A 50,753-nucleotide genomic window follows, 5' to 3' on the forward strand; every position below is an offset into this window, starting at 1 on the left:
TGCTTGGTATAACGGGCGTTATTATGCCGTAATTTTCAATTTTTTATGCATTTTTCGTGATAAAAATTGAAAATTTTTGTTATACATTAATAATCTTATCAGTCAATATGTTACATCTAATCATTGTATTTATCGCTAATACACTAACATACCAGACAATTTATCTTTCTATACTGAGTATATTAACAATTATTATCAGCAGTGATAGACGAAAAAACCTATTAATTTGATAGGTTTTTTTGTCTATTATAATAAATGTTAATAACTGCCGCTTTACAGCTAAGTTTGATTAAAACCGTTCAAGTGTAAAAGAGATGATAAGATCAATGCAATCGTTTACTTCAATAAAGACTGATGAAAAAACATCGCAGATCCTATTTTTATTCATATCTAGACTGACTTTTATGGCTAAAGCTCTGGCTCAATACTTGATAACGCACACAATGGCGGTTATTATGCCCGCAATTTCAGCCACCTTAACTTTGGTGGCTTTTTAGTTATTAAGCGTACTCATTCACGAATGATACGCGAATATTTCATAGCAAACAGGTTATCCCATGTCTAAATTTTTCTATAAAGGTCGCATCGAAAAAAAACCAAAGCACACAAGCTTTGGCTACAACACGAAGCGCGAAACTAAACTTGGCACGGAAACCAATCCGCTCACATTGATAGTGAATACTGAAGAGCGCCAACAGGAATTAGAAGTACAACTTGCAGAGCAGCAGCTCTTTGCAACATTTACAATTAATGCTGACGTTGAAGAAGATATTGCGGAATTTACAGCAACATTAAACAAACCTACGACAACAGTATTTGATAAAACACCTAACCGTAATGATCCTTGCTCATGTGGCAGTGGTAAGAAATATAAAAAATGTTGCGGTAAATAAAACGTCACTTAAAAGCAGGAACCCTAAGTTCCTGTTTTGTTATCTTCTTAATAATGATACCTACTGCAAAAAAATCGTCTTTAGGTATACAATCCCGCCACAATTTCTAAAGTAGATGTACATATGAGCAAAAAAAGTCAGGGTTACTCTTGCGTAGGCCTTTTTAACCCCAAAACACCTGAAAACGTCGGTTCGGTTATGCGAGCAGCGGGTTGTTATGGTGTCAACTCTGTCTTTTATACTGGCACTCGTTATGATCACGCTGCACAGTTTTGTACTGATACCAAAAATGTTGCGCTTGATATTCCATTAATTGGTGTTGAAGATCTAAAAGTAATTATTCCTGTCGGCTGTGTACCTGTTGCCGTTGATTTAATTGATGATGCAAAGCCCCTACCTGAATATAAACATCCAAAACGTGCATTTTATATTTTTGGCCCTGAAGACGGTACATTAAAAAAAGAAATTACTGACTTTTGTCGTGAAACTATTTATGTTCCAACTAAAGGCTGTATGAATCTGGCAGCAGCAGTTAATGTGATTTTATATGATCGCATGGCAAAGGGTGATAACTTCTCAAATCATAAATAAGTATTTTACTTATAAAAACCACTGTAATAATCCATATTATCGCAGTGGTTATGTTTATTATCGTCCAATTCCTGTTTGTTCATAAAAATGACGTTTATCTTTATACATTGCTTTATCTGCAACTAAACAAATCTGCTCTGCTGAGTATTGATCAGTACTGGCATACCCAACAGCAAAATGTATTTCAACCTGTTTTCCATTTGGTAAACTGGCATAGTTAATTTGATCGCGTACTGTTTCTAATCGACGCCATAAAATGTCACAGCTGTCACAATCAGCGTCCTCTAAAATAATGGCAAACTCATCACCACCAAGACGATAAACCTTATCTGTCAATCGACAGGTTTCAACTAATAGCTTACTGGTTTCAATTAATAACGCATCACCCATACTATGACCATAGTGATCATTTGCTCGTTTCAGTCCATTAACGTCTAACATGAATAAACCAAAATGGCGATCGGGGTAGCGGTTAAATAATTGTATGTGCTCTTCTAAATCTTTATCAAACGCTTTTCTGTTAGCAAGCCCAGTCAATGAATCAGTAATCGCAATACGCGCTAATTCTTCATTTAATAGTCGACCCTCTAATTCAGTGGCTAATTGACGAATAAATAAAGAAATAACTTCAAAATCATCGTGCTCTAAGCATATATACTGCATCACAATAATACCAACAATATCATTGTGACTATTTTTAACCTTAAAACAATGTAAATATTTACCATTATTCGGCACACAGTAATAATCACTATAATGACTTTCAGGCTGTATATCTGGCTCTTCTAAACGAGATTGATCTATATTTTCGCAGACCCATGTCTCTTTATTATCAGTATAACTTTTCATTGCCCAGCCAGCCATTGGATATAAAGCAACCACTTGCGTCATTACCGTTTCAATAATATCGCCGGATTGAAGCTCATGACTAAATGATAATAATGATTGCAACATCGAACGTCGATTCTCTTCACGCAATAACGATGAACTTAGTGCTAATGTTTTCTCTTCAACTTTTCGTTCTAATTCATCATTGAAGTTAACTAATTGTAAATTAGCTTGTTCTTTTTCTAGATAGGCAGCATTTAGCTCTTTATTCGTTGTGGCTAAATCTGCCATTTGAGCTCGAATAGTTGTAGCCATATTACGAATTAGCCGCTCAACCATGATAAATTCAGCAAAGCGTAATTGTTTATTCGAATACTTGTATTCACCGCGAGAATAAGAACGAACAACATCCATTAATCCACCTAATGGCCTAGCAATCCAACGGTACGTCAAGGCTGCACTAAAAAGTGACAGTAGAATAATAACCACCCCAAATAATGAAATATATTTCAAAGAGTTTATATAAGGATTTTCACCTAAGTATTTATCCATATAAACTTTCATTGTGTATTGGATTGGCTCTGATATATATTTATTTTCTAATTTTATATTGATTGTTTTCTGTATTGTTGGTGTATTTTGATCTATTTTCCCTTGACTAATAATAATATCACTCATATTACCTTCATGGTGCATTAGATCTAAACGATGATTTTGAAACACAACCCGCTCGCCATCTTTTAAATAAGGCCGTAATACTTTAATAATATTCTCAATTGGGACAACCACAATTAAATACCCTAAAGGAATACGTTTTAAGCCATTAGTCATTGATTGAAAAATAGGTACCCCAATCACAATCCCTCGACGTGTTGGATTAAATTTTAACTGCATCAAATCTTCATCATTATAATAAAACACCCATTGGCGACGGCCTTCACTATTACTAGTTGATAAACCATACGTAAGGAGATCTTTTAATTTTAAAAAAGAAGATAAACCAGGAATTCCATTAAAACTTTCAACTTCAGACCATTGATCATCAACTAAGTAAGCAGCCTGAATTAATGGTGTATTTTTAACTAGCGTGCCTAACGAAGAGTTTACATGACCCGCTAGGAAAAAATTATCAATCGCCTGCACAAATAGTCTATCTCGTGATAACACATCTAAGCTTGTCGATAATAAAGAAAAACGATAATCAAATTCTTGTTTTATTGTATTCGATAGTCGATCTAACATACCAATACGGTAATTCGCTTCCACATCGGATTGTTGTTTTAAAAGGAGCCCACCAACAATTGCAGCAGGTACTACAGCAATAATTAACATTAATAATGCTAATGATGATTTTAAGCGTAACTTCATCAATTATTATCCAATTGTTGATTCTGCTTCATTGCCATTTTTTGCATATATACAGCTGCATATTTTGCTTTCGCACCGGCTTGATAATGCTGAAAACCTATCGCGATAGCCTGCCATGAAATAGCCATATTCAACGTTGATGGCATGAGTTTTGTTAATGCCATTTGATGAAACATAACCAAGCTATCTCCTGTCGCCTTCAGTCTAAGTTTCCTATAATAATTCATTGATATAGGTAATAGTTTTGTTTTTTCATATACTGCTTGTTGGTTAGTTGGCTGTTGAACAAACTTAGAAAAATCTTTAATTAATTCCTGTTTATCTTTTGAATACTGTGACTGACTAGGAACAGCCAAGACAAATGTGCTCGACATAGGATGCATTGTTTTACCATCAACTTTAGGCAATACAGCCACGCCTAGATTATCTCCAAGCATCGCTTTTAAATCATGGTATGCCCAATCGCCATTAATAGAATATGCACTTTTACCTTTAATAAAATCCAACTGAGAACAACGGTAATCACAGCTACGATCAACTATGCCTTGCTCAGCTAACGAATGATAATATTTTAGCGCTTCAACCATTGCTGGTGTATTCAGTTCAATTTGCCTATCAACGGTAGGCCAACCATTAAATGCAGACAAAAAGGGAATAAAATAATACATGTCATTATAATTCCATCCTATAGGTCTGATTTTTTTATCTAGAAATTGTTTTTTGTCTAAAATAATATCTTTAAAATCTGTTATCGGCTTTGTCACATATTTTTTATTGTAATATAAAAGTAAAAAATTACCCTGAATAAGAGGAACTCCCCAATATTTACCATTTGATTTCACTGTAGCCTTCACTCTTGGGCTCAGTTTTTCTATATACCAATCACGGGGAATCATTGATAAATTCATCATTTTATGTAAGCCTAAAAAATCTGAAGGGATAACGATAAGATCAGGTAACCCTCCATCTCGGGCACTTAATAAAATTTCTGCTTTTATCTCTGATGGATCAAGTTGTATGATTGAAATATTAACATCATGATTTTTTTTATATTTATCAGTTATTACTGTTAAAAAATCACGATTTTGATGTGAAGACCAAATGGTTAAGGTCGGTGTTGCTAATACTGTTTTTGAAAATAATAGTATTAATAACAAAAAAGAGAAATGAACAGTGTTTAATAAATTATTAAATATTATTTTAATCATACCTAAATACATCTTGTAATATTTTAATGTGGCATATAAAAATACATAGTAAACAGCTCTCATTCAACTAATAGCTATACTAAATAATTATAAATCAATACACGTCAATAATGAATATAGATTATACCTAACTCTAAAATCTAATTTGATATTAATCAATAATAATAATGTTTATAATCTATTGTAAGCTACAAGCAAATTGTTATTATAGAACTGTTCACACATCAATTTTAAAGGATAGAAATAATAATCACCATGAATAAATATTTAAAAATCATATTACCTTTATCATTATTACTTATTATCGCTTGTGAGTCCAATGCGAGCGCAGAACCTAAAATAACAAAAGAAATCAATACATTACCCAACAAAAACACTAGCAAATCAAAATCTATTGTAACAATAGAACAAAAAAAAATGATTAATTTCGCAAGAAAATATCTTGGGACACGTTATGTTTGGGGTGGAGCCACACCAAGAGGATTTGACTGCTCTGGATTTATTCAATATGTGTATAAACACTCTCACATTTCTATCCCAAGAACTACGGCCGCATACCCACAACTCTTCAATAAATCAATACCATTGAAGAAAGCGCAGGTTGGCGATCTTATTGTTTTTACTGGTACAAATGCAAAAATAAGAAAACCGGGTCATGCTGGAATTATTACGGAAGTAAAACCAGGCTCGATTAAATTTATTCATAGCTCATCATCTAAAAAGCACTTTGGTGTAAGTGAAACGAGTTATTACCAGAGCGGCTATCCAAAACGTTTCTTAACTGTGGTAAAAATGCCTAAACCATAAAAAAAGGGAGTATTCATACTCCCTAGATAACCTTCATGGTGAGACGCATTCTGTTAATAACCGTAAACAACCATAATCAGTTAACCAGTCATATTGCTGCTGATCTTTAACTAAAAAATAGCCTGAGTAGTTAAGGGCATTAGCAAAGATATCACCAATATGATTAGTTAATCGAGGGATCACCAACATCCAATGCTGAGTTAATAGAATATTATAAGGTAAGCATTCAATCGACTCATTAATATTCATAGTCGCGTTATTGGGCGTTAGTCCTAAATCATGCATTGCAGCTAGATAGCAAAAATACGCTTTTTCACTGTTAATGCGATCAAAAGTAAATAATTTATGCCTAAACGGTAACTTACCAGACAGAATCATATCTTCTAATGGCACTACGGTTTTCATTAACTGCATGTGCCGATGGCGCTGACTAGCACCGGCTTCTGATGCTGAGTTAAAAAAACCCAGTACATTGGGATATGTTACTCCTTGAATCCAAGCAGAAAAATCATAAAGATCGAGTAAAGATGATTGGCTAATAAATGCCTTACTGCAAATGAGTAAATGTGGTTCTCCTATTGGATATTTATTTAATAAGCACACATGCTCATTCCCGACATTACAGACAAACATTTGCTCTTCATACGGCAGAAATGGATTATTTTTCGTCTGTCCTTGTTGTATTTTTTTAGTAAGATTGTCATTCATGATCTTAATAAAAAGATCGACTCCCTGCTCAGAAAAAACTAAGCTTGTGGTCGCAATAGGCAGCAATACTTGTGCTTCTTTCGCATCGTTAGCAACTGTTAAAGCTTTATCCCATAACATCTACAACTACCTGCAACCATTCTAATTTATTAGAAAATAAAACAACCCTAATCACTCACCTAATAAAAAAACAGTAAGATTAGATCCCAAACATAGATTGTGTAATTTAATCTTTACACTTTTAGCAAAAAATCCACGTTGCTAAAAACGTCTTGATGATAGCCCTCATTACTGAAACTTTGTATGATTGCAGCAGCTAATTCTATCATCGTTTACGATATTACATCGTACTCCAAGCGGTTCATATAAATTAGTGATTTAACTTTATACTGGTCATATAAAGTGCTTTAAAGGGTATTTCAGATCGGTCAATCTATTACCCTACTCTCCTCATATCTCCAATTTTTATTTTAAAGATAAAAAACGCCCATTTATAACATCATGAGCGTTTCATGTCTGTTGCTCACTCACTAAATCAGTTGAGCGCCAATTAAAAAACAACCAAAGAGTAAACTCATCAACATTGCCAGTGAACCACCAGCAACTTGGTAGTCAGAGCTTTGCTCTACTGGTGTCGCTTGGCGAATATTGTGAATCATCAACATCGGTATGAAGACAGCGATAAAAACAAGAATCAGCCCTGCATAATTTAAGACAGCTAAAAATTGATTCGCGGCAAAGATCGCGCCAAGTAACGGCAAAATAAACGTCAAAACATAGGTTACAGCACGATTCTGTCTGAATAGATCCACATTCTGATCAAACAATGACATTGCCACACCTAAAAATGAAGTTAGTAAGGCTAAGCCAGTAAATACCGATAAAATGATATGTATACCAGAGAATCGCGTGCTTAATGCATCAATTAATACCGAAACATTATCAAATTTAACCAGTTGTTCTGCTGATAAACTACCAACAACCGCATATAACCACAGTAAATAGCAACTTAAAGGAATCAATGATCCTAGTAACACCATATTTCTTAATTGCTTATGGCTTGCTTTATCATTGTATGACACTAATGACGGTATAACGGGAAAGAAACCAAAACTGGTGAACAATACTGCACTGGTCTTAATTAAATCAATATTACTATTATTACTCGCTTCAAAAAAATGATTAAAACTCATACCGGGAATCAAAGCGCATAAGGTAATGATTAATACTGCAACCATGATTAAAAATAAAACACGATTCAGCTTATCAACGACGCCAGTTCCTGCGGCAACAATAAAACCAGCAAGTACAGTAAAAGTGATCTGGCTTTGTAGCATTGACAGATCAAAACCAAAACCAGTCGCTAACTTTTGAACTAAATCACCAGCGCCAATAATGTAAGCCATTAATAAACAAACTAATAATGCATACAACAATCCATTAGTGACTAATTGACCACCTTTACCCAATGTTTTTCGAGCAATAGTGTTCATCCCTAAGCCACCACCCACTTTAATACTGGCTTCTAATAATAATAAAGCAGCGTAAGTCGTGCCACTCCATATAAGTAACATTAATAAGGAACCAGATAACAAACCAAACTGTGCTAATACCATCGGTATAGCAAGCATACCAGCACCTAGCGCTGTGCCCGCAATAATCAGCGAACTTCCTAATAATTTAGTATTCATATTTTTCTCTTTTCTTATTGTTAGATATAGCAATCCATATATCTATAATCAGATACATGAGTCATAACCTGTGATTTTTAATCAATAACAAGTGCGGTTACAGAGAACCGTTACTAAATCGGAAACTAAAATAAGAGGCAGAAAAAAAGGCCATTACAGTACATACCGCATTAAAAGAAGACATATGCGATATCGATGATAAGGGGGGTTCATATTGGTGGTATTGCGTCATTATCGTACTCCTAAACGATGAAACTCAGTTTATTAGCCATATTCGGTCAGAATATAATCGCTGTTTCGGTCAAAACAGTGTGGTCAGCTAATAGCATCATACTAAAGCACATTGTTCAGGAATGGAATGAATGATTCTATTTCTGTTTCTATTCAACAAAAAAACCCAATCCGAAGACTGGGTCATGTTCATTTAATTAAGATATCAACGAATTTAGACGCTTAGTGTTGAATTATCATTCTGTTTTGGATTACTACCAAAACGGTTACTGCCTTCGGCACTGTTTTGCACCATAAAATAAAGCAGAACCAAAATACCAACAATTGGGATTAACATAATTAACGCCCACCAGCCGGTACGATCTTGATCATGCAAACGACGAACAGTAACAGCTACTGTCGGAATAAAGGCAAAAACTGCATATAACGCGGCTAACACCCCATAGCCTTCCATCAAGGTTGGTAGCTGTAATGTTGTATCAACGAGACTGCATGCCATACTTATCAATGCGTTAATTAAGGTAAAAAACCAAAATTCTTTTCTGCGGGAACGCCCTTGAAATTGAGCATATTTACTAAGAACTAAAAAATACCAATTCATTCTTTTTCCTTGTTAATATTAATAACGCTTAATGCGAACAACTTTCATTATTTCAAATTCTAAGCCAGCAACAACAATGATGTCAGCGTAATAAGTCATATTGACTTTTGCACCAGTCAGCGTTTTATATTTTGACTTACGCTTAAATTTAAAAGGCACATTATAACCGTCTATCATCAACGAATGCTGTATCCATTCACCATCATCCCGTTGAGTATGAGAAGACACGGTTAAACCATCACTATGAATTAATTGTTCATGCTTAGCAATGAGCTTATCGCTTTCCGATTTCATTGATCTTCTCCCATTATTGGTGCTTTTATTAGATGCAAAAACAGAGAGCTAGGCTCTCTGTTTATTTTAATTGCTTAGCGTGAATATATTACTCTTAAAGAGGAAGAAATAAACCTGCTAACGTTGCACTCATTAAATTTGCTAAGGTTGCGGCAAAAATAGCCTTCATACCTAAACGAGCGATTTCAGGGCGACGTTTCGGTACGATGCCGCCTAACCCACCCATTAACATCGCAATAGAGGTTAAGTTAGCAAACCCACATAATGCAAAAGTAACTATCGCTTGAGAATGCTCACTCAGTTTAGCAATCGTTTCTGGTTTCATTAGCTCAGCAAAGGCAATAAACTCATTAACAGCAATTTTAGTACCAATAAGGCTAGCTGCCGTTGTCGCTTCTGACCAAGGTACCCCAATTAACCAAGCAACAGGTGCAAACAGGTAACCAAAAATCAGATTTAAACTTAGATCATCAATACCAACCCAGTGACCAATATGACCAAGACCACCATTCACCATGGCAATTAAGCTGATAACAGCCAATAAACTTGCACCCACAGCCATTGCAATCTGTAAACCACTCAAAGCACCACGAGAAGCTGCATCGACTAAGTTAACGGGTTCATCTTCTTCACCGTCATCTTCTTCTTCCATGCTGTGTACACCTTCAGTTTGTGGCACGATCAGTTTCGCCATCATTAATCCAGCAGGAGCAGACATAAAACTTGCCGCAATAAGGTACTTTAGCTGTACGCCAAGCCCAGCATAACCAACCATAGTACCACCAGCAACAGAGGCTAATCCGCCCACCATTACGGCAAATAATTCAGATCGTGTCATTCGAGCAAGGAATGGACGAACAACCAATGGTGCTTCTACAGAGCCAACAAAGATATTTGCTGTTGCAGACATTGATTCAGTACGCGTCGTGCCCAATAAACGTTGTAATAAGCCACCAATACCGCGAATCACCCATTTCATGATGCCCACGTAATATAATACGGAAATTAATGCTGAAAAGAAGACAATAGAAGGTAAGACATTAACCGCAAAAATAAAGCCTAATTTAAATTGGGCTAGTTGACCAAATAAGAAAGATGTCCCTTCATGGCCATAATCAATCACGCCAGAAACTGCGCCAGACACACTGTTTAGTACCACTCGACCAATGGGTACATAAAGAATAAAAGCTGCAAAGACAACTTGGATGCAAAAAGCACCGAGTACACTGCGCCAGTTCACTGCTGAGCGGTTTTCAGAAAATAAAAAACCAACTGTAAAAATAGTAATTATACCGAGTAGGCCGACGAGATAATGCAAAGTCATTCCCCAATGTTTGGTGTAGTAAACGATTGCGGAAAGAGTGTATTCATAAAAAAAAGTGTGACAAGGATCAAATTGTTATTACAAGCAACAGTAAATTAACAAAACACAGCTGAATTGCATTGTTTTTAAGCTAAGCAAACGAAATTCATTAGATTAGTTCCTGTGAGGGATACTATTACCCTCAATGTTTACAATTTGAAACATTCAAAGGTGAGTTTTAGCCAACCGTTTGCGCGTAATCGCTGTTTTTTACATCATTACCATTTACACAAAATATTACCCACATCGATATGGCGTCGAATAAATTCAATGAATAGATTTACTTTATTCGGTAAAAATTTATGCCTTGGATAAACAGCATATAAAGGCATATGCTGGGTTAATTGCCAATCTGGCATCAACCGAATCAACTTACCTTGGCGAATTTCATCAGTTAACAAATAGGTTGCTAAGTACCCAACCCCATTACCTGCAATTGTCGCATCTCGAATAGCATCAGCAGAGTCAACACGGTAATTCCCCGTCACTTTAATATCCTGATTATCGCTTTGTTGACTAAAGCTCCAGACATTATCTTTACGCTCACGACTAAAATAAATAATGCAATTATGCTCAATTAAGTCACTTGGATGATAAGGCACACCGTGAGTCGCTAAATATTCAGGACTTGCCACCAATACAAAGTCACAATTACTCAAATGCCGCGCCACAAACCCTTCTGGTGGAGAATCCATAAACCCAATCCAAAGATCGAGCTGCTCTGCAATTAAATCAACACGATGATCAAATAAACTCAACTCTAAGTTTAATAATGGATGTTGTTCATGGAACTCATTAATATAGGGTGCTACGTGGTTAGATGCGAAAGACTGCGCAATACCTACGCGTAATAAACCTTGGGAATTGTCTTCATTTCCTAATAATTCACTTTCAGCTTCATTGATTTCTTCTACTACTTTTTCACAATGCTTAGCAAACAAACGTCCCGCCTCTGTTAATGCAAAAGAGCGCGTTGTTCGTTGTACTAATTGTACTCCAAGTCGTTGTTCTAGTTGCTGGATAAGTTTACTCACTTGAGTGCGAGATATATCAAGTAACTGTGCTGCTTTAGTAAAGCTTTGTTGTTTAGTAAGTGCATTAAAAACAATCATTTGCTGTGCTTTTTTTAACATCTACAACCTTTATCTTTAAATAAAAAATCTAATAACACCTATACGGGAAGATTCATTTAATCCGTAATTCTGTTGTCATGGATAGTATATGTCAGCCCTTTATTAACTGAATATTAATTCCTACTTGTTATACATAGAAAATAACACGTAATAGCAGCGTACATCGCTACATACCTCATCGTATTTTATTACAACATTCATCGAGTGTTCAAACTTCTGAAACATTACTGTCACATAACTTTCCTACTCTTTGTCATGTTCATTCAAACCTATTGGCATTTTGCCCAACAAGAAAGGATTAGGAAAATGAAAACAAAGATTATCGGCGCAGTTGTTGTTGCAAGTTCACTTATAACGAGTTCTGCAGTGTTTGCTGGCGAGACTATCTCTGTTGTAGGTTCTAGCTCTGTTTCTCCCCTCATGGAAGTTTTGGGTGAGACTTATGCAAAATCTAACGATGTTACGGTAGAAGTTCAAGGACCAGGATCATCAGCGGGTATTCGTGTTGCTCACGATGGCTCGGCAGATCTTGGCATGTCATCACGTAGCTTGAAAAAATCAGAAGAATCACCACAACTTAAAGAAGTTGTTATTGCACGAGACGGTATTGCCGTGGTGGTGAATAACAGTAACTCGGTCACCGATCTAACCAAAGAACAAATCACTGAGATCTACAAAGGCAATGTCACTAACTGGAAACAAGTGGGTGGTGAAGATAAACCTATCGTTGTCGCAACTCGCGATACAGCATCAGGTACCCGTGGTGCATTTGAAGACATTATGTCACTAAAGAAAAAAATTAACGGAATCAAAGTCTCTGCCATTTCACAAAAAGCACAAGTGGCAAGTGGCAATGGTCAGCTAAAAACAACGGTTGCGAATAATCCTTTTGCTATCGGTTACATTTCACTAGGTTCAGTTGATAACACAGTAAAAGCACTTACCATTGATGGCCATAAACCATCGGTTGCTTCAATTAAAGCCGGTGATTATAGCGTTCAACGCCCATTCATTGTGGTTTATAAAGAAGGTCGTCCATCAGCTGAAGCATTACAATTCCTTACATGGACACAATCGCCAGCAGCACAAAAGATTGTTGCAGATAAAGGCTTTATCTCAGTTAACTAATTTTTTTTAACGCTCAACATTTGAGTTGAGCGTTTTTGACTTCTCAGAAATAGACAATTATTGGTCTTGTTTCTGGAGTGTAGATTATGACCATCGCAAATATTGAAAAATCGATCAAGGATACACCGTTGCTAAAGTCGAAGAAACGTATTGACTGGCGAGAATTGTTCTTTAAATACCTATTTATGCTCAGCGCAGCTATCGGTATTTTATCCCTCGTAACCATTGGCTATTTTATTTTCCGTGAAGGCTATGCGGCTTTTGCCTATTCAGGCGTTACTGGCATTATCTTTGGTACGGATTGGTTACCTCCAGCTCTCTATGGTATCGCACCGATGATTGTTGCTTCATTAGTCTCAACGGCTGGAGCAGTGATGATTGGCGTGCCTATTGGCGTATTAACCGCAATTTTTATTGCTGAAGTCGCCCCAAGATCACTCGCTAACTTTATTCGCCCAATGATTGAGCTTTTAGCGGGTATCCCCTCTGTTGTGTATGGCTTTTTTGGACTGGTTATTATTGTACCGCTGATTCAAGAAATATTTAACGTGCCAGCGGGTAACACCATCTTAGCGGGAATTATTGTACTTGCAGTGATGATCCTTCCAACTGTGATTACGATTTCTGAAACCTCAATTCGTGCAGTACCTCGTGCTTATAAAGAAGGCTCTTTAGCACTAGGGGCTTCATCAATGTTTACTATTTTTAAACTGATCGTCCCAGCAGCACGTTCTGGCATTATGACAGGTGTTATTTTAGGCGTAGCGCGTGCACTTGGTGAAACCATGGCCATTATTATGGTAATGGGTAATTCCCCTGCTATGCCTGAGGGGTTACTTGAATCTGCACGAACGTTAACAGCAAATATTGCCATTGAGATGTCTTACGCAACAGGAATTCACGCTAGCGCATTATACGCAACAGGTATTGTATTACTGGTATTTATTATGACGCTAAACGGTGCCCTCCTTTATCTTAACCGTGAGCGAGCAAGGTAATTTCTAATGACTAATAATCACTCATTATCATCTCAACACTGCCGATTAGAAAATGCTAATCCTGCAGCCCAAAAACTAAAAGATCGTCTGTCGCTCGCCATCATCTGGTTATCGGCAAGCATTACTGTTGGCTTTTTATTATGGGTAATGTGGTACATTCTTAGCAATGGCCTCGCTCATGTTGATTGGTCTTTCATTAGCTCTAACTACACCACTATAGGTAAAGAATCCGGTATTTGGCCGATGATCATTTCAACACTATATATGGTCATTGCCTCTATTTCGGTAGCGGCTCCATTAGGAATCATGACAGCCATTTATCTTACTGAATATGCCAAAGTGGGGAGCCGTTTAGTTAAAGTCATTCGTTTTTGTACTGAATCTTTAGCCGGTATTCCCTCTATTATTTATGGCCTTTTTGGTATGACCTTTTTTGTGGTTATTCTTAGATTTGGTTATTCCATTTTATCAGGAGCATTAACATTAAGTATCTTAATTCTCCCAGTGATTATTCGTACCACTGAAGAAGCATTAATGGCTGTACCACAAACTTACCGTGAAGGCTCATACGGTTTGGGTGCCTCTAAAATTTATACTATTTGGCGACTTATTCTTCCTAGTGCAATGCCAGGAATTGTAACCGCTATTATCCTCAGCGTCGGTCGTGTTATTGGTGAATCAGCACCGGTATTTATGACAGCAGGCATGGTAGCGCGTATCCCTGAAAGTGTGTTTGACTCAGGACGTACGCTTACTGTTCACCTGTACAAGCTAACGCAAGAGCTCTACACCGTACATGAATGGAACCAAGCTTATGGTACCGCTACCGTACTCATTATTGTTGTTCTTGTTATCAACCTGATTACCAAGCTTATCGCTAGCCGTTTTAACACTGCGACTTACTAAATTCTGAGGATATGAACATGAACAAATTTAATATTGAAAATCTTGATCTTTTCTATGGTCAAAACCAAGCACTGAAAAAAATCAATTTACCTATTCCTAATCGCCAAGTTACCGCACTTATTGGGCCTTCTGGCTGTGGAAAATCAACCTTATTACGTTGTCTCAACCGTATGAACGACTTAATTGAAGGTGTGTCGATTAAAGGCTTACTGACTATTGATAATGAAAATGTCTATGGCAATATCGACGTTGCTCAGTTACGTATTAAGGTCGGCATGGTATTTCAAAAACCCAATCCATTTCCGATGAGTATTTATGAAAATGTTGCTTATGGTTTACGCGCACAAGGCATCAAAGATAAAAAAACTTTAGACACCATCGTTGAACAATCATTGCGTGGTGCTGCCTTATGGGATGAAGTAAAAGATCGCTTAAAATCACATGCATTTGGCCTCTCTGGCGGTCAGCAACAGCGATTATGTATTGCGCGTACTATTGCAATGAAGCCTGAAGTAATATTAATGGACGAACCGACATCAGCGCTTGATCCTATCGCAACCAAAAAAATTGAAGATTTAATGGAAACCCTAAAGAAAGAATTCACAATTGTGATTGTTACCCACTCAATGCAGCAAGCACGTCGTATATCAGATCGTACCGCATTTTTCTTAATGGGTGAATTAGTTGAACATGATGAAACACAAAATCTCTTTAATAATCCAGCAGACGACCGTACTCGTGGTTATGTAAATGGTGATTTTGGTTAACGCACTATGTAATGGATAATAATAGCGATGGTACAACTTGCCTCTTCTTTTTATGAAGGGGCTTTTTTAATTTAAAACTGAACCCATTGTATAAAAATGATCACCACAACAATAATAATAAAGCCATTGCAACCTTAATATTAAAGATGTATTTTATAGTCATGTTTTATGGCATCACTATCGTTAATCAAAGGAGATTCTCATGCCTATTATTCCAAGTGATTATGTTAATTATAAATCTACACCTATTTTTACCCCTGAAAATATCCCCAAAATGTTTCTGCACCTTCATAATACCCGTGCTGGTGTCTATGGAAAAATCTGTGTTTTACAAGGCCAATTAAAATTTTATGGTTTTAAAGATCAACGTGGCGATATTGAGCAAGAAATTGTTGTCAATGCCGGAGATATGGCGATTAGTCCACCACAATATTGGCATAAAGTGGAATTTTTAACTGAAGATACCCAGTTCCAAGTGCGCTTTTATGCGCAACAGAACAGTCAAATTGTACGTGATAATCTTAATGAACGTGCAACTCAAGCATAATGATGCAATAGCACAGACTTACAATTATTATCACTTCAATGTGAAATTAACCCTATAATGACAGTACTTTAAAAATTATAAGCTAATCTTATCTATGCAGACCAATCACTCAAGAGTGATGTATATTATAAGGTGTAAGAATGTGCTATAAGCTACCCATAAAACAAGTAACATCGTGGATAAACGTACTAACATCGACCAATATCCCGATCAAATCAGTCGCGTTATTGATCAATAATTCGCCTGTGCAAAACTTATTTATTGAACAGTTTTGTCATTTGAACATTAAGACATATCAATTAATAAAAGAAGCAAATCCTGACCAATTGCTCAAGCAGATCCTTAATAGTGACTGTAATATTCTTATAGTCGATAGATCTAGCTACCCGCTATTACGACAAGTCATGGCCTCTTATACACAACACAATATTATTATTGCCCTAACACAAGAATCTTGGATCCCTGATTGGACGTGGACTTTCACTCAATGCCATTTTTTAAGTCAGCAAGACCTTCCATGAAAACCCCTTAAATCTTCATAATCGTAACGCACCCATATTTCTTAAGATTATTTTTCTATATAACATTGATTATCTATAGCCGTAAGCGTTGATTTAGCTATAATCTGCTCATATTTGTCGAACGACAATAAATAGCTGTTATCAATTACTGATAACGTCATATTTTTAATATCACCAGCAGGAGTTTATCGCGACATGCGCTTACTGGTACTAATGCTTCTCTTTGTTTCTACGTTAAGTTTTGCAAATACACAACCACAGCCGATAAATTTGGAATATCAACAACTTCAAAAACTCAATATTGAATTAATGACGTTAGCAAAAGAAGCGGCATCAACAACAGGTTCATCACTTGATGTAGTACGCTTACAATTGTTAAATAAAAACAAAGAGTTAAGAAAAACACTAACCAATTTAATTGATGATAAACAAGCAGATAAAAAACTTTTAGTTCAACAAGTAGAGCAACAAATAAAGTTTGCAGCCGATGCTGAAAAGTTTCTACAAACTAAAGTTGAACGTGATCAAAAAGATCTCGATACCGCAAAAGACACTGATAAATTAGTGGCGTTAAAAGCCCTCACTGAAAGCCGTGATTTTATTATTCTTGTTCTTAATGATGAATGGGAAAATTACCAATGGATGGCGCGCTTAGGTAAACCACAACCTAATTCGGTTAAGGCACTTAAAAATAATATTGAACATCGTCTCGATTTCATGTCTACATCATTAATTTTTGGAAGCCAAACACTAGAGTTAAACGAGAAACAAATAAAATCAGCCACTGGTGATGAGTTAAAAACATTACAAGTTACCCAAATTCTATCCCAACGCCAAGTCGATAGTGATACTAAAAACTTAACCGATTTAGTCAAACTTGCTGACAACATGGGACTGGATACGGCTGAATATAAACGGTTACTATTTGAACAAACGGGTAATGTTACTGATGACTTACTAAATAGTAAAGTTATGTGGTCAATCGTTACATCATGGACTACTGATTTTAGTTCGTGGTTGTTTGAAAATTTACCACAGATGATATTTAAAGTTATTATCTTTATTTTTATTATCTTTTTATTCAAAACATTAAAGAATATTGTTCGTAAAATGGTAACGCGTGCAGTATCGACAAAGAACTTGAAAATGTCGATGCTTATGAAAGAATTCTTTATCTCAATGTCAGGCAAAATTGTGTTTGCGATTGGCATTTTAATCGCACTATCACAAGTAGGTTTAAACCTTGCACCGATCCTTACTGGTTTTGGTGTTGCAGGTATTATCGTTGGTTTCGCATTACAAGATACATTATCTAATTTTGCATCGGGAATGATGCTATTAATTTACCGTCCGTTTGATGTGGGTGATTTAGTAGAAGCAGGTAGTATCACCGGTAAAGTAAGCCATATGAGTTTAGTAAATACCACGATCAAAACATTCAGTAACGAAATTATTATCGTACCAAACAGCAAAATTTGGGGCGATATTATTAAGAACGTGACTCATGAAAAAGTACGCCGTATCGATATGATTTTCGGCATCGGTTATAGCGATGATATTGAAAAAACAGAACGTGTTTTGCAAGAAATTGTTGAATCTCATCCTTCTGTTTTGCGTAGCCCAGAACCAACTATCAAGCTACATACATTAAATTCATCATCAGTAGATTTCATTGTTCGCCCTTGGGTTAAAACAGACGATTATTGGGATGTATATTGGGACATCACTCGCGAAGTAAAAATTCGCTTTGATCGTGAAGGTATTTCGATTCCATTCCCACAGCAAGATGTACATTTGCACATGGTTAAAAAAGCCATTGAATCAAAAACGGCATAATAACTAGCAATACATCATTTATAAAAAGGGCTCGTACTCACTAGCCCTTTTCTTTTACTGATCATTCGTAAAAATATTTTTATTTACTTATCTGTTTTTTAGATAAGTCACAAATATACCTTTAGTAACAAATAAATCGACATCATTAAGTAAGAAAATGGGTATAATAATGGCGAGCAAGTATTGAACTAACATAAATTTTTATTCAATATTCCCACAATTAGCATGAGCATTAATGAACATGCTTTAAAAATAAGTGTCCATTATTTAGTTAAGCAAACTTTCTTTTATGTTTACACTTTTGCTCACTCATACACATTACTGTTCAGGAATAACTATAATGAAAAAGCGTCTATTAGCTGCACTGGTACTCCCTATGATGTTAGCCGCATGCTCTACAACAACTATAACCAAAGCGCCACAACCAATAACAAGCAATGATCTTGCTAATGGTAACTGGTCTTTAGTGCAGATTGATAATCAAGATCTTACTCAACCAGAAACGGCTCAAGCACCCACTCTAACACTAGCTGCAGATCTTGCTGCTAATGGTCACTCAGGTTGTAACCGCTACTTTGGTCAAGCTGAAGTAAAAGACGGTCAATTCCGCATTGAAAAAATGGGAATGACAATGATGCTATGCCCAGATAGTGAAATGGGGGTTGAACAAACATTTACTCAATCACTTTCTGATTGGAACAAAGTTAGCATTTCAGGTGATACCATGACGATGACTAACGCAAAGCATACATTAACATTTACTCGTGATGTTGCTGCAACAACAGCGAAATAATCGCCTCTAAATAAAAATAGAGCCGTTTACACACTTTCGATAACAAAGAAAGCTGTGTAAACGGCTTTTTTATTATTCATAGATTATGAACTACTAACAAGGCATTAAAACTGTTTAACACCTTGTATAATGCTATCGCTATTTACTTAAACTGATTATTCAACGGATCGTAGTGATAACCTTGTTGAGCCAGTTTTTCAGAAAGCTTGGTCTCACTTAATTCATAACGAGATGCTAATTCTGCCATTGAATGACACTCTAATCGTAAACGCTCATTAACGATACCAATCACAATATGGGTATCCATACCAAGTAAATTATTGATTTCCATTATTCCCCCTTACTGCTTAATGATCACAGCCAACCTTTGTTTTATTAAGCATAGACGACTTATTACTGTTTCTCCTTTCCATCAATAACAGATAAAAAAAAGCCCTTATCTCAACCAAGATAAAGGCTCATAACACTGATAAATATTTAGTATTAAAATAACGTTAATTGCATTACCGCAGAAAATGTAAGTAGCGCAGCCGCCACTAATAACTGCCATTTATTGATAGTTTTATGTAATAAAATATGTCCTGACCACACCAGCATTGCTACAACTAAACACAATAATGCAACAACAATTTCAACAGTATAAGGGGCTGTTGCTGCCTCACCCATGAAGATAATTTTCCAAACTAAGAGTAATACCGACACTATCGCACTGATAAAACCAACAAATGGCAATATACGGTGAAAAGCCTGTAAACGTGTACGTGAGAACGTCAATAAAACATGAGCCAGTAAACTACCATATAAAGCCATCGCCACTAAACTTAGCAATACTTCCGGCATATCCATTATAGGAAATAGAAAAATCCAACTAATAAAACCTAGTAAATTAGATCCATAAAGTACCTTTAACGGTCCTGAATCTCGCGTTTTACTGGTTTTCACTTTGACAGTAAAGAATAACAAACTCAATAAAGGCAATACAGCCCATGCTTGGCTAATAGCAGCCAATAACCAACCAATAAGCAGTACTGGCAGCATTTTATGCACTCGACCTCGTTGGCCAGGGCAAATCTCCCCTTTAGTGAGTACTAACGTAAGAATACATTGCGCACCAAGCAGTGCTGGAATTAAAAATGCGAGATAGCCGATCATAATAAGCATCAATTAAAAATAAAAGGAGCACAATTATACTCAAGTCACAGCAAGATGCGAATGAGAGCTTTCTATTAACAATTAACCTCCACGAATTGATTCGTAACTTATGCCAACCAAGACTTTATATTATCTAAACGACACTTCAACGAACAAAAAGGAACGTATAAAATGTTCGTTCGCTCATTTGTGTGCGATGGCTCACCAAACGTTATGTAATTTAGTGGCATATTAACCCTATTAAAATAGTGGGCGTTATCAACGCTAATAGTATATTCAATAACGATAAGCGAAACGAACATGACGACTTGGTTAGAAACAGAGGTTGTGATCATCGGTGGTGGCGCAACAGGAACAGGAATTATGCGTGACTGCGCCCTGCGCGGTATCAAATGTATCTTGATTGAAAAAGACGATTTAGCCTCTGGTACAACCGGCCGTAATCATGGCTTACTTCATTCTGGTGCTCGCTATGCGGTTACTGATCCAGAATCAGCCAAAGAGTGCATCATTGAAAACCGTATTCTTAAAAATATTGCCCGCCATTGTGTGGAAGATACGCAGGGATTATTTATTTCCCTTCCCGATGACGATCTGCAATTTCAACAACAATTTATCAGTTCCTGTCAAAGTGCTGATATTGACGTTGAACAATTAACACCACAGCAGGCATTACGATTAGAGCCTAATTGTAATCCACAGCTTATAGGTGCGGTAAAGGTCCCCGACGGTACAATTGACCCTTTTCGTCTTGCTTCTTCCAACGCGCTTGATGCGATCGAACACGGTGCACAACTTTTTAATCACACTTTTGTCACCGCCCTTATTCAAGAAAATGGTGCCGTTAAAGGGGTTAAATGTTTAAATTTAAAAACTAACACCCACTTTGAAATCAGAGCCCAACAAGTGATTAATGCCGCAGGGATCTGGGGACAACAAATATGCCAATATGGTGATCTTAATATCACGATGTTCCCAGCCAAAGGATCATTATTGATCTTAGATTATCGAATTAATAACCTAGTCATAAACCGTTGCCGTAAACCTTCTGATGCCGATATTTTAGTTCCTGGCGATACTATCTCATTAATAGGTACAACATCTGAACGTATTGATTATAAAGATATTGATGACTTGCATGTCACTAGCAAAGAAATTGATATTCTATTAAAAGAAGGGGCCAAACTTGCGCCAATCATGGCCAATACCCGTGTATTACGAGCCTATGCTGGCGTTCGCCCATTAGTTGCTGTTGATGGTGATACTAGCGGTCGTAATATTAGCCGTGGAATTGTGTTATTAGATCACGCTGAACGCGATAGCATGGACGGATTTATTACTATCACCGGCGGTAAGTTAATGACTTACCGCATGATGGCAGAATGGACAACCGATCTTATCGCTAAAAAGCTAGGTAACACCACCCCTTGCACCACTCATCAACAACCATTACCCGGTTCTGAACAACCCAAAGCCATTAAGCATACCGCTAGTTTAGCTAAACCCGTTTATCAATCAGCTTACTATCGTCATGGTGAACGTGCTGAGCAATTTTTAACTGACAGCAAAAAAAGCCAAGCCATTATTTGTGAATGTGAAATGGTGACCTGTGGTGAAGTTGAGTATGCCATCAAGCAACTGGATGTGCATAATTTAGTCGATTTACGCCGCCGTACCCGTGTTGGAATGGGGCCTTGCCAAGGTGAATTATGTTCTTACCGTGCCGCAGGTTTATTTGCTGAATATGGTAATACTGATGGCAACCACGCTAGCCATATTCTCAGTGATTTTCTTGAAGAACGCTGGAAAGGTATCAAACCTGTTTTTTGGGGTGATGCGCTACGCGAAGGTGAATTCTCTTATTGGATCTATGAGGGTTTATTTGGTGTGAGTGATATTCCACCAGCATCTACATCTACATCTACATCTACCAACACTATCAATCCAAGCTGTGAGGAAAAGTAATGAAATTTGATAATATAATTATTGGTGGTGGTGTTGCTGGCTTAACCTGCGCTATTCGTTGTGCTCAAGCTGGACTCAAAACAGCCGTTATTGCAGCTGGTCAAAGTGCACTGCATTTTTCTTCAGGCTCAATTGATGTCTTAAGCCGTTTACCTAATGGCACAACAACACATTACCCTTTTGATGAATTTGATACTTTATCCCATCAATCACCACTGCATCCTTACAGTAAGTTAGGACTTAATGTTACTCGTCAAGCAATTGATTGGTATCAACAAACAATGGCAAATATTGGTATTAAACTGCACCATCAAGCAGATGATTGTAACCATTTGCGTATTACACCAATGGGGACATTTAAAGCAACGTGGTTATCACAAGCAACGGTGCACCCTTTTCCAATGTTTGAGCCAGCTAAGTCATTACGTAAATTAGCATTAGTCACAATTGATGGTTTCCGTGACTTTCACCCCCAATTAGCGGCTGATAATTTACGTCTACTGCCCCACTTTGCTAACGTGGACATTACCACTGCCGCTATTGCATTGCCTGAAGCGGAATTAATGCAACGTAATCCGTGTGAATATCGTTCAATTGATATTTCTCGTGTTTTAGCTGATGACAATAAACTACAACGTTTTGCCTTAGCCATGAAAAATACCATTGGTGAGGCTGATTTAGTGGTTCTTCCTGCCGTGTTTGGTAATGGGACTGGTCTTAAAGTTATTAGCAAACTGGAACAATTAACAGGTTACACATTATGTGAAATTCCAACGATGCCGCCATCATTACTGGGTATACGTTTGGAAGATGCAATGAAAGGTTATTATAAATCATTAGGTGGACTTATTCTGGCAGGTGATGAAGTCACTCATGGCGAATTTGAAGATAACCAACTCCAACGTATTTTTACGCGTCATCACGGTGATATGCCGTTAGTCGCTAATCATTATTTATTAGCCAGTGGTAGCTTCTTTAGCCGTGGTTTACACGCTGAACGTCATCATATTGAAGAAGCTATTTTTGGATTAGACATTGCGCCATTAGCATCAACTAACCACCAGCACTGGTATCAACCACAATTTTTCAGTGACCAAGCGCACCCGTTTTTAGGAATGGGTGTTGAAACGAATCAACAATTACAACCAAGCCTTAATGGCAATGTAATTACTAATCTTTACTGTGCAGGCGCTATTTTAGCCCATTACAACCCTGTTTTTGAAGGTAGTGGCAGTGGTGTTGCTATCAGCACGGGTTTTCATGCTGCGCAATCAATGATCGCCTTACACGACAAACACACATCCACAGCAATTTTTCCATCATTAGCAGAGGGCAATATCTAATGCTCAAGCAAGATACCAGTTTTGACCAATGCATTAAATGCACCGTATGTACCGTTTATTGCCCTGTTGCTAAAGCAAACCCTAATTACCCCGGCCCTAAACAATGTGGTCCAGATGGTGAACGATTACGAATTAAAAGTGCTGAATTTTATGATGATATGCTTAAGCTGTGCACCAACTGTAAACGCTGTGAAACCGCTTGCCCTTCTGGCGTAAAAATCGGTGACATGATTGCGGTTGCACGTAGTAAGCATGCTAAACATGACCTCAATATTAAAACAATTCGAGATTTCGTATTAAGTCATACTGATTTAATGGGCTCTGTGGCAACCCCTTTTGCGCCTATTGTTAATGCTATCACTGGCATGAAACCCGTTAAAAAGATCATGCATAAAACCATCGGCGTTCATGATCATAAAACATTACCTAAATATTCTCATGGCACATTCCGCCAATGGTATAAAAAGCACTGTTCGAATCAAACCCACTATCCACAACAAGTACATTACTTTCACGGTTGTTATGTCAATTATAATAATCCACTGTTAGGCCAAGATTTTGTAAAAGTCATGAATGCAATGAATATTGGGGTACAATTATTGGATAAAGAAAAATGCTGCGGCGTACCATTAATTGCCAATGGCTTCTTTGATAAAGCAAAAAAAAATGCATTACTTAACACGCAAAGTTTTAAAGCGGTTATTGAAAAATATAATTCAACCATTGTTTCAACCTCTTCAACCTGTGCCTTTACTTTACGTGAAGAATATCCGCATGTATTAAAAATTGATAATGCAAAAGTTGCCGATCGGATTGAATATGTCACCCGTTTTTTACTCAAAGCATTTATGAACGGCAAAACTCCTAAACTAAAACCCGTTAATAAAAAAGTAGTTTATCACACACCCTGTCACCTTGAACGTACTGGCGGGAGTTTATATACCATTGAACTACTTAAAATGATTCCTGGGCTAGAGCTTGAAGTATTAGACAGTCAATGCTGTGGCCTAGCGGGTACTTATGGTTTTAAAACTGAAAACTACGATACTTCAATGAGAATTGGTGAAGATTTATTTCAGAAAATACGCAGTGCCAACGCTGATTATGCGATAACTGATTGTGAAACCTGTAAATGGCAAATTGAAGAAAACACTGATTTAACAACAATTCACCCGATCAGTTTGCTCGCAATGGCACTCGCTGATTAAACATCACTTTACCAATCTTCTATTTTTGATAATACTCATCATATACGCAGTATTTCCCCCCGATTAAATACTGCGTACTTTTATTTTTCCCAAGGGTTAATTCGGGATCGGTTCATCAAAAATATAAGAAGTCATATTATGTTATACATCAAGCAACTAGGATTACTTTTTGTCACTCTCATTTTAAGTTGTTGTTCGTTTATGGCCATTGCCGCAGATAGCCATGAAACGATCCACTTTAAAACAGGGGCCACCAGCGGTGAATATGTCGCAACAACAGCGGGCTATGATGTCAATAACTATGTTTTTTATGCCCAAAAAGGCCAGCATTTAAACGTTACTCTTGATACTAAAAGCACCAAATTATGGGTAGTACTCTTAGACGAAAAACTTGAGAGACTTGCCGATTTAACCCCATTTTCAGCAGATCTAAATGATAAAGGTGATTATGTTTTACCTTACAGCGGTAAATACAGTATTCGTATTGGTCAATACCGAGCCTTTGCTCGTCGAGGCGAAAGCAGTCATTATAAATTAACCATCACAATTGATTGATTGTTATGAGTCGTGTTAGCTAAGTTGTAACTGTAAAACAGACTGCTGCTTCGCTTTAATTAATAATCCACAACAAACAAACATCAGCATATATAACAATGTGCCACCAATAACAACAGTATCCCAACCACCATGTAGCCAACAATATATCAAGAAGAAACCGCCTAAACTGCCGCCAATGTAATAGTGGACTAAATACAACGCAGTGGCGGTTGCCTTCGCAACTTTAGCATGCTGACTTACCCAAGCATACGCTAATGAATGAGTAAAAAATGCGCCAGAGCTTAATAATAATAAACTAATAAATATTGTAATACGCGATTCAACTAACCCTAGCCACATTCCAACTAAACTTAAAATACCCCCCAAAATCATGCCTGATAATGGGCTATATTTACTCGCCCAACGCCCACTCAAACGTGATGTTATGGTACCAGTGAGGTAACAAAGGAAGATTAATGACGCCCAACTTAAAGGTAAATTAAACGGTGCTGCAACTAATCTAAAACCCGTAACTGAATAAAGATTAACAAATAAAGCAAAGTTAACCCCACCAATGAGCATCGCCAACCATAATATCGGTTGTTTAATATGAGTGACCACTTGATAAGCATGAATACTAAAACTGTGGTGATGATGAACAAAGTGTTGTTGTGGCGGTAATAATTTAATCACAATAAGCGCCCCAATTAGACTCATGACAGCCATACCCAACACAGCCCAATGCCAACCTAATTGTTCCCCTATAATACCGCCATATAATCGCCCTGCTATTCCACCTAATGAATTAGCACTGATATAGCCACCAACCGCGAGCATTAATGCTTTAGGACTAAATTCTTCTGCCATATAAGCAACAGCAACAGCAACATAACCAGCGACTGATATTCCCATTACCGCACGAGCTAAGGTCAGTGCAAACAAATCATGAGTAAACATCATTGCAATACCAACGATGGGCATCAGCAATAAACTGATCACCATAATAATACGTCGTCCAACAATTTCTGATGCAATTGCCCACGGAATAAGACATACCGCTAACATTAATGTTGTTGCCGCCAATACCCAATTAATCTGAGTAGCAGACACTGCAAATTCCGTCGCCATTAATGGCAACATCGGCTGGAACAAATACAAGTTGCAAAAAACAATAAAAGAGCCTAATGCCAATGCAAAACTGGTTTTCTTATAGGCTAATGTATTTGTTTCTATCATGATTTCACCATCAAAAAAGATCCATGCTTAGTCTGCAAAATGATTAATATTTAAGTGTTAAATTGCATAAGGCTAAACATAACGTGACAAAACGATAGCAACAGCGACATAATAAAGAAAATATATAATTTATATTGCAGTAATAACTAAAGGCTATAGCTATGGATACTCGTTTACTGACTTATTTCACGCAATTAGCCACAACAAAAAACTTTACTCGTGCCGCTGAACAATTACATATTGCACAGCCTGCTCTAAGCGTTGCTATAAAAAAATTAGAGCAACAATTAGATCTGACATTATTTTATCGAAATGAACGCAAAGTCATACTGACTCAAGAAGGTGAAGTATTACTGGTGCATGCGAAACAAATTCTACAAAAAATAGATGATGCGACACTTGCAATGAAAGAATTACGCGGGCTCGAAAAAGGAGAAGTACGATTAGGCGTACCCAGTATGTTGGGATCGTATTTTTTCCCTCAAATATTAATGGGATTTAAAAGCCACTATCCTAATTTAAAATTGACTATTGTTGAGGCTGGCACTCAATCGATACGGAAAATGCTTCTTGATGGTGAGTTAGACTTGGGCGTTATTATTAATTATAACGTTCCCCCAACTTTACATATCGAACATCTTTTACATTCACAAATGGTTGCCGTAGTCAGTGAACAACACGACTTTTCTACGAAAAAAAACCTAAGTTTTGATGATTTTTTTGGACAAGAGTTAGTCGCATTTAAATCGGGTTATTTTCACCGTGAAATGTTAGATCATGTTTGCGAACAGCATAATTTATCCCCTAAAATTTCATTTGAAACCAATTTATTACCAATGATCTTACAAATCGTCCGTCATGACTTTGCTATTACTGCTCTGCTTGAACTAGTAACCGATCACGAACCACATCTCATTCCAATCCCTTTTTCAGATCCGATCCAATTAGATCTTGCAATGGCATGGCGTAAGCAAAGTTATCTCTCACTCGCGAACAAAGCTTTTATTGAATATGTAAAGCAACAATGTCAGCAATAGAATCTAAAAAAGTGTCATTTACCCTTCTTAATTTAACCGCCTCAAAACAGTTATTGGTCAATTTTCATTTAAGAAACAAACCAAATCATTAACATTATCAATAAAAATATGGATGAGATCATATATTGTTCGGTTAACAGTCGTTCATAAACTTTTTTTTCGCTACATTACACCCATAATTTATGACAAACATACCGATAAATGTAATAAACACACATTTTTTGATTTAAGAAAAGGAATTTCCATGACGGAACTATTAATTGGTTTAGTGATCACCATCGCTGTTGGTTATTACATAGTAAAAGGATATAAAGCAGCAGGGGTCCTTCTTGTAGCAGGTATTCTTTTATTAATTTTAGCCGGATTTTTAGGCCATACAGTCTTACCAAAAGCAGTGACATCAACAGGTAATTTACTGACCGATTCGCTTGAATATGTCAAATATATGCTGCAATACCGTAATGGTGGTTTAGGTCTGCAGATCATGTTGTTATGTGGTTTTGCAACGTATATGACCCATATCGGCGCAAACAACGTTGTAGTAAAACAATTTTCAAAACCCCTTTCTTTTATTAAATCACCTTATGTTCTATTAGTTGCGGCTTATATTGTTGCATGTTTAATGTCATTAGCGGTAAGCTCTGCGACAGGTCTTGGGGTGCTATTAATGGCAACCTTATTCCCAATGATGACCGCAATGGGCATTTCTCGTCCCGCAGCAGCAGCAGTATGTGCATCACCTGCCGCAATCATTCTTTCACCAACCTCTGGTGATGTAATTGTGGCCGCAGAAAAATCAGGCTTACCATTACATGTTTTTGCAGTAGAAACAGTATTACCGGTTTCTATCTGTGCCATTATCGTGATGTCAGGTGCTGCCTTTTTCTGGAACAAATACCTTGATAAGAAAAACAATACTCCAATGGAAAAGTTGGATATTTCTGAAATAGAAGTAAAAGCCCCCGCTTATTACGCTATTTTACCCTTCTTACCTATTGTTGGTGTTTTCCTGTTCAACGGTGAAACTATTCCAGGTCTGAAATTAGATATCTACACTATCGTGGTACTGTCAATTGCCATTGGTGCTATTGTCGATTTCCTAACAAGCCGCTTTAATGGTAAAGAAACCCTTGAAAACCTTGAAGCTTGTTACGCTGGTATGGGCGATGCTTTTAAAGGCGTGGTAATGTTATTGGTTGCAGCAGGTGTATTTGCTCAAGGCTTGATGTCAATTGGAGCGATTGATAACCTACTCGCTCTTGCTGACAAAGCCGGTGCTGGCGGCGTGGCATTAATGTTATTACTTACCGCGCTTACTGTTGCTGCTGCCATTGCAACAGGTTCAGGTAACGCACCATTTTATGCCTTTGTTGAATTAGCACCACAGTTAGCGGTTAAACTTGGTTTAAGCCCTGCATTCTTAATTATTCCAATGTTACAAGCGTCAAACCTAGGTCGTACTATTTCTCCGGTTTCAGGCGTTATTGTTGCAACATCAGGCATGGCACAAATCAGCCCGTTTGAAGTTGTTAAACGTACGGTTGTTCCTGTCATTTGTGGTCTCGTTACCGTAATTATCGGCACAATGATATTAGTCCCTATGTACGCTTAATAATTATTACAGCGTAATTTAACGAACGAAGCCCACTGATAATATATTCTCAGTGGGCTTTTTATATGGCATCACTCATAACCGATAGTCGGTATAACAATCTTCTTCTTTTCTGTTATTACACACTTTTTATTGCACGAATTAGTTGAACGATATCATTTACAATGCAAATTGCGTAAACTTTAATTGATATAAAGGCTGTTTCATCACTTGCTCAGTAACATCCTCAAGAGACCCCATTAAGAGTAAAAGAGATGTAATTAATTGATACGTTTTATCCATTTCATCTTGAGTAAACTGACCATACAACGATGGTAATTTTCCTCGATAGTCTGTTAATTTAACCTGCAATACGGTTAATTTAGAGGCATGTGTTGTTGAAATGTTTTCACAGATCATCCTAATCCCAGTGATCGCAATAAGTTCCTGAACACACCCAACAATAAATATATCAATGTTTTCATTATATTGCGTTGCTTGCCATTGTTCATAGCTATCTGTAAATGAGCGGTAATAAAAACACGACCGATAACCTAAGTTAAGTAATGTTGTTACTTGCGTTTGATCGATCTGTTCATAGTTCGCCCAACTAATTTTGGTACTCGCCATTTCTGCAAGTGATACCGCTTGTACTGGTGTTGAAAAACTCAATGAAAAGAATTTATTCGCATTTTCATTAACCAGTTTTTTTAATCCAAAATGTAATCGAATTCGAAATTGACTAAGCTGGCGTAAAAATACATATTCAGGCTGACTTGAATAAATACCATTATAAACCCAGAAAATAACCAACAAACTGATGGATAGTAGCGTAATCGTTAACAGTGACGTATCTACGCTATAGGTCGGTGTTAGTTGAATCGCACTGGTTGTCATTAACATCAAATTTTGACAACCCAATAAGCGATGAAATACCTGTTGCGGTTGATTAAAATAAAACCACAGTACAAAGACATTAATAAAATAAAATAACCCTAACTGCCAAAGTTGACTTAAATGAGGCAAAATAAAAATATATTGCAATAATGCTAATACAGACCAAACGATCATATGCATTAATATATAACGCGGGCTTACAAAGGGTAACGATAAAGCAACACTACCAAAAACAAGGCTTAGCAGCACTATCATTACTCCCCCTTGCATGGGAATAAAAAGCCACAAACCAACGCTGATCCAAAAAATCACTAATATCTTAAAAACGTTAATAAGCCGTTCTGAATCTAAAGATATATTAAACAAAGCAGATGATGCTTTCTTGGTTGTTTTTATCTTTGATGGACTTTCACTCAAAATTGCTTGAGTTAAATGTTGGTATATCGACGCTTGTAGCGTATCCATCTTCACTAAATTTTGTGCCAACATCATAAAAGCACCATGATGTAATTCTTTACAATTAAGTAATGAATCCAATGAAAATGGAGCCACAAATAAAGTGTTATCAACCATATGCTGACGAATGCAGTGATTCGTCGCTTGTGGATTCTCAACGACATAACTTAATAAGGTGATTGAATTTATATATCTATTTTTGAGCGCTGTTAATGCCGCGATTAACGCTTGTTTTTGTTCCGTAGTAAATTTTTCGTCAATAAGATTTATCGCTTCAGATAAATGCCCACCAAGTAGAACCCACTGATTTTGTTCATCTCTGATAATTTCCCATATAGGAAATTCACTGTTTATTTGATAACTATCCGTTTTTGCAGCTTGTAGTAAATCATCGATACGGGCTAAATATTTTAAGCTATCACTCCAAGAAACATTACGGCTTAACATTTCATTAGATTGAATATCTATAATCGCTTGTTCTATCTTTTCTTGCTTAGTTTTAGCGTTACTTAGTAACGTATTAAGTAGCACAATACGACTAGATACGGGGCTAAAAACACTAAAAACAAAGCTAAAACAAATAACGCCAAGAATGGTTTCTTGTAATCTAAGTGCTGCAATACCAAAGGTTTGTTCTGCTGACAGTTTCCCCATCACAATAATGATGCATGACACCATTAACCCAATGGTCCACGCATAACCATTTTTAGGATTCGTCTGTTGATAGATGCACACAGCAATAATCAAAGAATAAACCAACAGAAAAGCCAAAGGTTGTTGACCAAATAAATCAATTAACACGAAAGCAATAATCACACCAGCAAACGTACCAATGATTCGATGACAACCCTTTTTTAAAGAATGACCATTAGTTTCTGTTGCAGCCATTACAATCACAGCAAAAGCAGCCCAATAAGGCTTATTCCACCCCAAAGCTAAAGCAATGACGATGGATAGCGTTAAAGCTGTAGCAACTTTTAATGGCATTACCCAGCGTCTTGTACTCATAGCATTCCCTTAACCATTTTGATTAAGCTCTGATTTTGTTGGTTTTTATGAATGACAATAGAAGCAGAAGAACCAATACGAAATTGAATACCATCAGGAATATGATCTAAGCGAATTTGAACGGGAATACGTTGAGCTAAGCGGATCCACTGAAATGTTGGACTCACATTTGGCAACAAAGAAAGCCCTGTACTGCCATTTTTATGAGAAATACCGTAGCCAATACTCTCAACAGAGCCTTTTAACGGTTGATCGCCATACGCCATTAAGGTCACCGTCGCTTTATCACCAGAAGCCACATCTTTAATATCTGTTTCTTTAAAAAATCCTTCAATCCAAAAACTATGCTTATCAATAAGAGCAACTACGGGTTGATTAGCGACAACTTGAGTGCCGATATTTACATTTAAGTTAGTAATATAACCATCAACAGGAGCTGTCACTTTAGTAAAACTTAAATCTAATTTACTTTGATCATATACCGCTTGAGCCGCTTCAACGCCCGCTTGAGCTAATGTCACTGATATTTTTTGCTGCACTAACATCATTTGAGAAATAGCACCAGGTTGGCGGTGTATTAATTCACGCTCCCGTGTTGCTTCATCTTGTGCTCGCTGCAATTGTGCTTTTGCTTGATCTCGATTTCCCTTCGCTTTTTCTACTGCTATTTTATAAGGTCGAGGATCAACAATAAAAAGAACTTGGCCTGTTTTTACTTCACTATTATTTTTTATATTCAATGCAATAATAGGCCCAGTAACCCGTGGCGTAATTTGGACAATTTGGGCGCGAACTAAACCATCTCGCGTCCAAGGATTAATAATATATTGTTGGTATTTCCAGCCAATTGCAGCAAGCGCAATAATGACAAAACTACTAGTAATAAATAAGCGTTTAAACATGGTTATCTCTATTATATTCAAATTACTACAGAGTATTAGAACGATCTCTTAACATAGTTTGAAATCATTATGACGGAAAAATAAACGTACTAATGAGCACGGTATAAATAACTGCAATCGATAACTCAACTAACGGTGGGTTTGATACATATCGATACCATTTAACCGTATTAAAAAGACGGACAGTTAAAGAGGTACAAATAATTGCGATAAAACCTGAAATCAGAAGAGGCGGAAAGTAAATTTCTCCGATAGCAATCTCTTTAGGTACGAGATTTAGCATGGTTGTTGTCCGCTACTGTGAGTTTATATAAGTAATAAAAAATTTATTTACAATAAAGTGTAATCATAGTCATATTATTGACTTAAATAAAGATACGAATATGGAATACAATCACAACTGTGAGTTTCTAATAATAGAAATTATCGTTAGTTTTGGTTAGGAATCGTTTAATGGATCGTATAACAAGTATTGAAATTTTTGTAAGAGCGGTTGAGTTAGGTTCATTTGCAGCAGTCGCAGAAGAGCGTGATATTAGTGCACAAATGGTAGGCAAGCATATTCATGGCTTAGAAACATCATTAGGTGTTAAATTACTCGCCAAATCCACGCGTTTTCAAGCGCTAACCACCGCTGGCGAACAATTTCACCTACGGTGTATTAATATTCTATCGGAGCTAAAAGCTGCTCAAGAAGACATATATCTAGATCTCAATGAGCCAGTGGGTAAACTAAAAATATATTGTGGTGTCAATTTAGGTATTAGCCTACTCTCCCCTTTATTAGGTAAATTTATTCAACAATATCCGCAATTAGAGATTGATTTAACATTAGATAATAATCCACCAGATATTTATCGTGATGGTTATGATGTTATTTTCCATGATCGAATTGAGGGATATGAATTTTTAGTCGGCTACCAAATTTGTAGCTACGATATGGTCACATGTGCAACACCTGAATATTTACAGCAACATGGCACACCACTAGAACCCAAAGCATTAGAGCATCACCAATGTTTAAGACACACAACGGCTTATCATGCCCATCGTTGGTGCTTTAAAAACGCAGCTGGTGATTATTTTTCACCACGTATTTCATCTCGATTTACGATCAATAGTGGGCAAGCTATGCTAGCAGCGGCAATGGAAGGCACTGGAATTACAATACAACCCTACTTTCAAGTTCAAGCTGCGTTAGATTCAGGGGAATTAGTACAAGTGTTAACCGATTATCAATTACCAAAAATTGAGTTGTTTATGCTTTATAAGCCGTCATTACGAGACAAACCTCTCGACTAACGTTATTAAATGATTATCTACAAAGAGAGCTAAACAGCCAATTAAATATTAAATAGTTATTTACGTTAATAACAAATAACTCAATTACAAATTATTCCATTAACACTAAGATTAATTTGTAACTGAGCAATAAATATTCCAACGCTTAATTAACCTGCACGAAGTGCAAGTAAAGCTGGTAAATCATAAGGCGGTTGATATAAACAAAAATCAATAACTTTAGTATCGACGGCTAAAATTGACATTCGATCCGCAAGTTCATTACCTTCAATACCGACATGACCATTGACATGGTGAATCATAAGTTGTGATTTTAATGCTTGGTAACGAGTGAACATTTGTTGAATTAACGCGAGGTTTTTTATCTCACCGCCAGCCTTTTTCCAACCATTTTTTTGCCATGTTATCGCCCATTGGGTAATACATTGTATCGAATATTTTGAATCACAAAAAATCGCCACGGTAGACCCTTGAGCCAATACCTTTTCGGCTAAGATCAGCGCTTGATGAAGTGCATTTAACTCGGCCGTATTATTGGTCCCCATCGGCTCATATAAGCCATACCATAACTCACTTAGTTGATTATTACGGTATAACGCCAATCCTGATCCCGCTTTACCAGGATTAGGATCACAACCACCATCAGTGAAAATTTTAATTTCCGCTGTTAATACATGAACTTGTTCACTGGTTAATGACCCTTTACTTACGGTGGTGCGTTTTGCTGATGTTTTTTTAACTTGTGGTGATGAACCAGAAATTTGTGTAGGTTTTCCAAAAGCCGCGACGGCTTCAGCTTGGGTTGGAAATGATTTATATCGTGCCCCTGCAAATTTATCCACTTGCTGCTTACAACTTACCCAGTCACTGTAAATTCCTGGTTCACGACCGCTCCAAACAACATAATATTTTTTGGCCACCATTTTCCCCACTCTCTTTAATATCGTACTGCTTGCTCAAGCGAACATACAGACTTGGTATTCTAAGATTCTACCACTAATGTACCTTTCTGATTATGCTAAGATAAACATCACTATAAAAAAGCACTCGTATTCACTGTCAATTGTGTTCCCAAACCAATGACAATATCGAGCCATGTATATTTTTATTCACAGGTGAGTTTGGAGTTCCATTTTGAGCCATAAAATACGCTTGGACATTGCTAATGGCATGTCACAGCTTGGGATTAATGTTCAACCACAAGACAGCATCTCAACAGCCATCTTCATGGTACTTTGTTGTGTGGTTGCCTTTTTAGCTTATGTCTTTGTTCGCTGGGGATTACTCGCGATATTGCGTTCCGCGATTAAACGTTCCCAAGCAACATGGGGACACGTTATGGTGCGACACAAAGTCTTTGAAAAGCTATCATTAACCATCCCTGCAATGGTGCTCAATCTGGTTATACCGCTGGTCTTAGATAAGCATGCGATCCTAAGTAGTTTTATTGACCGCACATTAAGCCTATGGCTTATTATTGTATTAGTAAGAAGTACTTATGCCTTCCTTGATGCCACTAATGATATGGCAGATATTAATCAAATAAGTCGAAATTTACCGGTAAAAAGCTTTGTGCAACTATCAAAACTCATTATCTTTTTTATCGGGTTTATTATTGCGATTTCAGTACTGACTAATCGCTCACCAATTTACTTTTTAAGCGGCCTTGGTGTTGCGACAGGTTTAGTGTTATTAGTCTTCCGCGATACTATTTTAGGCTTTGTCGCAGGTATTCAGCTATCAGCAAACCAAATGGTCAAGGTTGGTGATTGGATTCAAATGGATAAATATGGTGCAAATGGCAGTATTGATGAGGTTTCTTTAACAACCGTTAAAGTAAAAAACTGGGATAATACCGTAACCAATATTCCTGCTTATGCCCTCGTACAAGATTCATTTATTAACTGGCGTCAGATGCAAGAATCTGGTGGGCGCCGCATTAAGCGTTCAATTTTAATTGATATCGAAACCATTAAATTCATTGATGAGCAGCAACAGCAACAATTATCAACAATCCCTTATGTGGCGGATTTTATCGCAAAAAGAAATGCAGAAATTGCAACCGGTGATGCTCATGCACTTCAATTAACCAATATCACTGTATTTCGTGCTTATTTAGAAGCTTACTTAAAACAAAATAATAAAATTCGCCAAGATATGACTTTTCTCGTACGCGAATTAGAGCCAAGTGCGCAAGGATTACCCGTTCAAATTTATGTTTTTGTTAATGATACGCGTTGGGCTTTTTATGAGGCGGTTCAATCCGATATTTTTGATCACGTATTAGCCATTTTACCTCAATTTAATCTCGCGGTTTATCAAAGCCCTGACGGCTCAGATGTTCGTAGTTTACTATCGCCGATAACATCAGCCTAATGCATCATTTATTACGTATTGAACGACTATATCCCTTAACGTCAATACGTCATTTATAACAAATAAAATCATTTTTTAACGACACCTATCACACAATAAACCGCTATAGTTAAGCGTCAGAATAGAGATTTATTAAAAACTTTGTTTAACATCAAGATTTATAATCACTAGCCAGCCTTTTTATGAGCCGCTATAATTCCCGCCTCAAAATATAGAGGTCAAAACATGCACACGAAAGTAACACCTATTGATAGCTATCCTAAGTATTGGGCTGAATGCTATGGCACAGCTCCATTCTTGCCAACATCTAGAAAAGAGATGGATGCTCTTGGCTGGGACAGCTGTGACATTATCATTGTTACTGGTGATGCCTATGTTGACCATCCTAGCTTTGGTATGGCCGTGATTGGTCGCCTACTTGAATCTCAAGGTTTCCGTGTTGGTATTATTGCCCAACCTAAATGGGATAATAAAGATGACTTTATGGCGCTAGGTAAACCCAATCTTTATTTTGGTATAACCTCTGGCAACATGGATTCAATGATCAACCGCTATACCGCTGATCGTAAACTACGTAAAGATGATGCTTACACGCCTAATAATGAAGGCGGTAAACGTCCCGATCGTGCAGTATTAGTTTATTCTCAACGTTGTCGTGAAGCTTATAAAGAAGCACCTATTGTTTTAGGCGGCATTGAAGCTAGCTTACGTCGTCTTGCTCACTATGATTACTGGTCAGACAAAGTTCGTCGTTCAGTATTAATGGATGCTAAAGCGGATATTTTATTATTTGGTAATGCTGAACGTGCGCTAGTTGAAGTATCGCACCGTATTGCCAATGGCGAAGATATTAAGTCATTAACTGACATTGCAGGCACTGCGGTAATGATCAAAGATATTCCTGAACGCTATCAGGAAATTGATTCATCACGCATTGAAAAACCTGGCCGTCCAATGGTAATGCAAAATCCATATGCGACCGAAGAAACATGTGCGTCTAATAAAGAAGAAAAAGAAAAACAGCCACAAGTTATTCATATTCGTCCATCTCGTCATGATGCTGAAAATACTGTTGTCCGTTTACCATCATATGAAAAATTAGCAAATGACCGTATTTTATATGCACACGCTAGCCGAGTCATGCACCTAGAAACTAACCCTTACTCTGGACGTGCATTAATTCAAAAGCATGCTGATCGTGAATTATGGATCAACCGCGCACCGATTCCATTGTCTACTGAAGAAATGGACTTTGTATTTGGATTGCCTTTCGCTCGTGTACCTCATCCAAGTTACGGCAAAGCAAAAATTCCTGCTTATGACATGATAAAAACCTCGGTTAATATCATGCGAGGCTGCTTTGGTGGTTGTTCGTTCTGTTCTATTACTGAACATGAAGGTCGTATTATTCAAAACCGTTCTCAAGAATCAATTCTTAATGAACTAGAAGAAATCCGCGATAAAGTCCCTGGTTTTACCGGTACTATTTCTGATTTAGGTGGCCCAACAGCAAACATGTATCGTTTAGGCTGTTCAGATCCTCGCGCAGAAGCAAACTGTCGTCGACCATCATGTATCTTCCCTAAAATCTGTGAAAAACTGAATACTGACCATCAGCATCTGATTGATTTATACCGTAATGCTCGTGGTGTTAAAGGTATTAAAAAGATCATGATAGCTTCAGGTGTCCGTTATGATTTAGCGGTAGAATCACCTGAATATGTACGTGAACTTGTGACTCACCATGTGGGTGGCTACCTTAAAATTGCACCGGAACACACAGAAAAAGGTACACTTGATCTGATGATGAAACCGGGCATGGGCACCTATGATCGCTTTAAATCAATGTTTGAGCAGTACAGCCAAGAAGCAGGAAAAAAACAATACCTTATTCCTTACTTTATTTCAGCGCACCCAGGCTCAACCGATGAAGACATGTTGAACCTTGCACTATGGCTTAAACAAAACGATTACCAGTGTGATCAGGTCCAAAACTTCTACCCGTCACCAATGTGTAATGCAACGGCAATGTACCACTCAGAAACCAACCCGTTGAAGAAAGTAAAGTACAAAGGTCGTGAAGATTTATTTGTGGCTAAAGGTGAACGCCAACGTCGCCTTCATAAAGCGCTATTGCGTTACCACGATCCACTAAACTGGCCTCTTATCCGTGATGCATTAATTACCATGGGTAAAAAATATCTAATAGGTAATCGTCCTAACTGTTTAGTGCCAGATGCTGGCAGTGAAGCAGAAATAACACCCGCTGAACGTCGTGGTTCAGGTCGTCACGGTTCTAAACGTTTTGCAACCAAGAACCCGAATCAGCCTGATATTCGCACTGATGGTAAACGCCCTCAGAGTAATCGTAATGGTAAGCCCGTTAATAATGGAAAACCGCAGGCGAACGGCTCTCGTAATGGTAGTACGGCTAAAGCAGGCACTAACAGTAACCGTGGTGGTAGCAATAATAACCCTACCAGTACGAGTAATAATCGCAATGGTAAACCTGCTCCAGCAAGTGGTCGCCCAGCGAATCGTAATGGCAAAACTAGCGGTCAACGACCTAATGGAAAGCCAACACGCAGTCGTACAGGTGCCTAATTAGCACTAAATATGAAATGCTAATGGTTTAATAATAAACGCCGTCTTTTTTAGACGGTGTTTTTGTTTTACAAATTTCTAACTTAATGTTATTCCTTTGGAAGATTTATTAGGTACACTAATGGAAACAAAAACACACAGAATTAGTAACGTCTTATTTTCCATTTTTTAGGGATAACACATCATTGTGAGATGCATTTATACCGTTTGCTTTACTTCTTCATTATTCATAGCAAGTACAGCTATTGCTAGTGCATATCCAGATTATGATGCTTGCCTGCTAAATGCCATAAAAACACAAAATGGCACGTTAACATTGAGTGATATTCGCTCTAGCTGCTCTGAGAATATAGCTAAAGCCGCACCTGTTGTTGTCACCCCACCTTCACAGTCATCGCCTTCTCTTATGTCGCAACGTTTACAAGATGAACGTGATACTGCTTTCAATCGTTTTGTTATTACGCCCCACCGCATGAATTATTTTCTCCCTATTGTCATGTCAGATAGCATTAATCATGCTGCATATAAAGACAGTGAGTGGGGTGGGAAAATGAAAAATGCTGAAGCAGAGTTTCAGATAAGCTTTAAAACACCATTAAGTTATGGGGATTTACTGATCCATAATGATGGCTTATTTGCTGCATTTACATTGAAATCATATTGGCAAGTGTATGCTGAAGATATTTCACGTCCATTTAGAGAAACCAACTATCGTCCTGAGCTCTTTTACCTCGCACCAACCCCTTGGACGCCTTTTGAAGCAAATACGTGGATAACGTTAGGTATAGAACATCAATCTAATGGCCGCACTCAAGGACTATCACGTAGCTGGAACCGTATTTACACCGATTTAATTGTTGAGAAAGGAAATTTTGTTTTCTCTCTGCGTCCTTGGTGGCGTATACCTGAAGATAAAAAAGAAGATCCTTTATCGCCCAAAGGTGACGATAATCCAGATATCATGGACTATATGGGACACTACGAAATCAATGCTGCCTATAAATGGCAGGATTACGAATTTAGTTTTACTGGACGCCAAAATTTTTCAACACACAAAGGTTATGGTGAACTAGGTCTAACCTTCCCTTTATGGGGTAAGTTACGAGGATATACTAAATATTCAACAGGTTATGGTGAGAATCTAATTGATTATAATCATAAACAACAACGGTTAGGTATCGGGGTTGCATTAACTGATGTGCTCTAACGAAATAATTCAAACCCAATAAAAATGATCGCAGCAGAGCCTAATACGGCCACTAATCCCGTTACTATCTGGTTTTGCTGCGATTTAGATAGATACCGAATAACCCAATACGCGAAAGCTAGTAATCCAAAAATAACCAATAACTTGAACATTTTGCACTCCTTTAGCTTGAACTGACACTTTTATATACATTGATACAATAATGATTTACAGCTATTACTTTTTGATCTTATCTATAAAGTGTAGGTGGTTATCCCAATAAAAATAGCACCCTTGAGTGCTATTTTGACTATGGTTAAGCTTTGGTCGCAATTACATTTTAAACATAGGTATATTTTGCAACTGTGGAATTATTTGCTGAAGTTGTTGTTCTTGCTTTGCTAACCCTTCAATTGAACCACACAAATCATTGGCTTTAACTTTCATTTCACCACTATGCTGAGCCACAGTATCGGTGATCTGAGTCTTTAACTGTGAAAATTTTGTCTGCATCTGGCTAAAATCTACATCGCCATTTTTCATTTCATCAGCCAGTGCTGCTAATACACTTGATATCGATTCAACGGTTACTTGTTGCATTGCATTTTCAAATTCAGTTTTCCACGTCGTATCCATACTAGTAAATACATCAGCAGGCATCACAAATTCACCTTGCTGATTATAAAATTTATGCTGTGCTTGTTCACTTAATTGATTAACGAGTGCTTGCACTTTTGCAAACGCTGTTTGTGAATCAAAGCTATTTGATACATCTTTCAATACAGCTAAAGCTAACCCGGTTCCTTGTTGGGCCAATGCTGCCATTTGTGGTAAATAGGTCTGCATATCATCACTGTATACTGTTAATGCTTTTTGTTGCATCGCATTAAGATCAACCTGTTGACCATTAATAAATAAATTATTGTTATCATCAATCAATAACTTAGGCTTTCCTGCTTCATAAACAGAGACACTGCCTTTATCAATATGAATAGGGTTAGGCACATCAACAGGACAGCTCTGTGCATATACAGTTCCTGAACTTAATAATAGTAAACCGCCAATTAGCCCTTTTCTCATCACTATTTTCTCTTTATTTATAAAAAAGCAGCTAATTAAAGCTGCTTTTTCAAGTTAATTAGTCGTTAATTATTATTATCGACATGAAACGCATTATGGTTAAATAAGGATGACACAATATCAGCAGAAGATGCACCATCAGCTAAACCTAAGTCATTCTGTGGGTTAATATTTTCTAACACTATGTGTTGTGATTTACCGTCAAGGCTACTTACTTCAAGATTAACATTGCCTTTATTGTCTACATCAGCACTCACATGACTTAATAGATCATCCATCTTTAAACTAGCATTTTCATCATCAGTCAGTAAATCATGAATATTGATTTGATCTTTATCTAATGCAAAATCAGCAATGGTATCAGTATTTGCTACAGTAGAAAGCGACGTTTCATGCCATGTAAATACATCATCACCATGTCCACCCGTTAAAATATCATTACCTTGACCTGCAATAAGGTCATCATTACCATCAAAACCAAATAATGACTCACCTTGGTTATCTGCAATCAATGTATTCGCTTGTTGATTACCAAAATTATCGCTCAACTCTAGGTTACCGCTATTAAGTAACGAACCTAATTTATCTTCATTAGTCATACTAGCGGCATTGTTACCAAAGAGATCATTATGGCTAACACCATTCAATATGATATTTTGCACTACTTGATGTTGGTCATCAAAAATCTGAATTTCAGTATTACCTTGCTGCTCAATAATATTCAGACGATTATTAAGATCATCTAAAGATTGAATGTTTTGACTATCAAGCGTATCACCAAGATTAATCGTATCAATACCCACTTCAAAATCCATTATGGTGTCAGTTGCTGGCGCATTAGCGGTACCAAAATCACTGTTCGACCATAGGAAGGTATCTTTAACACCATCACCACTGCCATCAAGATCGCCCCCCCATAAGATATCATCGCCTCGGCCTCCGACTAAAATATCAGACTCTAATCCACCAACCAAAATATCATTACCATCCCCACCAAATAACGTTGCTTGAGCTGTGCTATCAATGACTAAATTAGCTTGGTCAGAAGCATTATTTTGACCAATAATATTATTGGTTGGGCTAAGGTCATCAACCGCAACATTAATATTTACAGCAGGAGAGATCGCCTGAGAACCATCAGATTCAGTCGATACCGCAACAGCACTAATGGTATGAGTACCTTGTTCTAGGTCCTTGATATAAACATCATTCAGATCTTGAGCTGTAATTTGCCAATCACCATTGCCTAAATCAGTACCAATAACATTACCCGCTTTATTAACAACTTGTGCTGAGCCTAAATCACTAAGTTTGACTGTCAGTGTTTCAGAAGCATCAGCAGATGCCGCAACAATCAAACCAATTAAAGGTACCATGGTTCCTAAAGAGCTTTGAATGGCTGCTGTTTGAATATGATCAACACTTAAACTTAAGGACGGCATATCCGCTTTTGGTGTGACGGTAATATTGACTTTATTGGTCGTCGATAGACTGCCACCAGAACCGGTATTACCACCATCATTGGTTGTAATGGTCAATTCATCATTACCACTAAAGTTTTCAGTGGCGGTATAACTTACACCACTGTCAAGCACGGCATTAATGTCCGCCATTGAGCCTTTTAGTACTACATTGCCGCTGCCATCATCAATAACTTCAACGCCATTTCCTGCTGGTAAAGAAATCGATAATGATCCGTGATTTACCGCCAAAGTAACTGACATTACTTCATTATTTGCAAGCTCATTAAAGTCTACATCTATCACTTTAAGCCCATCTACAACCGTCGCAGTATCTTCACTCGTAGTGATAGTTGTAGGTATTTCATTTACGGGTGCATCATTTACCGCTGCAACAGTAATATCAACAGTACTCACATCCGTTAATGTACCACCGCTACCGACATTACCGTTATCAGAAGTGGTCATGGTTAGCTGGTCATTACCGTTGAAGTTTTCCTCACCAGTGTATTCAATGCCACTGTTTAGCAAGGTATTTATTTGTTCTATATCCCCACTAATAACTAATTTACCATCACCATTATTGGTAATGATTAACCCTTGAGTATCGGAGGCAATAATAGATAACTGTCCATGTTCAACATTGAGTTCAACCGTCATCTGGTCTGAAGTGCCACTCTCTTTAGCATCAACATCGGCAATGCTTAACCCAGTAATAATATGGCTGCCATCTTCATTAACATCAAATGCTGCTGGTACAGTATTAATTGGGGCGTCGTTAACTGGTGTTACTGTGATATCAATACTATCGGTGTCGGTTAATGCACCGCCGGCGCCTGAATTACCATTATCGTCAGTCGTCATGGTAAGGCTATCAGTACCATTAAAATCTTTGTCACCAGTATAGTTAATGCCTTGATCTAATAACTGGTTAATTAAAGTTAAATCACCATTAATAACCAACTTACCATCGCCATTATCAGTAATCGTTAGGCCAGATGTATCAGCACCGACAGCAATAGCAAGTTGTCCATGTTCAACACTTAACGTAACGCTCATGTCCATAATGGCACCATGATCATTACTATCTACATCAGTAATTTGAAGGTCTTTAATGACTAAAGTTGCATCTTCACCAACCGTTAATGGTTCTGATGGCAGATGGTTTACTGGCGCATCATTATCTGGCGTAACTTCTACATGAATTGTTTTATCTACAGCAACACTATCGGTACCAACAACGCCATTATCCACGGCTCGAATATCTAGATTTAAGTCGCCATTCCAAATACTGCCATCAATAACAGTTTGATTATTGGCGTCGCCTGGATGGAAAATTAAGGTATCAAGATCTGATCCCGTTACTTTAATAATCCATGAGCCATCAGGTTGCTTTTCTGCACTACCAGCAACACCGTCAGGAAGAGTAAATGAACTTGAATCTGGCATATTAGTAATGGTGATTTGTAATGATTCGGCACCATTTTCATGCACATTTGCATCTGGATTATTAATTGTTTTTTGATCGTCGTAAGCTTTAATGCCCAAATCAAGCGTAATAGAACTATTTTCATCACCACTTACATTTGGATCAACATCAGTATCCACTTTATCTGCAATCGGACTAACATCGATAGAAATCGTTTCACGGTGTTCTACTGGCTTATCTAATGATGCTTCCTGTGAATAAACAACAATATCGAAATTAACGCTGCCACTAAAGTTATGTGGTGGCTGAACTTTAATCGAACTTAAATCAAAAGATTCACCTGATGCGGCAATCGTCCATACGCCATTACCATTATTGACACCCCCTTCAATAATAAAGCCCTCAGGTACATTATCTAACTTAATGGAAACGATATGCTCAGAGCCATCAATATCTTCTAACGATCCACTGATTCCAGCAAGTGAGATGGCAGTATCTTCATTACCAACAATAGGCGTATCAATACCTTGCCATTTAATTTCATCATTCACAGCAATAACATCAAAACTGACCGTACTATCAAATGATTTCGTATCAGTGACTGTTGCATGAGTAGTTTGATCATAAATAGCAGTATCCACCACTGTCGTACTGACATTAATATCGACCTTACCGCTGAAATCAAGAGCTGGTCTAAAGTGAATATTATCAAGCTGACTTTGATCAACCGTAATTGATGTACCTAGCACATTGCCATTAGCATCAATGAATACGCCATTGGTCGTATCTGCTAATGTTAGGGTTACTGACTGTATCGCTTCTTTACCGTCAGTCTCTGATGTATCGGTATCTTTTAAGCTTATAGAGAGATCAAGTTTGATATCGCCATCTTCGTAAGCAATATTATTGTATACCTGCTCTTGCTTATCATCTGATGTCGAGATCGGCTGCTTATCGGCGTTTAAGCCATCAGTTTCTACAACCGTAATTGCTACATCTTTAGGACCATCAACTTGCGGTGCAACTTGCACAGCAATGGTGTCATTCTTGGTTATGTAATCGCCACTATCGGTATCTGTGGTGACATAGGTAACATTAAACTTAAAATCTCCGGCGTAATCAGCAGGAAGATTTAACGTAACGCCTGAAAGATCAACTGTACCATCAGCAGCAACAGGTACTTTTAATACGTACTCTCCCGTTACATGGTCAAAATCAGCCCCTGAAATAGTTGCACCTTGAGGTAAATCATTACCATTGATAACCAAGGTAAAGTCATCATGGGTTTGATCTCCGTTAGCTGTACTAATGGTAACGATATGATCCATCATTTGCTGACCAAGGTTAACACTATTATCTTCAGTGCCTGTTACGATATAGCTATCATCAACAATGATATCGGCAGCTTTTTCAGTATGACTTTCAGTGTTAGCGCTAAAATCTAGAATAATTGTTCCTTTCTCATCAACTTTGTCACTCACATCACCGTCATCACTCATATCTTGAACAAGGGCATTGATATTAAGAGTTAACTGACCATTAAACCCTTCTGGTGCAATGATTTTTAAGTCATCTAGTGATGATTGCGGCACTGTCCAGCTACCATTACCGTTATTAATACCACCAATAATCACAAATCCTTCAGGAATAGGATCTAACACAATTTGCGTGATCACTTCTGAACTTGAAGTATCATCATTCTGCCAAGTAATTTTGCCGTCAGATCCAGCATTATTAGATAAATCAATAATACCGTCGGTACCTGAGGCAATCGTAGTCTCTTGTGTACCATTATGATCAATAACTATTGAACCATCAGGCTCAACAACCGCTTTTATATCAATATCTAAAGTACCAGTAACTTGTTTTGTCACCGTTTCTTTATCGCCATCAACATCAGTTTGAGATACGGTAACCATCGATGTTAATTGAATATCTTGATCTGAATTATGAGGTGCAGTTACCGTAAGCTTACCGCCATCCAGTAATGTTTGTAATTGTTGCGGCGTAAGTTCAACATTACCTGTTCCACCATTAGCTAATAGTGTTCCATCAATAAATAGTTGATAACCAGCAGGTAAACCGCTTAAAACTAACCCTGTAATATGCTCTTGAGTATCAGAAAGAGAAGGCTGCCAGTTAACGTTTGTTGCTTCATCTTCTAGCCCTTTAGATACAGTTGTATAATCAGCAGCATCAATTTCAGGGGTGATATGAATAACCAATTCACTGTTAAACTCAGCACTCGCACCATCATTTTCAGTCACAACAGTACGGACATCTAAGCTGATATCTTCAGTACTGTTCTGTGGTGGCTTAATCGCTATATCCGTTAATGAATCAAGATTTACCTGATAAATTGGCTGGCCTTCGCTATCTTCACCCGCATAAACCAAGGTTTGTAAATTACCTTGTGAATCATAAATTTCAGTTCCCTTTGGAATACCTGAAATAACCATACTTAGAGTTTCAGAGCCATCAGTTTTGCCGTCAGCATTAGTATGCTCACCAGAAACGACTTTAAAATCAAATTTAGCTTCGCCATCTTCTTTAATAGTAGTTTGTAAACCATCGCGACTATTATCCAATGGCGTCCAATCTGGGTTTTCAGATACAATTTCAGGGTGATCAACCACCCCAGTCAACGCAACATCAATGGTTTGAGGACCGATCACTTTTTCACTGGTCTCAGTCGTCACTTGACCGTTAGCATCTGTCACTTGTGCGACATCACGCACAACACCATTAACAGTAATACTGAAATCAACATTACTATCTAGCGGTGGTTGAAGTGATAAACCATTCAAATCTTGATATGCAATTTCATATACCCCATCAGCATTTGGCGTCAATAGCTGATCGTTAACATACAGCACAGCGCCTTCTGGTAAAGCTGATATCTGTAAGAATAAATGCTCAGAATTATCAGTATTATCGTCAAGTGAGACCAAACTAATATGAGTAGATAAATCAATCCGTTGATCTTCATTTGCTTCAACACGCGTTACTTTAAGCACACCATCATCAGCATCAGGACTAACATTAATAATGACTGTTTTCTCAGCCGAATCAGCAAATTGATGCCCATCAACAAAGTTACTATTTTCTTTACTTTGCGCTTGAATGGTTAACTTAATATCACCACTAAAGTTATCAACTGGATTTACTTCAACCGCAGCCATCTGATTAGCCGTTACTTTATAGATACCAGAGCCTGGTGAAGTTTCAGTTAATAACTGACCACCAATTTCTAAAGTACACTTATCTTGGTATTCAACCGGAACAGTAATGAAATAAAATAGCGTTTCTGAACCATCCGTGTCTTGTAAATCAGCCACAACATCAAGCAGAACGTTATTCTGATCTTCAGTGGTTACATAATGATCAACCGAACTTGCATTCCAAACAGGTGTATCAGCAATCCCTTGAACGTTAATAGAAAACTCACCATTCATTACCGGATGATTGCCACCATCAGTAGTATTAATTTGTGCTGTTACATCAAATTTTATTCCAGCGGCGGAAGTTGAATAGTCGGCATCAGGAACAAAAGTTACACCTTGTAAGGTAAACTTCACATCTGGTGGGTTGGTATTATCAACCGTAAAGGCATTCGGTGGTAAGGTAACGCTACCATCACTATTAACAGTGAGTGGTTGTCCGTTATACATAAACACACCATGTGCTTGTGCTTGCGGTTGAATAGTTACCGTACCAACATGTTCACCACGGTCGTTATCTCCACCATCAATGGTCATATTGATAGCAATGCCACTCCGGCTTGGATCAACATTATCGGTTGGATCTGTAGAGTGACGTCCATCGTCTTCTTCACCAATGCTGCTCTCAGTATGAAGAATAGTATCTTGATCTGATAATTCGATAGTGATGGTACCTTGAGCAGTATCACCATCCCCATCTGTCACTTCAAAACCAATTTGTTTAATAATTTCTTCTTGGCTATGAGTAAGATCGGCACTTGATCTAAAGATTGTTTGACCATCAGGCTTTATAAATAACTGGCCTAGTAATTGATTACCATCATAAACATCAAATTCATGGTATCCGTCATGACTCAAGTTCTCATCGCTTAACGCAATTTTATCACCATTAATAGTGACAGAAGTAACTTGTGCTCCATCTGCACCAGTTTGATCAATAACATAGCCATAATTGGTATCACTAATATGATCTGCCGTACTTTCTACTGCAGTTAAAACCACATTTTCAACAGTAGGAATATCATCTTTAATTGTGACATCAATATTAACACTCGCGCTCAGATCACCATCTTTATCAATAGCATAAACAGGTATTTCAATGGTTAATTGATCTTCACCTTGGGTTGGGTGATCGATGGTGCCATGCAACTGGAAGATATAACGCCCTGTCGGTAGCAAGTAATAAGTAAACACAATATTACCGTTAGCAATACCTTGATAAGTACCTTCACTTGATTGTGATAACGTTATCTTATTTCCATTTGAGGTTATGTCATTTTGTTGATTAAAAGAGTCAACATCAACTTTATAAGTTGAAATATAGTCACTTCCTGAATCAACAATAATATCGCCAAGAGCAGATTCACCATCCCCCGATGGGGTCGAACCAGAAGCTAAATCACTTTCCTCAACCGTTAATGCAGGTGCGGCTGTGATCACTGGACCAGCGCCATCTTCAATAGTAATTTGAGCATTAACATAGTTATCGCTATCACCACCAAGATAATCACCATCAGTATCTTTAACTTGAACTGGAACATCGATAACGATCTTATCACCATCAACATTTACCCACCCACCATTATCACTACCATTATGGTCAAGTGGAGAATGTTGAGTAATAGATACCTTAATATCAGCATCATGACCGTTTGCAGCTTGTATCGCAGTCACTGTAACGGTAAGCACAATTTGACCATTAGCAGTACCCGTTAAAACACCGCTAGCATGATCATAAACAAAGCTTACTGGTGCACCATTTGCCGTTAGCTCTGACTGTAATTCATTAATCAATGATGTAAGTTTACTGTTATCTATAGTTGCTGTTGTTGGATCAAGTCGGTCAACCCCTGCCGTTACTGCAATATCAACATCACCTGAAACCGGGTACCCTTGTTGATCAGCAGTTGGCGTTAAATCACCTTCAGTAATAGTAATTGAGCCAGTCTCACCACCTGTAGCATTTTCACCATCATGAATATTGATCGTGATTTGGCCTGGCTTACTAACATCACCATCATGATCTTGCGCATAAACGTCTAGCTTGATGATTTCATTGTCAGCAACCGCGTCATCAACTTGATCTATCGGTTGTTGTTGGGTAACCGTATAGTGACCTTCAATATCAATACTCACTTCCATCACAATCTGAGACGGATCACTTTGTAGAACCACAATCACACTTGTACCGTCAGCACTTACATGATAACTCGTGGCATGACCATTACTGGTTAAGGCATTTAATGATGCTTGTTCACTACCAAAATAGACTTTTTCTATTTGGTCGCTTCCAGTATCAACATTAATTGAGCCAGTTGCCTGACCTGATGTACCTTCATCTAAGGTTGCTGAAGTATCTTGTCCAAACGACGGGTTTTGACCATCTTTAATTGTAATGTTTACATCAACAGGTTGTTCTAACGCATCACCATCAGTATCCTGCATTTGAACAGGAACATTAATAGTAATCTTACCGCCTCTAACATCAACAAATGTACCGTTCGCGTGTAAGTGATCTAACGGTAATGATTGTTGAATGGTCATATCAACACTGACATCACCATTCGCTAATGATGATGGTGTCATCGAAATCAATACCGCCTCATGCCCACCTGTTGCGGTTACACCCGTTATGGTAATGACACCATTAGCTCCAATCTCAATATTAAAACTTAACGTTTCACCATCCGATGTAAGACCATTTAATTCGGTTAGCAATGTCGACTTAACACTATCTGTGATTGTCAATGAATTAGCGACTAAGGCATCATCAGTTGCATCAACAGTAAATTGCCCAGAGCCAACAACAGGGTAACCTTTTCCTGGTCGAGGATTTTCTAGATCACCTTCGGTAATAGTAATATTGGCTTGAACGCCTTCACCTGTAGGATTTAGACCATCCTTAATATGAATCTCTAATTGACCCGTATTGCTAATATCACCATCATCATCAGTTGCAACAACACTAAGCTCGATATTGACACTGTCACCTGCTGCATTATTTTGTTCAATAGGTTGATGTTGTTCAACGATATAATGACCATCGTTACCAATAGTAATAGTCAGTACCGCTTCACCATCATTAATACCACCATCAATAACGACATGAATTTCGTTACCATCAACAACATAACGAGTGGCCTGATTATTCGATAGAATGCCATCTAGTGATGGTTGAGATATCTGAAAATCAATATGAGCGATATTATCAGAGCCAACATCAAGCGCTATTTTACCATTGGTAGTTGTCCCTGTTTCGGTTTCATCAATGGTGGTGCCGCTATCGGTACCAAATTCGGGGTTGGCGCCATCCTTGATAGTGATATCAACATTGGCAGGTTTCTCTAACCAATCACCATCGCTATCTTGCGCCTGAATTGGTACATCAATGGTGATCTTATCGTTAACACTATCCACTAAACCATCAACACCACTGTCAGTATGATTTAATGGTTTTTCTTGAGTAATCGTCACTTTTACATCGATATCGTGACCATTAGCCGCTTGTACCGCATCCAATGATACCGTCACAACCGGCTCACCCGTTGCAG

General features: G+C 37.6%; 39 protein-coding genes. 21 read left to right on the forward strand and 18 right to left on the reverse strand.

What is annotated here, in order from left to right:
• Positions 1-557 precede the first annotated feature (557 nt).
• Positions 558-893 (forward strand): PBPRA1643 family SWIM/SEC-C metal-binding motif protein, encoded by a 336-nt coding sequence (locus tag Q0V26_RS11530; RefSeq protein ID WP_297481815.1) that lies wholly within the window; start codon positions 558-560, stop codon positions 891-893.
• Between the two features lie 123 nt (positions 894-1,016).
• Entirely contained in the window at positions 1,017-1,484 is a 468-nt protein-coding gene (locus Q0V26_RS11535; RefSeq protein WP_297481816.1) for an RNA methyltransferase, read from the forward strand.
• A gap of 57 nt (positions 1,485-1,541) precedes the next feature.
• Here Q0V26_RS11535 and Q0V26_RS11540 read toward each other — a convergent pair whose 3' ends face one another.
• Both Q0V26_RS11540 and Q0V26_RS11545 read right to left on the reverse strand, forming a co-directional pair.
• Positions 1,542-3,680: a diguanylate cyclase gene (locus Q0V26_RS11540; RefSeq protein ID WP_297481817.1), complete on the reverse strand. Its 2,139-nt coding sequence runs from the start codon at positions 3,678-3,680 to the stop codon at positions 1,542-1,544.
• Positions 3,680-4,888: an extracellular solute-binding protein gene (locus Q0V26_RS11545; protein ID WP_297481818.1), complete on the reverse strand. Its 1,209-nt coding sequence runs from the start codon at positions 4,886-4,888 to the stop codon at positions 3,680-3,682. Before Q0V26_RS11545 ends, Q0V26_RS11540 begins: the two co-directional genes overlap by 1 nt.
• Positions 4,889-5,143: 255 nt before the next feature.
• On the opposite strand from Q0V26_RS11545, the gene Q0V26_RS11550 reads away from it, so the two are divergent.
• Positions 5,144-5,695 carry a C40 family peptidase gene (locus tag Q0V26_RS11550; RefSeq protein WP_297481819.1) on the forward strand — a complete coding sequence of 184 codons (552 nt, stop codon included), beginning with the start codon at positions 5,144-5,146 and terminating at the stop codon, positions 5,693-5,695.
• Between the two features lie 33 nt (positions 5,696-5,728).
• On the opposite strand, the gene Q0V26_RS11555 is transcribed toward Q0V26_RS11550, so the two are convergent.
• From Q0V26_RS11555 to Q0V26_RS11580, 6 genes are all read right to left on the reverse strand, one after another.
• Positions 5,729-6,523: a phosphorylase gene (locus Q0V26_RS11555; protein WP_297481820.1), complete on the reverse strand. Its 795-nt coding sequence runs from the start codon at positions 6,521-6,523 to the stop codon at positions 5,729-5,731.
• A 410-nt stretch (positions 6,524-6,933) separates the two neighbouring features.
• The gene (locus Q0V26_RS11560) at positions 6,934-8,094 is read right to left on the reverse strand and encodes an aromatic amino acid transport family protein (protein ID WP_080159180.1); all 1,161 of its coding nucleotides are present in this window, start codon (positions 8,092-8,094) and stop codon (positions 6,934-6,936) included.
• A 445-nt stretch (positions 8,095-8,539) separates the two neighbouring features.
• The gene (locus tag Q0V26_RS11565; protein WP_080159179.1) at positions 8,540-8,926 is read right to left on the reverse strand and encodes a DUF805 domain-containing protein; all 387 of its coding nucleotides are present in this window, start codon (positions 8,924-8,926) and stop codon (positions 8,540-8,542) included.
• A gap of 18 nt (positions 8,927-8,944) precedes the next feature.
• Positions 8,945-9,220, reverse strand: coding sequence for a hypothetical protein (locus Q0V26_RS11570; RefSeq protein WP_080159178.1), 276 nt, complete (start codon positions 9,218-9,220; stop codon positions 8,945-8,947).
• A 94-nt stretch (positions 9,221-9,314) separates the two neighbouring features.
• Positions 9,315-10,538, reverse strand: a complete 1,224-nt coding sequence (locus Q0V26_RS11575; protein ID WP_080159177.1) for a NupC/NupG family nucleoside CNT transporter — start codon at positions 10,536-10,538, stop codon at positions 9,315-9,317.
• 263 nt (positions 10,539-10,801) lie between these two features.
• Positions 10,802-11,716 carry a LysR family transcriptional regulator gene (locus tag Q0V26_RS11580; RefSeq protein ID WP_297481821.1) on the reverse strand — a complete coding sequence of 305 codons (915 nt, stop codon included), beginning with the start codon at positions 11,714-11,716 and terminating at the stop codon, positions 10,802-10,804.
• Positions 11,717-12,022: 306 nt separating this feature from the next.
• Between Q0V26_RS11580 and Q0V26_RS11585 the strand changes: the two genes are divergently transcribed.
• The 8 genes from Q0V26_RS11585 (at position 12,023) to Q0V26_RS11620 (ending at position 19,212) form a co-directional block, all read left to right on the forward strand.
• Positions 12,023-12,844, forward strand: a complete 822-nt coding sequence (locus Q0V26_RS11585) for a phosphate ABC transporter substrate-binding protein (RefSeq protein ID WP_080159175.1) — start codon at positions 12,023-12,025, stop codon at positions 12,842-12,844.
• Positions 12,845-12,930: 86 nt separating this feature from the next.
• Entirely contained in the window at positions 12,931-13,842 is a 912-nt protein-coding gene (gene pstC, locus Q0V26_RS11590; protein ID WP_080159174.1) for a phosphate ABC transporter permease subunit PstC, read from the forward strand.
• 6 nt (positions 13,843-13,848) lie between these two features.
• The gene (pstA, locus tag Q0V26_RS11595) at positions 13,849-14,748 is read left to right on the forward strand and encodes a phosphate ABC transporter permease PstA (protein WP_297481822.1); all 900 of its coding nucleotides are present in this window, start codon (positions 13,849-13,851) and stop codon (positions 14,746-14,748) included.
• A 17-nt stretch (positions 14,749-14,765) separates the two neighbouring features.
• Positions 14,766-15,515 (forward strand): phosphate ABC transporter ATP-binding protein PstB, encoded by a 750-nt coding sequence (pstB, locus tag Q0V26_RS11600; protein WP_297481823.1) that lies wholly within the window; start codon positions 14,766-14,768, stop codon positions 15,513-15,515.
• 202 nt (positions 15,516-15,717) lie between these two features.
• Positions 15,718-16,062 (forward strand): DUF1971 domain-containing protein, encoded by a 345-nt coding sequence (locus Q0V26_RS11605; protein WP_297481824.1) that lies wholly within the window; start codon positions 15,718-15,720, stop codon positions 16,060-16,062.
• A 140-nt stretch (positions 16,063-16,202) separates the two neighbouring features.
• Complete coding sequence (locus Q0V26_RS11610; protein WP_297481825.1) at positions 16,203-16,583, forward strand: hypothetical protein; 381 nt, start codon at positions 16,203-16,205, stop codon at positions 16,581-16,583.
• A gap of 195 nt (positions 16,584-16,778) precedes the next feature.
• Positions 16,779-18,419: a mechanosensitive ion channel family protein gene (locus Q0V26_RS11615; RefSeq protein WP_297481826.1), complete on the forward strand. Its 1,641-nt coding sequence runs from the start codon at positions 16,779-16,781 to the stop codon at positions 18,417-18,419.
• Positions 18,420-18,759: 340 nt separating this feature from the next.
• On the forward strand, positions 18,760-19,212 hold the full coding sequence (locus tag Q0V26_RS11620; protein ID WP_297481827.1) for an META domain-containing protein: 453 nt from the start codon (positions 18,760-18,762) through the stop codon (positions 19,210-19,212).
• Between the two features lie 142 nt (positions 19,213-19,354).
• On the opposite strand, the gene Q0V26_RS11625 is transcribed toward Q0V26_RS11620, so the two are convergent.
• Together Q0V26_RS11625 and Q0V26_RS11630 are read right to left on the reverse strand one after the other, a co-directional pair.
• Positions 19,355-19,543: a DUF4250 domain-containing protein gene (locus Q0V26_RS11625; RefSeq protein ID WP_297481828.1), complete on the reverse strand. Its 189-nt coding sequence runs from the start codon at positions 19,541-19,543 to the stop codon at positions 19,355-19,357.
• 152 nt (positions 19,544-19,695) lie between these two features.
• The gene (locus tag Q0V26_RS11630; protein WP_297481829.1) at positions 19,696-20,364 is read right to left on the reverse strand and encodes a hypothetical protein; all 669 of its coding nucleotides are present in this window, start codon (positions 20,362-20,364) and stop codon (positions 19,696-19,698) included.
• Between the two features lie 300 nt (positions 20,365-20,664).
• On the opposite strand from Q0V26_RS11630, the gene glpA reads away from it, so the two are divergent.
• The 4 genes from glpA to Q0V26_RS11650 all read left to right on the forward strand — a co-directional run bounded on the left by glpA (position 20,665) and on the right by Q0V26_RS11650 (position 25,435).
• Positions 20,665-22,329, forward strand: coding sequence for an anaerobic glycerol-3-phosphate dehydrogenase subunit A (gene glpA, locus Q0V26_RS11635; RefSeq protein WP_297481830.1), 1,665 nt, complete (start codon positions 20,665-20,667; stop codon positions 22,327-22,329).
• Positions 22,329-23,672 (forward strand): glycerol-3-phosphate dehydrogenase subunit GlpB, encoded by a 1,344-nt coding sequence (gene glpB, locus Q0V26_RS11640; RefSeq protein ID WP_297481831.1) that lies wholly within the window; start codon positions 22,329-22,331, stop codon positions 23,670-23,672. The genes glpA and glpB overlap by 1 nt, the downstream gene beginning before the upstream one ends.
• The gene (gene glpC, locus Q0V26_RS11645; protein ID WP_297481832.1) at positions 23,672-24,880 is read left to right on the forward strand and encodes an anaerobic glycerol-3-phosphate dehydrogenase subunit GlpC; all 1,209 of its coding nucleotides are present in this window, start codon (positions 23,672-23,674) and stop codon (positions 24,878-24,880) included. The genes glpB and glpC overlap by 1 nt, the downstream gene beginning before the upstream one ends.
• Before the next feature lie 138 nt (positions 24,881-25,018).
• Positions 25,019-25,435 carry a hypothetical protein gene (locus Q0V26_RS11650; RefSeq protein ID WP_297481833.1) on the forward strand — a complete coding sequence of 139 codons (417 nt, stop codon included), beginning with the start codon at positions 25,019-25,021 and terminating at the stop codon, positions 25,433-25,435.
• Between the two features lie 15 nt (positions 25,436-25,450).
• On the opposite strand, the gene Q0V26_RS11655 is transcribed toward Q0V26_RS11650, so the two are convergent.
• Positions 25,451-26,653 carry an MFS transporter gene (locus Q0V26_RS11655; RefSeq protein WP_297481834.1) on the reverse strand — a complete coding sequence of 401 codons (1,203 nt, stop codon included), beginning with the start codon at positions 26,651-26,653 and terminating at the stop codon, positions 25,451-25,453.
• A 161-nt stretch (positions 26,654-26,814) separates the two neighbouring features.
• Here Q0V26_RS11655 and Q0V26_RS11660 point away from each other — a divergent pair, with 161 nt between their 5' ends.
• Both Q0V26_RS11660 and dcuC read left to right on the forward strand, forming a co-directional pair.
• Positions 26,815-27,690: a LysR family transcriptional regulator gene (locus tag Q0V26_RS11660; RefSeq protein ID WP_297481835.1), complete on the forward strand. Its 876-nt coding sequence runs from the start codon at positions 26,815-26,817 to the stop codon at positions 27,688-27,690.
• Between the two features lie 244 nt (positions 27,691-27,934).
• Entirely contained in the window at positions 27,935-29,302 is a 1,368-nt protein-coding gene (gene dcuC / locus Q0V26_RS11665; protein WP_297481836.1) for an anaerobic C4-dicarboxylate transporter DcuC, read from the forward strand.
• A gap of 159 nt (positions 29,303-29,461) precedes the next feature.
• On the opposite strand, the gene Q0V26_RS11670 is transcribed toward dcuC, so the two are convergent.
• From Q0V26_RS11670 to Q0V26_RS11680, 3 genes are all read right to left on the reverse strand, one after another.
• Positions 29,462-31,642, reverse strand: coding sequence for an FUSC family protein (locus tag Q0V26_RS11670; RefSeq protein ID WP_297481837.1), 2,181 nt, complete (start codon positions 31,640-31,642; stop codon positions 29,462-29,464).
• Positions 31,639-32,544 (reverse strand): HlyD family secretion protein, encoded by a 906-nt coding sequence (locus Q0V26_RS11675; RefSeq protein WP_297481838.1) that lies wholly within the window; start codon positions 32,542-32,544, stop codon positions 31,639-31,641. Before Q0V26_RS11675 ends, Q0V26_RS11670 begins: the two co-directional genes overlap by 4 nt.
• 67 nt (positions 32,545-32,611) lie before the next feature.
• The gene (locus tag Q0V26_RS11680) at positions 32,612-32,827 is read right to left on the reverse strand and encodes a DUF1656 domain-containing protein (RefSeq protein ID WP_080159154.1); all 216 of its coding nucleotides are present in this window, start codon (positions 32,825-32,827) and stop codon (positions 32,612-32,614) included.
• Positions 32,828-32,997: 170 nt separating this feature from the next.
• Here Q0V26_RS11680 and Q0V26_RS11685 point away from each other — a divergent pair, with 170 nt between their 5' ends.
• Entirely contained in the window at positions 32,998-33,846 is an 849-nt protein-coding gene (locus Q0V26_RS11685; protein ID WP_297481839.1) for a LysR family transcriptional regulator, read from the forward strand.
• A 149-nt stretch (positions 33,847-33,995) separates the two neighbouring features.
• Here Q0V26_RS11685 and Q0V26_RS11690 read toward each other — a convergent pair whose 3' ends face one another.
• Positions 33,996-34,766 carry a ribonuclease H family protein gene (locus Q0V26_RS11690; protein ID WP_297481840.1) on the reverse strand — a complete coding sequence of 257 codons (771 nt, stop codon included), beginning with the start codon at positions 34,764-34,766 and terminating at the stop codon, positions 33,996-33,998.
• Positions 34,767-34,980: 214 nt separating this feature from the next.
• On the opposite strand from Q0V26_RS11690, the gene Q0V26_RS11695 reads away from it, so the two are divergent.
• From Q0V26_RS11695 to Q0V26_RS11705, 3 genes are all read left to right on the forward strand, one after another.
• On the forward strand, positions 34,981-36,222 hold the full coding sequence (locus tag Q0V26_RS11695; RefSeq protein ID WP_297481841.1) for a mechanosensitive ion channel domain-containing protein: 1,242 nt from the start codon (positions 34,981-34,983) through the stop codon (positions 36,220-36,222).
• A 225-nt stretch (positions 36,223-36,447) separates the two neighbouring features.
• Positions 36,448-38,826: a YgiQ family radical SAM protein gene (locus Q0V26_RS11700; RefSeq protein WP_297481842.1), complete on the forward strand. Its 2,379-nt coding sequence runs from the start codon at positions 36,448-36,450 to the stop codon at positions 38,824-38,826.
• Between the two features lie 316 nt (positions 38,827-39,142).
• Positions 39,143-40,033, forward strand: coding sequence for a phospholipase A (locus tag Q0V26_RS11705; RefSeq protein ID WP_297481843.1), 891 nt, complete (start codon positions 39,143-39,145; stop codon positions 40,031-40,033).
• Here Q0V26_RS11705 and Q0V26_RS11710 read toward each other — a convergent pair.
• The 3 genes from Q0V26_RS11710 to Q0V26_RS11720 form a co-directional block, all read right to left on the reverse strand.
• A complete protein-coding gene (locus Q0V26_RS11710) occupies positions 40,030-40,185 on the reverse strand; it encodes a hypothetical protein (protein ID WP_162841613.1) in 156 nt (51 codons plus the stop codon). The genes Q0V26_RS11705 and Q0V26_RS11710 overlap by 4 nt on opposite strands.
• 160 nt (positions 40,186-40,345) lie before the next feature.
• Positions 40,346-41,092, reverse strand: coding sequence for a DUF2884 family protein (locus Q0V26_RS11715; RefSeq protein ID WP_297481845.1), 747 nt, complete (start codon positions 41,090-41,092; stop codon positions 40,346-40,348).
• A gap of 65 nt (positions 41,093-41,157) precedes the next feature.
• Positions 41,158-50,733: an Ig-like domain-containing protein gene (locus Q0V26_RS11720; RefSeq protein WP_297481844.1), complete on the reverse strand. Its 9,576-nt coding sequence runs from the start codon at positions 50,731-50,733 to the stop codon at positions 41,158-41,160.
• Positions 50,734-50,753 lie beyond the last annotated feature (20 nt).

The organism is uncultured Photobacterium sp., from assembly GCF_947039875.1.
In the GTDB taxonomy this organism is placed as follows: domain Bacteria; phylum Pseudomonadota; class Gammaproteobacteria; order Enterobacterales; family Vibrionaceae; genus Photobacterium.

What these genes read in the sequence shown, in the direction of transcription:
- Q0V26_RS11530 (WP_297481815.1), top strand. Translation starts at nt 558, where the DNA reads ATGTCTAAATTTTTCTATAAAGGTCGCATCGAAAAAAAACCAAAGCAC.
- Q0V26_RS11535 (WP_297481816.1), top strand. Translation starts at nt 1,017, where the DNA reads ATGAGCAAAAAAAGTCAGGGTTACTCTTGCGTAGGCCTTTTTAACCCC.
- Q0V26_RS11540 (WP_297481817.1), bottom strand. Translation starts at nt 3,680, where the DNA reads ATGAAGTTACGCTTAAAATCATCATTAGCATTATTAATGTTAATTATT.
- Q0V26_RS11545 (WP_297481818.1), bottom strand. Translation starts at nt 4,888, where the DNA reads ATGATTAAAATAATATTTAATAATTTATTAAACACTGTTCATTTCTCT.
- Q0V26_RS11550 (WP_297481819.1), top strand. Translation starts at nt 5,144, where the DNA reads ATGAATAAATATTTAAAAATCATATTACCTTTATCATTATTACTTATT.
- Q0V26_RS11555 (WP_297481820.1), bottom strand. Translation starts at nt 6,523, where the DNA reads ATGTTATGGGATAAAGCTTTAACAGTTGCTAACGATGCGAAAGAAGCA.
- Q0V26_RS11560 (WP_080159180.1), bottom strand. Translation starts at nt 8,094, where the DNA reads ATGAATACTAAATTATTAGGAAGTTCGCTGATTATTGCGGGCACAGCG.
- Q0V26_RS11565 (WP_080159179.1), bottom strand. Translation starts at nt 8,926, where the DNA reads ATGAATTGGTATTTTTTAGTTCTTAGTAAATATGCTCAATTTCAAGGG.
- Q0V26_RS11570 (WP_080159178.1), bottom strand. Translation starts at nt 9,220, where the DNA reads ATGAAATCGGAAAGCGATAAGCTCATTGCTAAGCATGAACAATTAATT.
- Q0V26_RS11580 (WP_297481821.1), bottom strand. Translation starts at nt 11,716, where the DNA reads ATGTTAAAAAAAGCACAGCAAATGATTGTTTTTAATGCACTTACTAAA.
- Q0V26_RS11585 (WP_080159175.1), top strand. Translation starts at nt 12,023, where the DNA reads ATGAAAACAAAGATTATCGGCGCAGTTGTTGTTGCAAGTTCACTTATA.
- pstC (WP_080159174.1), top strand. Translation starts at nt 12,931, where the DNA reads ATGACCATCGCAAATATTGAAAAATCGATCAAGGATACACCGTTGCTA.
- pstA (WP_297481822.1), top strand. Translation starts at nt 13,849, where the DNA reads ATGACTAATAATCACTCATTATCATCTCAACACTGCCGATTAGAAAAT.
- pstB (WP_297481823.1), top strand. Translation starts at nt 14,766, where the DNA reads ATGAACAAATTTAATATTGAAAATCTTGATCTTTTCTATGGTCAAAAC.
- Q0V26_RS11605 (WP_297481824.1), top strand. Translation starts at nt 15,718, where the DNA reads ATGCCTATTATTCCAAGTGATTATGTTAATTATAAATCTACACCTATT.
- Q0V26_RS11610 (WP_297481825.1), top strand. Translation starts at nt 16,203, where the DNA reads ATGTGCTATAAGCTACCCATAAAACAAGTAACATCGTGGATAAACGTA.
- Q0V26_RS11615 (WP_297481826.1), top strand. Translation starts at nt 16,779, where the DNA reads ATGCGCTTACTGGTACTAATGCTTCTCTTTGTTTCTACGTTAAGTTTT.
- Q0V26_RS11620 (WP_297481827.1), top strand. Translation starts at nt 18,760, where the DNA reads ATGAAAAAGCGTCTATTAGCTGCACTGGTACTCCCTATGATGTTAGCC.
- Q0V26_RS11625 (WP_297481828.1), bottom strand. Translation starts at nt 19,543, where the DNA reads ATGGAAATCAATAATTTACTTGGTATGGATACCCATATTGTGATTGGT.
- Q0V26_RS11630 (WP_297481829.1), bottom strand. Translation starts at nt 20,364, where the DNA reads ATGATCGGCTATCTCGCATTTTTAATTCCAGCACTGCTTGGTGCGCAA.
- glpA (WP_297481830.1), top strand. Translation starts at nt 20,665, where the DNA reads ATGACGACTTGGTTAGAAACAGAGGTTGTGATCATCGGTGGTGGCGCA.
- glpB (WP_297481831.1), top strand. Translation starts at nt 22,329, where the DNA reads ATGAAATTTGATAATATAATTATTGGTGGTGGTGTTGCTGGCTTAACC.
- glpC (WP_297481832.1), top strand. Translation starts at nt 23,672, where the DNA reads ATGCTCAAGCAAGATACCAGTTTTGACCAATGCATTAAATGCACCGTA.
- Q0V26_RS11650 (WP_297481833.1), top strand. Translation starts at nt 25,019, where the DNA reads ATGTTATACATCAAGCAACTAGGATTACTTTTTGTCACTCTCATTTTA.
- Q0V26_RS11655 (WP_297481834.1), bottom strand. Translation starts at nt 26,653, where the DNA reads ATGATAGAAACAAATACATTAGCCTATAAGAAAACCAGTTTTGCATTG.
- Q0V26_RS11660 (WP_297481835.1), top strand. Translation starts at nt 26,815, where the DNA reads ATGGATACTCGTTTACTGACTTATTTCACGCAATTAGCCACAACAAAA.
- dcuC (WP_297481836.1), top strand. Translation starts at nt 27,935, where the DNA reads ATGACGGAACTATTAATTGGTTTAGTGATCACCATCGCTGTTGGTTAT.
- Q0V26_RS11670 (WP_297481837.1), bottom strand. Translation starts at nt 31,642, where the DNA reads ATGAGTACAAGACGCTGGGTAATGCCATTAAAAGTTGCTACAGCTTTA.
- Q0V26_RS11675 (WP_297481838.1), bottom strand. Translation starts at nt 32,544, where the DNA reads ATGTTTAAACGCTTATTTATTACTAGTAGTTTTGTCATTATTGCGCTT.
- Q0V26_RS11680 (WP_080159154.1), bottom strand. Translation starts at nt 32,827, where the DNA reads ATGCTAAATCTCGTACCTAAAGAGATTGCTATCGGAGAAATTTACTTT.
- Q0V26_RS11685 (WP_297481839.1), top strand. Translation starts at nt 32,998, where the DNA reads ATGGATCGTATAACAAGTATTGAAATTTTTGTAAGAGCGGTTGAGTTA.
- Q0V26_RS11700 (WP_297481842.1), top strand. Translation starts at nt 36,448, where the DNA reads ATGCACACGAAAGTAACACCTATTGATAGCTATCCTAAGTATTGGGCT.
- Q0V26_RS11710 (WP_162841613.1), bottom strand. Translation starts at nt 40,185, where the DNA reads ATGTTCAAGTTATTGGTTATTTTTGGATTACTAGCTTTCGCGTATTGG.
- Q0V26_RS11715 (WP_297481845.1), bottom strand. Translation starts at nt 41,092, where the DNA reads ATGAGAAAAGGGCTAATTGGCGGTTTACTATTATTAAGTTCAGGAACT.